We start from the raw sequence: 57,671 nt of genomic DNA, 5'->3' as shown, positions 1-57,671 counted from the left end.
TTGGAACTGTCGCTCGTTTCCAAATCCCTAAATAAAAAAGCGGGATAAAACTAATCAAAGTAATCATTAATGAATGAAAAATCATCTGACTAAAAAACGTGATGAGATCTGTACGAGTCAGATCGCCGGTAATAATAGGTTGCACCTGGTCAATCGTATAAGTGACAATACCTGTTAAGAAATAAGACATCATCGTAAGTAGAAACACAAACGTCGAGATAAATAGTATTTTTCCCGCAAAGAGTTTTTGCCGGCTTATCGGATACCTAAAGGATAAAGAGATGGTTCCGTTTTTATATTCATCAATAAAAACCTGGTTGATTAAAGAAGCTCCAAATAAGATAAACCCCATTTGAATCGACATGTTCAAATCAATTACTTCAGCATAACTTTGGCCAAACTCAGGACTGACGACTTCTATGAAAAGCACAGGCAAAAACATTATTATGAGTGGGTAGATAAACACTTCACCGATCACCGATTTTTGCTTTAGCTTTTTCCACTCTAATTGCATTAATTTAATTATCGACATCACCCCCGTTAATTTGTTGATAAAAATAGTCTTCCAATGAGTTTGAATGTTTCTGTATTTCTTCAATTCCGATATTATGAAGAATAAGCGTTTTCGAAATGTCGCTTTGGGTATGACTCATATCATAAATGCGAATTCTACGATCTTGAATCATTTTCAAATTTGAAATGTGGAGCTCGTTTTCCAACAAATAAACGGCTCGCTTCACATCCGTCACCACAAGCTCGATATAATCGGACCTTTCTTTTCGAATATCAGCCAGAGTGACCTCATTTAATAATTTCCCATGATGAATGATACCAACTCTGTCAACAATTTGTTCCAATTCTCCTAATATGTGGCTAGAAAGAAGGATCGTCATCCCATATTCCTTATTCAGCATCCGAATTAGATTACGCATATCTTTAATTCCGATTGGGTCGAGTCCATTTGTCGGCTCGTCTAATACAATCAGTTCAGGCTTAGTGATGATTGCTCTTGCAATACCGAGCCGTTGCTTCATGCCAAGCGAAAAATCCTTCACGATTTCGTCTTCAATTCCATTTAAATTCACCAATTGTAACGCTTGTTTCATGTCATGTTCATCATAGAACCCTAAATACTCACAATGTAACTTCAAGTTCTCCATTGCGGTTAAATGTTCAAAAAAGACCGGGTATTCGATAATGCTTCCAACTCTGACTAGTACAGATTTCGCCTTTTCCGTAAGCCTCTTGCCAAATAACAAAATTTCTCCCGTTGTTGGCATGGTTAAACCAGTGAGCATTTTCATAATTGTTGTTTTACCAGCACCGTTCTGGCCAAGAAAACCGTAAATCTCACCCTTTTTGATGTGAATATTTATATCGGTAACAAGTTCTCTTCCTTTGATTGTTTTTGTTAAGTTGTTGGTTTGAACGACATATCCCACGATTCGACCTCCTTTGTATCTATCATAATCATTAAAATTAACTTTTTTCTTTCTCGTTCCTTACAAATTTCTTAATTGTGTTGTAACAAAAAAGAGGCTGTTCCTGAAGAACACCTCATGCGAAAAGTGCTAAAACGTAAGTCTTTTGAATAAACAGGTGAACACTGTTTTTTCATACGGGGTGCTCCGTAATCGAATAGCCCCATTCATCGCCTCAGTTAATCGTTTGGTAATGCTTAAGCCAAGACCGCTTCCTTGGAACTGAGGATTTCTTGCATCATCCAACGTATACAGTCTTTCGAACACGTGATCAAGGTGGGCTTCAGCAATGCCTTTGCCGCGGTCCCAAATATCAACGGCGATATTTTCGCCTTCCTTCCGAATGGTTAACCCGAATACACCTCCGTCACTACCATAACGAATCGCATTGGAAATCAAGTTGCTTAAAATCCGATTTAGCGCATTCTCATTACCAAGAATGTAATAATTCTGTTCTGGAATTTCCACCTCTACATGAAGACCTTTAGATTGCAATAAATGATAATATTCCAATACATTCTTTCGACAAATTTCGTTTATCGATAGCCGGCTGATTGACAATTCAACATCACCTGACTCCAGTTTTACAAGGTCAAAAAATTGGTTCATTAGATCGATGACACTTAAGGTTTTTTCATGAAGGCTCTCCAATACTTCGCTTTGCTCTTCTACTGACATTTTCTCATGATGATTTAATTTCTCGACATACCCAAGTATAACGGTTAAAGGTGTTTTCAAATCGTGAGACATATTTGAGAGCATTTTTCTTAAACTTTCTTTTGTTCTTGAGTAATCAGCAGCGACCTTCTGGTTATAACTTAACAGACGATTGATTTGGATAAGCATTTGCTGAATAGGCTGATGATTCGTTTGTAGCAACACTTTTTCAGCCGTTTCTTCTTCTATAATATCAGCTAATTTGTCGCGCATTTGATGGAGTTCACTATTCGTTTTCCGTATTGATAAATGTTGCCTTGCGACGACGAACAGCAAAATAATGATGATGGCTATAAGTAAAAAGTCCATACGCTACTCCCCTAATTTGTAACCGATTCCCCAAACCGTTCGTATATAATACGGATTTGACGGCTCCTCCTCTATCTTTTCGCGAAGCCTTCGAATATGTACATTGATCACATTTTCATTGCCAAAATAATCATCTTCCCATATCAACTGATAAATTTGTTCTTTCGTAAAGACTCGGCTTTGATTCGTCATGAAAAGCTTTAGAATATGAAACTCTTTCGATGTGAGCTGTATATTTTTCGAGTTTATTTGTGCAGAAAAAGTATCCATTTCTAGTGTCAGTGCTTTGAATCGAATGATATTTGGAGAGGAATGTTCCGTTGCAGCAAGATACTGCGTAGCCCTTCGAATTGCAGCATGAACCCTTGCTGTCAATTCGATGACGGAAAAGGGTTTGCTAATATAATCATCCGCCCCAAGACCAAGACCTAACGTTTTATCAACGTCACTTTCTTTTGCTGAGATAATAAGTACCGGAACGAAGCTTGTTTCTCTAATTCTCTTCAAAAACTCCATGCCATTTAACTTCGGAAGCATTAAATCAAGCAATACAAGGTCAATTGATTTATTTTCAAAGAGTTGGATCGCCTCTTCTCCGTCAAAAGCAGTAAACACTGTGAAGTTTTCCTGTTCTAAATAATTTGAAACAAGTTCATTTATTTCTAAGTCATCTTCAACAAGCAATATCTTCTTTTGCATAATAAAACATCCAATCTTTAGTGATTATAATTTTATTATAAGCTATTGACGTAAAAAGATGGGTCAAATATATTCAGTTGAATCATCTTTCAACAATACAGACTTTTTCAGGATTAGCGATAATCCAAAGGCGTTTTTCCTCCCAAAAAAACCATACTAGGGATTCCCTTGGCCCCTCAGATGAAGCAGTTGATAGATGAGCAATTAATGGTTTCTTTAAGAATCATACGAGCCTCCATCTTTTTTTGACACGATTGATGACCTAGTTTCCTGTTTCAAAGACCCGCTATCCAGATTGAAACTCATAAGAAAATCTGTAGTTTTTGATGGTATATCCTTTTGCATTATAACTATCCGGTTCTATTTTAATCGATGAAATGATTTTGTTTGAGCAATTTGTTGAAAACCAATAGACTTGTAAAGCTCACTTGCATCTGAGGAAGTACAAACAACAACTGCCGTTTTTGCCCCCTTATCACACAACGCATTTAGAGCAAGCTTACAGACTGAACTGGCTAACCCCATTCTCCTAAATCGCGGGTCTGTTCCAACAGGTTCCAGTAACCCCACCTTGTTAACTTCATCAAACCAAATTAAACAAGATGCTACGAACTCACCATTTGGGGATTCTATTACCCAATCAAGAGAAGAATCGTAAGGATAGGTATTCATAACGTTCACGTAACTTTCCTCTGTGACTTTGGTTTTATGAAAAGCAGCCTTATGTACTGCCACGCGATTTGTTAAATCCTCTGAACCCTTGATATGGCGACCTTTAAACTTATCCGGCAATTGAACAGGGAATGGACAACCGTCCAATGAAATTTTGTTGAGAACTTCAGGTTTTTGTTCTGATGGCTTGAATAATGAGTCTTCTAAGGCTGAAATCAGATGGGTCTCCTTTTCTAAGACAGTCACTTTTTGCTCAATGGTTTTAGTTATTTTATCAAACCAGTCAATGACATCCTTGGCCACCTCAGGAAATTTCGGATGAACTTGACATATTAACTCCCCAGGTATTTGAATCCATCCCCAAGCAACGGGTTCTCCATCCATTTCCAAAATTGCAGTATCCCAATCATCCTCCCTTCCAACATGTCGATAGCGTTGCCAGGCAAGATCACCGATATGGAAATTAGGCTCCAGTTTCCATATAGCTTGTGTGAGTTTCTGCATCCGTTTTAAATCATTTGAATCCTTGTAAGTTCGAAGTATAGGTTTACTCATTTATCCGACCTCCTCCAGAATTGTTTCTTCCTATCTTAGTATTTATTTTAAAATATACATAAGCATTTATATATATAAATAATGACTAGAAAACAAAGTTACCATAAAAAAGCACTGTGTTATTTTTAATAAAAAACCAGTGCTAGTTGCTACTTTACCGTATTTGATTTATTAAGATCCACTCACCTCTCTACGCGATTCCGATAATGGTTGTGGTATGCGAATAAACATCGAAAGTATTGTTGCAGTAATCGCTAACGACATTATGAACATAAATGTATTCCCAAAAGCCAAAGACCATGCTTCCAGTTTGGGGGTGCCGGTATTCAAATGCTTTGATAGATTTGTCATTAGAAGGGTTGCTGAACCTGCCACTGCGAATGATGACATGACCTGCTGCATTGCACCTGTTAATGCTGAAATACGACCTGATAACTTTTTAGGAGCACTTTGAAATAAATGAGTATTGATTGGCATCATCGTTAGCCCTACCCCAGTTCCAAGCAGAATCAAAGCAATTATGATCTTCCCAATACCGTCTTCCGGTGTGGTAAAAGTGAATATCCAGGCGGATATGGCTACTGAGACCATACCTAAAATTGCGAGAGGCCGAGCCCCGAATTTGTCAAATAAACGACTGGCAATCGTAATGACAAGTGCTGAAGTTATTGCTTCTGTTGCCATGGTGAGCCCCGTTTCGAACGCGGTAAACCCTTTTGCATTTTGTAAAAACTGAGGAATAAGAAACGAACTACCATAAAGAGCGAGAAAAGCGACCCACTGGACCAGGATCCCCTGTGTAAAATTGGACGAACGGAACACTCGCAAATCAAGCAATGGATGTTTACGTCTTAATTGAACGAAGACAAACAGAATCAGAGCGACTCCCCCAACCAAAAGGCCCGTAATGGTAGAAGTAGATCCCCTATTGTTCACCCCTTGATTGATGCCAAAACACAGCCCTGCAAAAGCGATTGGAGAAAGAACCATCCCCAACCTATCAAGGGGAGTCGCGTTATGCTCCATCGTTTTTGGTAACTTATAAATTCCGATCCACACAGCAAGGATCCCTATTGGAATATTGATAAGAAACACCCAATGCCAAGTGATGAAGTCGATCATCCAGCCAGACACCACTGGTCCTAAAGCAGGAGCCAGTAACATAGGGGCTGTAACGATGCCCATAACAGCACCCTGTTTATCCGGAGGAGCGATCCGATAAGTGAAAGCGAATGCGACAGGCAATACCATTCCGCCCCCTATCCCCTGAACAGTACGAAACCAAATCAATTGCTCGATAGTAACTGATAATGCACATAATAGAGAACCTATTGTAAACAGGGCAATACTGATGAGGAAAATCTGCTTGGTTCCAAAGCGATCAGTCATCCAACCTGCAATGGGAACCACAGCAGCTTGGGCAAGCGTATAAGCAGTTATGGTCCACTGGACCGTGGTGTATGAACTTGTAAAATCTGAAACCAAGCTTGGAACCATTACATTCAAAGCTGTGGCATCCAGAACAACCATAAACATCCCAAGTACAATTACTATTAATGGTCCTAGAATAGACTGAATCGTTGATTGTTGATCTATAGATGTGGAATTGGACATCTTATTTTTCTCTCCTTTTTTTATTTGTATAAGGCGGGTTCATTGTTATTGTAATCTGGTAAGTGTATCATTTAAAGGAGGCAATTATTTTATATATTGTTTCATAAATTAAACTTACTTTATTTTTTAAAGCGGGAGGGAATCTTTATGAAAACATCTCCAGATGAAAAGAAATGTTGGTTTGCGGTTGGCGATGTATTACAAATTTTAGGTGGGAAATGGGCTTTTTTGGTCCTTGCAGAATTGTATAAAGACTCTCAAAGATTTAATGAATTACGGAGGAGTCTGGATAATATTAATACAAAATCGTTAACCGATACCCTGCGCCATCTGGAACAGAATGGTATGATTCAACGCAAAGTGTTTCCGACCGTTCCTGTTACAGTGGAATACTCTTTAACTACAAAAGGGAAAGATTTTCAAAGCGTATTGATCGAAATGCGCAATTGGAGACAAAGATGGGAAAAGGATAAATGAAAAAATCAAGCCAGCTTGTTCTAATGAATAGAATAGCTGGCTTGATTTTATCTTCCGAACTTTTACAATAACAGAAATACGTATTATGGTACCGCACTCTTCCATAACCTTGCCCAATAGTTAGATATTAAGCAAAAAGAGGCGGAATCCTTTTATAGCATAAGTCTACTGCCGTCTAGTCTCTCTAGTTTTCATCACTTCTGCTAATTGTTGAGAATTTGAATCTTTTTCCTCCTTTAATTTATCAATGATGTTGTAATAGTCCTCCTCATTTCGATTTTGACTTAATTTATAAGCAGCTTGAACTTCTTGAACTTTAACTTTAAATCCAACAATACCTTTGATTTGTTTTCTAGTTTCTGGAGAAAGGTTTTCCCATAAAGCTGCATTTTTCCGATTTCGTTCATATTTTCGCAATAGTAGTATAAGATCTTCTTGCAATTCTTGTTCACTCATTATATTAGCTGTTCCATATACATGGACTGATTGATAATTCCATGTTGGTACATTTTCAGATTTGTACCAGGATGACGAGATGTAAGCATGTGGACCTTGATACATAACAAGGACGTTATCATTATCTTCCTCGAACGTTTTCCATTGAGGGTTTGCATAAGCCATATGTCCAGTAATATAATAATCTTCTCCTTGTTTATGTAACTCCAAAGGCATATGTGTAGCAATCGGTTTTCCTTGTTTTGTCGTAACAATCGTACCAAAAGAATTATTCTGAATAAATTCTCTGATTTCATCAAAGTTTGTGACTTTAAAATGCTTAGGGATATACATGATCATCCACCTTTCAAAAGGTTATTTGAGAATTTTGGTCATGATAAAGTCGGTTTGTTCGTCATCCCCCATATAAAAAGAGTGGGATCCAATTTGAACAAACCCCATTTTCTTGTAAAAGGCAATCGCATTTTCATTTTTCTCCCATACGCCTAGCCAGATGCTCTTTTTGTAACGTTCCCTCGCAATTTCCATAGCTTTATTCAGCAGATATTTGCCAAGCCCATGTTTTTGAAATTTGTTTATGATATAAATCCTCTCGATTTCAAGTGAGTCATCATCCATTTCTTCAGATTGAGCATCATTGGTATTGACCTTTAAATATCCAGCGATTTCACGATTAAGATAAACAAAATAGAATTCCGAAGAAATGTTGGATAATTCTATTTCTACCTGATTTAAGTTAAATGCCTTTTCCAAATAAGCATTCATAATTTCTGGTGAATTCTCATGCTTAAATGTCTCTTTAAATGTTTCATAACTAATTTCTTGAAGTTTGCGTGAATCTTCAACGGTACACTTCTTTAGATGTATAGTCATTTGAATATGTCGCTCCTCTATATGATCAATAACTTCTCTTGTTTCCCTTTTTTACAAACTCCCAGTCTTTTTCTATGTTTTTCCTAACTCTTTGAAGAAGATTGAACATGGCTTCTGCTTCACTTTCAGAAAATCCCTCTAATGCCACATTATTCGCATACTCATTTTCTCTTTTTATAAATGGGTAAACATTGTTCCCTTTCTCTGTTGGAAAGAGTTTTTTGATTTTCTTGTTTTGATGATCTTCTTTCTTTTCAATAAAACCATTCATTTCAAGTTTTTTAATAGCACGAGCTGCTGTGGTCCGGTCTACTTTGATCATCTCAGCTAACTTTTCTTGAATGATTCCTGGGTTTTCACATATTCTCACAAGGTACAGATACTGCCCTTTTGTAAGGTCATATTCTTTAAATTCTATATTGCTTATGGAATCTAATGCCCTTGCTATCATTCCGATTTCACGAAGAATTTCGATCATAATCAACTCCTAAGCTCATATTTTTGTTGCAAATGCAATAAAAATGGTCTATATTGAATTTAACTTAAATTTGTTGCATTTGCAACAAAAAACAGAACTAAGTTTACCAGATAACTGCCCAATTTTTCAGTAAGAAAGCGATCACCTTATGCAGCAATCTCTCATCGAAGAACCCGAACATAGAGAAAGAAAAACACCACTTCAGCATAGTGGTGTTTTTCTTGTTTTATTTACTTTTAAATGACACGTACGGTTACGATGCCCTCAATCTGTTTGATCTCTTCTTCCAAACCGATGATGTCATCTCCATTCACTTGATTGTCGATGTCGATCATCGTATACGCATAATCCCCTCGGCTTCTGTTCACCATGTCGGCAATGTTCAAGTTATAGTTTGAGAGAGCGGTCGTCATCTGGCCAACCATGTTCGGAACGTTTTTGTGGAATCCGGCGATCCGCGGTTTTCCCGTATACGGAAGAGAAGCGTTCGGGAAGTTGACCGAATTCTTGATGTTTCCTGTCTCTAAATAATTCTTCATTTGACGGGCAGCCATGACGGCACAGTTTTCCTCCGATTCTTTCGTAGAAGCGCCAAGATGAGGGATGGAAATGACATTTTCCACATTGATCAATCGTTCATTTGGAAAGTCTGTAATGTATTTTCCTATTTTTCCATCTTCAAGTGCCACTGCCATGTCCTCATCATCCACAAGTTCACCCCTGGAAAAGTTCAGGATATGGGCGCCATTCTTCATGATGCCAAAGGTCTCTTTATTGAACATCCCTTTCGTATCAGGCGTTAACGGGACGTGCACCGTGATATAATCCGATTCAGCAAACAGCTGTTCAATGGTCATCGCCCGTTGGACTTTCCGGGACAAGCTCAGAGCAGTATCGACAGAAAGGAATGGATCGAACCCGAGCACGTCCATGTCCAAATCGAGCGCATCATTCGCAACATGCGCACCGACTGCTCCCAGACCAATCACACCGAGTGTCTTTCCCTTTATTTCATTACCGACGAATTGTTTTTTCCCCGCTTCCACAAGTTCAGGGATTCGTTCCCCTTCACCTTCCAGTGATTTCACCCAGTTTATACCGGTAAAAAGATTGCGGGATGAAGCCATCAATGAAGTTAGCACAAGCTCTTTGACCGCATTCGCATTCGCTCCTGGAGTATTGAAAACAACGATGCCTCGTTCCGTACACGTATCAACAGGGATGTTGTTGACTCCTGCTCCCGCACGAGCAATGGCCTTCAGGTTATTGCCGAATTCCAAGGAATGCATATCATAACTGCGCACAACAATGCCGTCAGGATCTTCACTTTCGCTGTTTATCGTATAATCCTCTTTATTGAATACATTCAGTCCGCTTGCTGCAATCCCATTTAGCGTCATGATCGTTTTGACTTTCTCTAATGTCAGTAAGCTCATTGGATCGTCTCCTTTTTTATAGTTAAAAGATTATTGACCTTTCATCTCTACATCATAAGAACCGGATTGTATGCCTTTAAGGGAACCTGATTGCTCGTTTTATGACGGTGGTTTCTTGATGAACATCCCTCCTATAAACATAAAGAGGCAAGGGATCAATATCCCTTACCTCTGCCCAGGCGAACGGCTAAACGTCACTATGTGCTCCCTCACGGTAATCCGTGTTCGCCAGTTACACATAGCCTATCGATTAATAGCTATAGTATCAATTTTCCGACAATACTTCAACCCGGGAAATGAATAAAGTATACCCTCCGTCCATATCGACTTTCACCGCTGATATTTCGTCGGCTAAATCCGCGCGTAGTTCACTCTTCTTTATATTTATCTTTTACAATTCCGGAGCCGATTCCCCCAACGAGCATCAAAATCAAGGAGCCGAAATTCCAAATGAATGAGCCTCCATACAAAGGGACGTCTAAAGGGGTGAATTTGTTCAACATGAGCAACCCTAATTTTATCGCCAAAAATACAGCCCCTAATAAAAAAACAACGTCAAACATGTACTTCAATGTCGGGTACGCCAATTGTCTGCTATCCTCAATGACCTTCTCTTTCAAATCCTCATCACTCCTCAATAATTCATCAATGGTGACGCTGAAGAGATCACTTACCTTGATAATGATTTCGATACTTGGATAGTTCTGACCATTTTCCCACTTCGAAACAGATTGCCGACTCACAAAAAGCTTTTCCGCTAATTCTTCCTGAGACCATCCATTCTTTTTTCTCTCTTGTTTCAACTTTTCACCAAAAGCCATTTCTCCAACTCGCTTTCCCTGTAATCTATCATCCATTATGTTGAAATGGGCTGCGATATGTAAAGATAATAATCGTTGCGGTAGCCCTGCAACCTTTAGTTGCGTCCCTCTAAACCTTGGTATCATCATTCTTAAGAACCATGAAAAGTCAGTCATAAAATAATAAAGAACCCTCCCCCTCATCAGGACAGAGTTCCGTAAGATTGAAAAAGTATGGATATAAAATAACGTATTATTCCTTATATTCACGTGGATCCCGCTTCTTTTCCACATTCCGTTCATAGGGTGGAATCCGCTCATCAGAATCCCATTGCAAAAACTCACCGCCTTGCTTGCATATCGGACATTTTCCATTCAATTCGTAAGGCGGACACATTACATGGTATGGACACCATCGAAACAAATTCATAGAGTATCACCTCCAAAAAAGCGTAATACTCTATCCTATTAAACTATCAGATGATGCGCTTGTACTGATAGAGGGGTGCTGAAAGAAAATGAGCCCAAAAACCATACAGAAGTTTTATTCCATATCACTGGAAGGCAACAGATAACAGGAAGGAGTTATGTTTAGGTAATCTCAGTAATATAATTAATATCATGCTATTTGAGAAGGAGGGAGGGTATGAGGTATGTTTTTGACCAGGGAAAAATTCTGGATGAATCGGAAGCTTCGGTCAGTGTAAGAAATAAGGGTTTGAATTATGGAATGGGATGCATCGAGGGGATCAGAGCTTTTTGGAATGGATGAAGCTATTTTATTAACGGAAAAAGGAAATGTAAGTGAGGGACCAGGCGAAAACATTTTCATTGTAAAAGGGAATAAATTGATCACTCCTCCTATTTCCGATAATATACTTCCAGGTATTACCCGCGATACTGTCATGCACATCGCTAAAAACGAATTGCATTTGTCTGTATCTGAACAAAGTCTGGTAAGAGCAGAACTCTACTCAGCTGACGAAGTATTTTTTACAGGCACAGCCATAGGGATCAAACCGATAGTAAATATTGATCATAGGATTATAGGAACTGGTAAGGAAGGGACTGTCACTCAAAATATCCGCTTTCATTATGGGCAAATCGTTAGAGGAAACAACCCAAGATATTCAGGCTATTGTACACCCGTTTATTAAAATAACAACAGTTCCGACAACAAAGACCTTTTAGACTTCTCTTGCTTTTGGGACATCTTTTATTAAATACTTTTATCTCTCCTAAATTTCAGGTGACTATCAATCTGGAATTTAGTTCAATCAAATTAATTTTTAGAGACGATAAGATTAGTCCATTTAAAACGAAAAAAAGCCTAGTCAATAAGACTTTAGGCTTTTTTACAGCTTAGCCATGATCAACGGTGTTATTCGTTAAACTTGGTTGGTCCATGAAGAACAGCCCGGCACCGCCTAAAACACCTCCGTCTTGGTCCAATGAGGAAATGGATAGTTGCACACGCTTGGTTAAAGCTGATATTCCTCTTTCATTGATCGTTTCTTGTATTGCAGGAAGTATGAATCGTTGAGCTTTCATGACGCCACCACCAAGGATGATTACCTCAGGGTTGAACAGGTTGATCAGATTGGTTATTCCGATCCCAAGATAGAAGCCTGCCTCCTTAAAGGCATTCAATGCAAGCTCATCTCCTTGATCAGCTGCTTCTTCTACTATTTTAGAAGTTACCACCCTCTCATTTTCATAACCGAAAAACGTTTTACGATGCGGCTCAGCCTTAAGTTGATTTTGTACCCTATCAGCAATGGCTGTCCCTGAAGCATAACGTTCAACACATCCTTTGTTTCCGCATACACACAATGGCCCATCAGCGTTGATCGTGATGTGTCCGAATTCCCCAGCGCTATCATCGCACCCCGTAATCAAGCGGCCGTTGCTGATGATACCTGCACCAATTCCAGTGCTTACAGTTATATAAATCATATTTTGATAGGCTTTTCCTCCTCCCCAAACCCACTCTGCGATAGCGGCTGCATTTGCATCATTCGTCAGCTTGATAGGGAGAGCAAAACGATCACCAAGCAACCTGCCAATCTGAACATTCTGCCAATCAAGATTATTGGCAAAAACGATTACATTTTCTTTCGAGTCGATAACCCCAGCCGTAGCCACACCTATTCCAGCTACTTCGTCTATTGGTATTTCACTCTTAGCCATAAGTTCATCTATCATCATATAGACTCTTTCTAAAACCTCATCAGCAATGGTTTCCGGATTTGTATCAATTGAAATTTTCTCAAGTATTTCACCGGTGTTCCTGATGATCGCTCCAGTAATATTCGTTCCACCGATATCCAGTCCAATCGCGTACGGCCGGTTATTATTCATGCACATCCCCCTGTTGTCTTTGGAAATGGAAGATCTCATCCATCGTATCTGCAAGGTTTTTTATGAATTGCTGATGAAAATGTTGATGTGGCGTAATTTCAGGACTGATGAATCCGTCATATCCTATATCATCAAGTGCATCGGTTATACTTTTCCATTTGATATCCCCAGCCAAAAGAGGGACAAAGCCGTTTATATTTCCAACGCTTTCTTTAAAGTCTTTAATATGAACCGCTTTTATTCGGTCAGAAAGAATCCTGATCCATTGGTCTGCATAGCCGTATGGATACACATTGCCTACATCGAAATAAATACCTATGGACGGACTTTCAAATTCATCTACAAACTGTCGTATCTCCAGAGGACTTAATAAAAATTTATTCCAGACATTCTCAATTCCGATTGTTATATTCGCCCTTTCGGCAAGAGGAATCAATCTATGCAATGATTCTTGGGACCTTTTGTAAGATGTTTCATACGATACTTGCTCATTGACGATCCCTGGTACGATTAAGATAGTCTCCGCTTTAAAGATTTCCGCTATGCGAATCATCTCTTCCGCAATGGATGACCCTTTCTCACGCACATGATCATCATCATGGGTGAGTGGGTATTTCCAAAATAAATCTGTAGATAAGCTTGGAAGTGAAAGACCTGCGTCCGTAGCCTTCTGCTTGATGTCCATCAAGTGTTTGTCCTTCATATGCAGATACACTGGTGCAGAGGGGTTTTCAGAGAGATTCAACTCCACCCCTTCGAATCTATGGTCTCTTGCTGACTTGAAGAGGTCATTTATTGAATAAGATTCTGGGAAACACCAAGCATTTATGCCTTTATTCATTTACACCCTCTCCAATCCATTTCGAAATGTAAAATCATCGCAAGCTCTAAATCAACCAATACTTACGGGCTCTTTGAGAGATGCGGATTCATAAGCGGCGATCGCTACTTCCACCGCTCGCATCCCATCCTCCCCAGTGATAGAAGGCTCTTGCTTGTTGATTACGGTTGTGACAAAATCCTGGATCAACCCAAAGTCCATGTCATCTCCCCAATAATCCCAGGTTAATCCTTTTTCATCACTGTAAACATTCACTTTTTGGGATAGTGCATCGATCGAAAGTGTACCTTCTCTGCCGACGATCTCAAGAGTGACGTCACCCCAAGTCGGATATTCTTTGTTACGGCTCCAGCTGCAATCCAATGTGGCAAATACGCCATTTGTGAATTCAAGTGTAAGGATGCCGCAATCGTCAATTTGTTCATCAGAGATCAGCTGGTCCACTTCAGCATAAACTTCATTTACGTCTGCATTCATCAACCAGCGCATAATATCAACAACATGAACAGTGTGGTCCATTACAGCACCACCGCCAGATTTTTCAGGGTCAATAAACCAGCCCCCAGGATTGGTTCCCCTATTCGTTCCTCTCATAGCAAGGATCCTTCCCAGTTCCCCCGCTTCTACAAGCTGCTTCGCCCTGATGATCGAAGTATTGAAGCGGACAGGAAACGCGGTTTGTAGGATTACTCCGTTTTCCTTACACACGGAAATCATTTTTTTGGCATCTTCAATATTGATTGCCAAAGGTTTTTCACATAGAATGTGTTTTCCAGCTTTAGCAGCAGCGATCACATGATCCACATGATGCACATTTTCCGAAGTTACAATCACTGCATCGATTTCCGTATTTAACAATGAATCGACATCTCGATAGTATTTGGTATGGAAGGTGTCAGCCATTTTTGCACCACGGGTTGCATCGTCGTCTGCAATCCCTGTCAATTCCACTCCATCTATCTTTTGAATGGAGCTGGCATAACTGTATGCGTGCATGTGCGCGAAACTTATGATTCCAATTTTCATGAAAAACGCCTCCTTAAACTTGCGGGTGGATCTTTTCTGAATTCATCGTAACCGGCTTTCCTGATTGGATCGATTCCAAAGCAGCGACAGCAATTTCGACCGCTTTATACGCATCTTCTGCAGTCACTTTCGGTTCCACTTTCCGTTCGATGCATGACAAGAAGTGCTCAAGCTCTAAATAATATGGATTCTTTATCAATGGACTTTCCGGAACCGCTACTCCTCCGATTCCATTTGCAGCCTTCTTGCTCTTCATAAGAAGAGGCGTTTCCTTTGAACTGTCGTAGTCAATAATTCCCGTCTTTCCAGCGATCTCGTACTTCGTCGTAAATCCTTCATGAGCCCAAGAGCCTTCCACATGAGCGATGACCCCTGATTTAAAACGGAGGGTAACCAGGGCGTAATCAACCTGCAGGAAATTCCTTCCCAGCAAGCTTTTCGCATAAACTCGTTCGACTTCTCCGAACATCCATCGTAAATAATCAAAGTCATGGATGATCATATCGAGAACCAAGCCGCCGCTGTGATTGAAATCGGCATACCAGTCGTTCCAGCCCTTTGGAAAAATCCCCCCACGGAACGTTCGAGCAACCGCAGGCTTGCCTATGGCTCCTTCGTCTATCCGCTGTTTCGCCAGTTCATACTCCGGGAAGAAACGGACGACATGCCCGACAAACAGTTTTACGTTCTTTTCTTTACAAAAATCGATGATCTCTCTCGCATCCTCAAGGTTACGGGCGATCGGCTTTTCACAGATGATATCAATGCCGATCTCTGCAAACCGCAATACATTTTCCTTATGCAAAAAGGTCGGCAAGCATATATCGACTACAGTCAAATGATCAAGTGAGACTAGTGCATCATCGACCGATGAAAAGACTGGTGCACCAAGCGGTGAAGCTATCTGGCCAGCTTTTTCCGGGTCATGGTCCACGATACCGACTACTTGGACGTTATCCATCTCAGCATAGGCCGCTACATGCACACTTCCCATTGTTCCTGCTCCTAGAATTAGTACATGATGCATTGAAACCTCTCCCTTCTATTCTTTCACTGCTCCAGACATGAAGCCTTTAATAAAATATTTTTGCACAAAACTGAACATTACCGCGATCGGCACTGTCGAAATAATGCTTGCAGCCATCATTTCATGCCAATAGATTACGTTTTGACCAACAAAGTCTGTCAATGCTAAACTGATCGGCCGCATTTCTGATTTGGAAATGAAAATCAACGGGATCAATAAGTCATTCCACGACATGATGAAGGCATAGATGGACGCCATTGAAATCCCTGGTGCCGACAATGGCACAATGATCTTGATGATACCTTTTACACGTGAACAGCCATCCACTGAAGCAGCTTGCTCCAACTCAACAGGTACATTTTTCAGATAACCATGCAACAGCCATACGGCCATCGGCAACGTGAACGCACAGTTCGTAACGATGAGTGCGGTATAGGTGTTTAATAGATTATAAGCCTGCATGAGCTGGTAAAGCCCGACAATTAAAACGATAGGGGAAAACATCTGGGTCACAAGGACAATGAACAATAATGCATTTTGACCGAAGAATGTGAACCGAGTAAGTGCATAGGCTGCCGGAAATGCCAGTACAATCGTAATGACAGCCGTAAAGGTTGATATGAATAAACTATTGAAAAATGGTAAGCTGAATTGATAGTCTCCAAACCAAACATTGAAATAGTTCACCCACTGCGGGTTAGCTGGAATCCAATCCGGTGGCCATGAAAAAATATTTTCAAAGGTTTGAAGGGATGTCGAGAACATGACGACGACCGGAAACAACAGAAGTGCGAATATGAACAGGAGCGTCGCATGTATGAGCAGGTGGTTCAAGGTTCTTGTCTTCCTTTTTCACCTCCAGTTGTATTAAGTTTCCTGCTTCATTAATAATCGTTTATACGCAATCGTAAACATAAGCAAAATGAGGAAAATGACGACAGCGATCGTTGCACCCATCCCCAGATCGAAGGAGCCGAAAGAACGCTTATATGCATCAACAATCAATGTCTCTGTCGCGTTGACTGGTCCCCCTCTTGTCAATGGCCAGATGACACCAAAGGAATTGAAAGTCCAAATTGCTGATAATGTCGTAGCAACCAGTGTGATCGGCTTCATCAACGGGAAAATGATGTAGCGCAATTTATGGAAAGAAGACGCCCCATCTATCTCAGCGGATTCAATCAGTTCGACGGGAATTGCTTGCAGCCCTGCAAGGAACACCATCGCCATGAACGGAATGCCCAACCACATATCTGTTGCAGCTGTTGCAAAAAAGGCGGACATTTTGCCTCCCAGCCATATGACATGTTCGTTGATTATATTGGCTTCCAAGAGAATCCAGTTCAGCATTCCGAACTGTCCGTCATACACCCATCTCCATGTGACGGCTGCAACGACCATCGGAGTCACCCAAGGAATCAACAACAATAGAATATAAAACTTTTTAAAGGCAATATCCTTCGCCAGCAACCAGGCAATCAAAAATCCGACCAACGTCTTGCCAATAACCGATACTGATGTCCAAAGCCCCGTCCTCAATGCCGTTTCCCAGAATTCAGCGGATGTGAATAAGGTCAGATAATTATCCAATCCAACGAACGAAATACCGAGATCAGGCCTCGTCAATATATTTTGTGTGAACGAAAGGTAGATGACACGACCAATCGGGTAACCTACCATTACAGCCATGAATACAAGCATCGGAAGCAAATAGAGTACAGGAGAATGCTCTGGAGAAAAGCGCCAGCGTCCCTTATCCGATGGGAGGGGCTTGATCGGTTTTACCTGTTCTGTTTTCAATTTGAAGACCTCCTATCAGGTAGAAAAGGGGACAACTCATAGGCGCCCACTTCCCCACTCAGCATTCAATAGACAATCTGTCGTGTAAATGGAAATGCTAGTGGAGATGCTTGACATTTATGAGCCAACCCCTTGAAGAACTATTTTGTTGGTGCTAATTTCTCTTTCTCGATTTTCTCGACTGCTTCATCCAATGCTTTTTGCGGGTCTTCACCATTCAACGCTTTCTGGACCGCTTCAGAGACGATATCCTGGAATGGTTCCCAAGCTGCAGGTACCGGCTGTTCTTTACCCATCGTAGCCATTTCTACAAATGGAGAAAAATATGGATCCTCTTTAAAGAACGGATCTTCAGCTTCCTCCTTTTGAATCGGTACCAAACCTTGTTCTTTGTCACGTTTCTTCTGCTCTTCTGGAGATGTCATATACTCGATCAGTTTCCAGGCTGCTTCCGGATGCTCTGTCTTCGAAGACACCATCAAGGAGTCGGAAACCAGAGTGTTGGACATTTCTTTTCCTTTTGGCAGCACTGCTGTTTTATATGGCGTATCCGGATTGTCCGGCTCCAATCCCATGATGGCCTTTGCCCAAGGTCCGCAAACGAACATGGCGATCTTACCTTCTTTAAACAAAACCGGAAGCTGTTCACGGTTATATTCAATCGGATTCGGCACCACTTTATGCTCTGTGTACAGATCTGCATAGTATTCAAGTGCCTCGACTGCTTCTTTGGAATTCAGCACGGGGTTTCCATCTTCGTCAAAAATGTCCCCGCCATTCTGGAACACATAGTTGAAAAATTGTGTTGTCGTAGAAACGTGTTTTGCACCTGCGACCGCAAAACCATACATGCCCTCATTCTCATCCTGCACTTTCTTTGCAACCTCCACCAGTTCATCCCAGGTTTCCGGAGGTTCTTCTATCAAATCGGACCGGTAGATGATAGCACGTGCAGAGAAAGATCTTGGAATTGCATAAATATTATCCTGGTAGGTCACTGCCTTTTGAAGTGGATCATGATAGAGAGAAAGTCTTTCTTCTGCATACTCTTCCAGTGACATTATTCCGTCCATCGCAGCGAAAGCACCTACCCAGCGAGTCCCACCATGGATCACATCAGGGGCAGTCCCACTGCTGAACCCCGTCACAAGCTTCTGATACGCTTCTCCCCAGCCAACCGATTGGATATCAACCTTTATGCCTGGATTTTCTTCCTCAAACTGTTTGATCATTTCTTCAACAGGTTCCTTGGCATTCGGCTGTTCAAGTCCTGGTTGGAAAAATGAAATCGTGACAGGATTGTCTGGTGTCCCTTCCTTCTCATTGGATGAGATGTTATCAGCTGGCGTACAAGCAGCCAACATGGTCAACATCAAGATCATCAATAGCGAAACCATTCGTTTCATTGGATTTTCCTCCTTTGGATTTTTAAATGATCGAACTGGATTTGTTCAATGTGGATGTTTACATAACAAACTTTTTCCACTGCAAAAATTAAGTGGTCAATGAAAATTGAAATACTTCATTCAATAGGATCGCTGCAGCTCCTACTAGCTCAAAATTTCCACCGAGTGATGATGGTTTGACCTTCAAACCATCCGTCAAAATCGACATCCCGTTTTTCTTTATTTGGGTTTCCACCCTATTCAAATAAGAGTGATCATGATAAAACACATCCCCTCCAATGATGATGACATCCGGGTTGAACAAGTTGATCAGATTGATTATCCCCGTGGAAAGATAATCAGCTATTTCACACATGATATCTTTTGCCAGCCCATCTCCTTCTCGAAGAGCTGCTATGAAAGTATCAATCGTAACTTGATTCATATCTCCCTGTGTCATTTCAGAAATCGCGGTTTGTTTGCCTCTCGCGATGGCGGATAAAATTGTTGAATAAATGGCCGGCCAATTCACATAGTTTTCTAGACAACCCCTGTTTCCACAGTCACAACTGATGCCGTTCCGATCGATGCTGATATGCCCGAACTCGCCCGCACCTCCATGGAACCCTCTGAAAATGGAACCGTTTACATAAATCCCTGCACCAAGCCCTTCACCTACTGTAATATAGATGAGGTTCTTGTGATCCTTGTAATCACCGAAGTTTTTTTCAGCGAGTACGAGTGCATTCGAATCGTTGTCAACAATCGTTTTCAGATGGAACTTCTCCTGGATGATGTCTTTCAATGGCACGTCTTTCAGGTCCAGTTTCGGGTTATAGCGGATCACACCGTTCTCCGGATCGACAATACCAGGTGTAATGATGGATATTCCGATGCATGGAATAAGATCAAGATAGTACGATAAAAACGTTTCTAAGCTTGTTGAAATGTGATCGACAAGCTTGCTTCCTGTCAAGGTTCCGACCGGATAGATTTCTTTCCGCGAGACCTGGGCATCCAAATTCATCTCGGCGATCGTTATGTTGGCATTTGTGATGGACACTGCTATTATAAAGTGCCGATCAGGAACGAACCTGACTAATATCGGTTTCCGGCCTCCTTTTGATTCACCGGTTCCTCCCTCTTGGACAAGGCCAGCCCTGATCAATTCGGAAACAGCTGAAGTGACCGTGGTCGGGCTTATTTTATTCAATTTGGCAATGTCACTCCTTGATATCGGACCCTTTTGCCGAATCGTATCCAGAATGATGAAGCGGTTCAATTCCTGGATCAACTTCAAGTCGCCTGTTCTTTTCATATGAATTCTCCTTGAATAACTTACTTTTTCCAATGACTTTATTAACTCCTTATAAATGCTATTCTCTATGAAAGCACTTTATCCTTTTTATTTTTAGAATTTTTTAAATTTTATAAATACAAAAATAAAAACCCGCCGATTGGCGAGTTTTTTACTCTGTGAAACAAATGATCAGGCTGTCTCAAACTGTGCTTTTGGTGTTTCTTTAGAGTTATTCTTTAGAGTATCGAAGTCTCTTCTTTCTATAAAATAGGATACGATCACTCCTCCTACGATTGCCCAGAAAGGCGAACTTATAGCAAAGAAACTTACACCTGACATCCCGATGACAAGAGCAAAGAAGGAACCAATTTGAAATCTTGGTTTTGAGAATGCAGATTGTAGGGAGCTTAGTAGCACGCCTATCATGGCAAGACCAGCAACTGTACCGATCAAGACACCTGGCATGGCGGTTACAAATGGTACTGCTACTCCTGCCAACAACCCAAAAGCACCAAATAACACTCCATTTACTACAACAGAAGCATAACGGGCATTCTTATCTTTTCCGGATTCTTCGGACGCACAAATAGCTGTCATTGGACCTGCAACATTTGCATTATGGCCGCCAAATAAAGAGGTTACAATTCCACCGATCCCACTATATATCGTCATTGCGTTAATCGGCGGCTTGTAATCTTGAGCTATTAATACACCAGTTGCTTGAGCATTTTCTGCTCCAATAACCAGTAAAGCTAGTGGAATTGATATGGAAATAATCGCGTCAAGACTAAATGTAGGAATGACCAATTGAGGAATAATAAAATTTGGTTCCATCGCACCCATATGAAACTGGTTCGTAAAAACTGCAAGAATTATTGCAACTAGAAATGCAGATAATATAGGTGGAACTTTTTTCACGAAACTTGAGGAAAGTAAATAAACAAGGATAGCTGAACCAGCTATTATTGGAGCCTTTTCTAATGAAGTAATCATTCCTGTTCCAAATTTAATCATTGCTCCTACGATCATCGCCATAACGATCGGGACAGGAATCCAATGCATCACTTTGCTGATTAAACCGCTGATTCCTAAAATAAATACGATGATCCCCGCTACCAGATAAGCACCTGCTGCTTCATTCAATGAAAAATGAGATAACGCTCCCGCAACAAGGACAGCTCCAGGAATTGAGTATGCTCCTGCAATTGGTTGTTTATATCTAAGAGATAAGATCAACCCTAATAAACCACCGAAAAAATAAATTGCAAAGAGCCAAGAAATGGTTTCAGTTTGCGTTAAGCCTCCATTCTGAGCACCGCCGATTACGATTAATGCAGGACCTGTACATCCAAATATTGCAGCCAGAGTACCTGCGCTAATGGTGTTGACGTTTAAATGTTGAAGAAGACCTTTTCGATCACTCATTGTTATCCTCCTCATAAAATATACAGAATATTCTGTTATTTTAGTTCAGATAAATTCTATGTTTCCTGCGGAGTAGACCCCCGCAGGAAATCAACTTACTTACCAGTAAAGTTTGGTTTTCTTTTTTGAACAAAAGCTTCTACGCCCTCTTTAAAATCATCAGTCGACCTAAGCATTCCATATGCACGTCCTTCAATTTCCAAGCCTGTACGAAGCGGCCCCTCTTCCGCAGCATTGAGGACCTCTTTACATACACGCTGTGCTAATGGTGAGAATCTCGTTAACTCTTTTGCTAGATTTTGAACTTCTTCTTCTAAACGTTCTTTTTCTACGACTTTTGTTAAAAGTCCCCATTGATACCCTTCCTCAGCTGGAATTCTTCTTGCTCTCATAATCATATCTTTTGCTCTTGTCAAACCTACAGCTCTCGCTACCCGTTGCGTTCCCCCACTTCCAGGGATCATACCGAGGTTCATTTCTGGTAAGGCAAGTAATGTATCATCAGCCGCTATACGAAAATCACATGCCATTGCGATTTCAAATCCGACTCCGAATGTAAATCCTTGCAGTTGGGCAATAACAGGTTTATGGGATCTCTCAGGAGCTGCAACATTATCCGCAAGATGGGATAAAACCTCCGGATGAGTTTCCATGAATTGAGGAATACTCCCTCCTGCACTGAATGCTTTATCTCCTTCCCCTTTAATAATAATGACACGGACTTCATCATCCTTGTTTAACTCATCAAAAATTTCGGAAAATTGAGAGCGAGCTTGCATGCTGATATAATTCATCTTCTCTGGTCGATCAAATACGATTGTAGCTGTTTGATCCTCAATATTCTTTTCTACTCGTATGTGGTCATATTTCAAAGTCGTTGTCATCGTAATATCTCCTTTCAAGTATGGGCTTTAAACAACCGTTTCATCTTTAAATAATTCAAAATTTCCTTCACGCAATTGTCTTCGAAGTATTTTTCCTACAGGGCTTTTAGGTAATTCTTTTATGAAGACATATTTTCTTGGACGTTTGAAATTGGATAGTTTAGGATGATTTTTACAGAACTCGTCTAGTTCTTGAATAGTAATGTAAGAATCGGTCGGAACAACATAAGCTGTTACAACTTGTCCCCATCGATCATCATCTTCACCTACTATCGCTACTTCAGACACTTTCGTGCATTTCGACAACACATCTTCCACTTCTAAGGGATGTATATTTTCTCCACCGGAGATGACCATGTCATCCACCCTGCCCACGACATGCAAATCCCCGTCCTCATCAATAACGCCGAGGTCTCCAGTGAAGTACCACCCATCTCGTATCGCTTTAACATTGGCATCTGGTCTATTCCAATAGCCTTTAAATGCTTCATCAGAATCTAAATCAGCGATAATTTCACCTACCTCCCCGGTTCTTACAATGTCCGAAGGATTGGTTTCATTCGTAGGATCCACTTTAATCACACGAATGTTTTGATGGAATCCAGGTTTACCGGCACAATTGGGCTTCAACGCTGCATTAGGATTAATTGTGAATGTATACACTTCTGTGCTTCCATAATGATTCACGAAAACATCTGGTTTAAAATGTTTCACACATCGTTCTGTTAACGCAGTGGTCATCGATGCCCCCGCGTAACCAAGTTTGTTCAATGTAGAAAGATCATAATCAGTGAAGTTCGGATGATTTAACATATCATGATACAAGGTAGGTACAAGGTATAAGCAGGATAATTGTTCACTGCTGATCCATTCCAGGGCTTCTTTTGCATCGAAATCAGGAAGAAGAACATATTTTCCATTTAAAAATGCAATCGAAAGCAGCGATCTCATTCCCATCGTATGATATAAAGGCATGGTTCCTAGCGTGCTCTCGCCTTCTTTATATTGATTCTGGATAATGTGAGCAATCGCTGATGAATACTCATTTTTATGACTGCGCGGAACGCCTTTCGGACGTCCAGTCGTCCCTGATGTATAAAGCATGATGGCAATATTTTCGTCCTGTATATTCGGTTCTTCAAAATTTCCTGGACTTCTTTCAATTAATTCCGAATAGAAAATATCAGCTCCATCAACTTCCCCAACCCCGATATACACGGGCCTCTCATCATATTTTGCTTTTAAAACAGAGTCCTGGCTCACCTCCTCATAAATGACAGCTTTAGCTTCGGCATCATTTACGCAATATTCCACTTCTTTAGCAGAAAGTCGAAAGTTGATGGGTGTATAGATGGCCCCCAACTTTTGTAACGCCCAATACGTCAGGACATTTTCCAGCCGATTCTTTAAGCAAACAATGATACGATCCTGTTGTTTAATACCAATTTTTTGGAGGGATGAAGCAATCAGGGATACTTGTCTCTCTAATTGGGAATACGTTAGACGTTCCTTACCCTGTACAACTGCCGTTTTGTTTGGGTGCCTCTTAACAGCGAACTCAAGCAATCTCCCAAGATTCATTTATCTAATCAACTCCTTTGCAGTGCCGGTCTTGTTTTCTTCAATTGTCTTTTCTACAGCTTTCACAATACCGTCATAACCCGTACATCGGCATAGGTGGCCCGATAGCATTTCTTTTATTTCCCTGGTGGAAGGATCAGAATTTTTTTCTAGAAAGTCAGTTGTTGCCATCAGGATGCCTGCCGTACAAAAACCACACTGTAGACCATGGCATTCAGAAAAATTTTTCTGTAGAGATGACATCTCACCATCTTTTGACAGCCCTTCTACCGTTTGGATTTCACAACCATTTGCTTGAACAACAAAAAGCAGACAACTCCTGACTGCAGCCCCGTCAAACACAATTGTACAGGCACCACATACTCCATGTTCACAACCAATATGTGTACCGGTTAAACCGCATACCTCTCGAATAAAATCACTTAAAAGCATTCTCGGTTCAACCCATTCCTGATACAGCTTACCGTTAATCGTTACTTCGATTTCCTGTCTAGCCATATTGTTCACCCTTTGCTCTCTCATAAGCTTGTTGTAAAGATCTTGAGGTCAACACCTTTGCAAGATGGCGACGATATTCCTCTGAGGCATGAAGATCGGATTCAGGTTCAACACTTTCTTCAACAACCTTTGTCAACTTATCAATGAGAGAACTTGATAGTCTTTCTCCATGTAATAAGTCCTGAGCATCTTCAATTAAGAATGGAATGGCTTCCACACCACCAAGAGCTAACCTTACCTTTTCAATTCGATCCTGATCATCTAACGTCAGCTGACATGAAGCAGCCACAAGAGCAAAATCACCATGTCTTCTAGCAATTTCTAAAAATGAATAGCCTTTACGACCGTGCCAAATCGGCAAATGAATCTCTGTCAAAATTTCGCTTGGCATCAAATCAGTGGTGAGATAGGTAATAAAGAAATCTTCGGCATTTACAGACCTTACCTCACCGTTAGCCGAAATTTTCAGCGATCCACCGAGGGTCATGAGGACGAGGGGAAGCTCTGCACTAGGATCAGCATGAACAATACTTCCACCTACAGTCCCACGGTTTCTTGTCTGAACGTGACCAATTAATCGGACAGCTTCACTTACAAGCGGACAATTTTGTCTGATGATATCTGAGGTTTCAAGCTCACTTTGTCTTGTCATCGCTCCAATCTTGATAACATCTACATCCTTCACAATATAATCAAGATCGTTTATACCATTTATATCAATCAAGCATTCCGGTGTCGCCAAACGCATATTCATTATGGGAACCAGACTCTGACCACCAGCTATGATTTTGCCGTCGAAACCAACTTCCTCAAGTAATGAAAGTGCTTCAGATAGAGTTTCTGGCCGGTAGTAGTCGAATTTAGCCGGTTTCATTTGATCCACTCCCCCTTCCAATCAAGTATTTTGTTCGATTCTCGTGAGCTCTTTTTTAAATTTTTTAAAGAAATCCTGAATAATTAGCTTTGCTACTCCACCTAGCATTCTTTGCCCTACCATAGCAACTTTTCCCCCTACTTCTGCTTCATAGGTGTAATTTAATGTAGTGGTAGTTTCATCTACTGCTATTAAATCGATATTTCCGACAGCCTCTACATTTCCAGGTCCACCTTCTCCTTTTACAATCAGTTTATAGTGACTCGGTTTTTCCATATCTGTGAGTTCAATAATTGAAGAATACTTGCCTTTTACAGCGGCGATCCCCATAGACAACTCAGCTTCATATTTATTGTCATCGATTTGATCCAGCTTTTCACAACCCATAATGCACCTTTGCAGGACATCAGGATCCAGAAGAACTTCCCACGACCTTTCAATTCCTGCATCTAATGTCAAATATCCTTTTCCGTTCATTTTGCCTTCACCTCTTTGTGTTTTTTATATAATTCTGCTTGTGACAGAAGACTCCAAATTTTGTTTGGACTTAGCGGCAACGTATCAATTTCAATGTTATATGGAGATAGAGCATCACTGACCGCGTTTGCAACCGCAACGGGTGCGCTCATTGTATTTCCTTCTCCCAGGCCTTTTGCGCCTAGTGGTGTTAAAGGGGATGGTGTTTCAATATGCTTGATGGTTACATTTGGGATTTCCGGAGCTGTTGGACATAAATAATCCATAAATGAACCGGTTAAAAACTGACCATTGCTGTCGTATACCAACTCCTCATATAACGCACCACCTAACCCATGAGCTAGACCTCCAAAAATCTGTCCATCAACAATTTTAGGGTTTAATAATTTTCCAGCATCATGGATCGTTACGTAATCCAGGATTTTGACTTCTGCAGTTTCACGATCAATTTCAACGGTTACGAGATCAGATACAAATCCGTAAGTAATCGATGAATTGATCATGTCATTTTCATCAGGCGGCTCTGCTATTTTGGCTGTATAATAATAGGTTTCATAAATTCCTGGTTCCATTCCGTCTGGAAGTGATAAAGGATTCCAGTGGGCAGTCCCTACAGCTCTTTTTAACGAATATTTTTTGTCTGGGTCATTTTTCAAATAAATGTTTCCATCTTTCAAATCCAGTTCATTATCAATAACTCCTAATTGATGGGCCGCAATTTTTAAAAGTTTAGCCTTCACTTTATGGGCTGCATAATATACAGCACTGGACCCCAAAGAGGCAAAGCGGCTTGAATAACTTCCCGAAGCAATAGACCAGGCACTAGTGGATGTGTCCAATTCTGCAACTACATTGATCTTATCCATTGGGATCCCAAGTACATCTGAGATAATTTGTGCGGCTACTGTTTCATGCCCTTGACCGGATGGAGTCGTACTTATCCGTACATTCACACTCCCAGTCGGATCCATTGAAATGGTAGCGGCTTCGGCACATCCTGATTTAGGCAAGGAATTGGCTCTTTCTTCCGGGGTCAAGGCAACGGTTATATAGCCCATGTTAGAGCCTGATGGTTCAACGATATTCGCAAGTCCGACACCGAAGATTTTACCGCTTTTCCGTGCCTCCTCTTGTTTCTTCCTGAATGCTTGATAGTGTCCCGTTTCAAGCGCCAAATCGAATCCTCTCACATAGTCGCCGCTGTCATATATTCCGCCAGATGCAGTTGTATAAGGAAACTGGTCTTTCTTAATTAAATTTTCCCTGATGACATCAGCCGGATCCATCTTCAACTCCCTGGCCACTCGTTGCATAATCCTTTCTAATGGAAAGTAAAGTTCCTGACCGCCATAGCCTCTGATCAGTCCAGTCGGCAACTTATTTGTCATGATTGCATAGGCATCGATATGAAGATTCGGGATATCATAAGCACCCGTTGAGTTTGCATGGGTTCGGTACAAGCAGGCAGGTTCAGGTGCACGAATGTAAGCCCCAACATTATCAATCATCTTCATTCTTAACCCAGTCACTTTTCCATTGTTCTTAACCGCTGCCTCTATATACGTGACACGATCCGTTCCGCTTGAGCTTGCTGATAAATGCTCTTGACGATCCTCGACCCATTTAACCGGGTAACCTGCTATCCGGCTCGAAACCGCTAACAAAACCATATAAGGAAAAATTCCAGCTTTAATGCCATAGCTTCCACCGATATCCTTAGGAACAATGATTCTTAACTTATTTCCTGGAACCTTAAGGGCTTGGGCCATAATGGCTTGAATGACGAATGGGCCATGGAAATTTGCGTTGATTGTATATTTGTCCTCACTATCTTCATAGTTTGCAAGTAAACCATACGTTTCAACTGGTGTTGCAGAATACTTTGGAAAGGTGTATTTATGTTTGACGATCCGATCAGCTTCCTTAAATGCTTTGTCCACTTCCCCATAGTCAAATGTACGGTGATTGGCTATATTAGAACCGACATTTTCATGTAGAATCGGTGCATCAGGTTCGAGTGATTTTTCAATATCTACTATTGGCGCATAAGGTTCATATTTCACCTTGATTTTTTCTAAAGCATCTTCTGCGATGTAGCGATCTTTCGCCAGGATGACCGCTACCGGCTCCCCTACATACCTCACCTTCTCAACAGCAATGGGATAATATTTTACAGGCGCACTCACCCCAACACTAAAAGGGTTTAGATACTTTTTTACTTGTTCTCCTGTGATAATAGCTTTTACACCAGGCTCTTTCTCTGCTTCCGTTATATCGATTGAGACGATCTTTGCGTGGGGATACGTACTTCTTAGTATGGCAGCATGAACTGTATTTGTCGGTATTCCGATGTCATCAATGTATTTCCCTTGTCCGGTTAAAAGGCGTGCATCTTCTACTCTTGTGATTGGCTTTCCAACTATAGTACTCACTTATGAAACCTCCTCATCAAGCAGCTTTTCATAATCATTTCTTGTATCAATATCAGAAGGATTTCTTTTCCTCATTTCTACCAACCGAACATGTTGATGATATTTTTTTAAAACTGCCCGTCCACCCTCATCACCTTGAACGTTGTATAAATCACCGAACAAATGTCTTTTAAATAAAACGGGATGCCCCTTCTTTCCTAAATAAGAAGATTGATAAATGGGGGCTAAACGTTCTTTCTTAAACCGGTGTACTATCCTATCAATTTCCTTATTGGTTATTAAAGGCTGATCACCAAGCATGAATAACACAGCCTCAACTTTCAAAGGTAGAAATAATAATCCGGATTTAACAGAGGTAGACAGACCATCATCTGTCCTACTATTTAAAATAACTTTATTGACACCATTTACACTCGCTTCATCTACTAAACCATCGACAGCAGGGTTTACGACAACAACAACACCGTCAAGCGCTGAACAGAGTGCATGATCGATTACATGCCGTATGATTGTTTTTCCCTGAAAAGGCAGGAGCATTTTAGGGCTTCCCATCCTTTTTGACATTCCAGCCGCCAAGATTATCCCCCAAACTTCTTTTTTTAAGTCTGAAATATTAACTCCTCCTCTCGATCTTTCTTCCTATCAATTTGATAAGGACCCTTCATTACTTTTAATGAGACTCCATTACCTCCTCGATAAACGTCTACCATCTCAGATAAAATACTGAAAGAAATCTCCTCGGGCGATTTTGCACCTATATCCAAACCAATAGGATTATAAAAATTGACGAGGGTTTTTTCAGTAATCTCTAAATCCCGATTAATCTCTTCAAATAACTGATACGTACGTTTTCTAGGACCAAGAATGCCAACATAAGCTGTATCTGATCCTAAGACCTCTTTTAATATCATTTGGTCTTGCTCAAAATGATGAGACATGATGATTATAAATGTATTTTCCGTCAAGGAAAGGGTTGGCATAGATCCCTTTGGACTGTAAATTAACTGGTCGGCATTTGGAAAATGTTCTTCATTTACAAACGAAGGTCTATGATCCACAACACTGACATGCCAGTTTAATAGTTTAATACCATTTACGAGTGGAACTGCATCTGGACCAGCGCCAAATACGATAACCTTCGGAACGGGCTGACAAAACTCATAAAACACTTCGGCCTTTTTCCCGCATATTTCTACTATGGTAAGTCCAGACATTTCCTTTTCTTTACGTTTTTTATAACCTATTCTGATTTGTTCAAATGGAATGCCCTTTTCTAAAGGCAGCTCGTCGCATACAATCCACTTGTTACCGACAAGCGAAGCGTCTTCCGAACCTACAATCGTGACAATACAACTTGATTTTGTTGAGGCTATTGTAACTATTTCTTCCTTTTTAAAGGCATCTACAGGAGAATTTATTGGATCGATAACTTCCAAAAAAATCTCAATAGAGCCATTGCATCCAAGTCCAAGGCCCCACAAGTCATCTCCTTGATCCCTAAAATCATAAAATACACGTTTGGAAAATCCGGATTCTAAAACTTCTTTACAATGTTCTTTCAGATCTCCTTCTACGCAACCACCACTCACCAAACCAGTTAATACACCATCTTCTGAGAGAAAGCATTTGGCTCCAGCTTTTTGATAGGTAGATCCTTCGGTACTGATGATCGTACCCAGTACACCTTTTAACCCATTTTGTCTACAACGTGTGATTTCATTATAAATAGGAAGCATTCTAGAACCTCCCTCTTAATTTTTTTGTAATTGCGTCTCCCAATGAAATTGTTCCCGGTATTCACTTGGAGTAATTCCGATCAGCCTCTTGAAGGTTGTTGCGAAATATCCAGCTGTAGCGAAACCGACGTTATTTGCAATCACTTCAATTGGAAGGGATGACATCCTTAACATACTTTTAGCTTTTTGAACACGGACATCCGCTAGATATTCCACTACTGTCTTGCCCGTCTCCTCTTTAAAAAGACGGCTAAAATAAGAAGGACTTAAATATACTTGATCAGAAATACCTTTCAAAGTGAGTGATTCATTATAATGCTCTTGAATAATGTAGATCGCACTCTCAATCGGATTACTCAGATCTGAAACAAGATTCGTGTTACGTTTTTTCATAATACTATTTACATGTTTACTTAACTCTGGTGTTAATACTCTTTCAAATGTTTCTATTACTTCCGTTTTGGTAAGCGCTTTCAGTAAATACGCAGAAAAACCAGCATTGATTGCTTCTTGGACGAGATGAAACATTTTCAGATGAGTAACGATAATGACTGGTAGATCAGGATACATTTGCAGTGCTGTTCTGCCAAATTGCATCCCATCCATATCAGGAAGTGATAAATCAGTTATCAAACACCCCGGTTTACTCTGTTTTAATAGCAACATAGCTCTCTTAGCTGTACTTGATTCATAAATAGATAGAAAACTATATTTGCTATCCTTAATGATCGATCCTAATTCTTGGCGACTTTGTTTATCGTTATCAACAATAAGAACCTCAGACAAAGTTATTTCCTCCCTATACATAGGTTACTGATAATGTCTTAACTAGTGTTTTAAAATATTGCTTTACTATTTTGAGTTTTTTGTTATGTTTAGAAAGTTCTGATAAATGTGTGATGTAATTCGTGTTTTTCATTTTAAACGAAATTCTTTTGATAAAGACCAGGTAATAATCACCATTTCAACTCTTGAACGCCTATTTTGGAAAAAGAAAAGGATAGAGATAAGCTCCTCCCAGAATTGCTTATATATCCTTTTCCTTTGAAGTTCCTATACTTTTGGCCGTCATTGACGAAAATTCCCCATAATATGCCCAGGTTCCACAAATTTTTGTCTCTTCGATGTCTCCCGAGACGGATTTTTGTCCAAAATAATGCCAAGATGATTTCAGGATCGCACTAAAAATATTAATAAAAATGCTAGGTTGATGGTCCTGCATGACCCAATTGCTAATTGTAAATAGATTTCTTACTAAGTTTCTCATTTTTACAAAATAGTAGCTACGTAAAAAACCTCTGCGTCTAATAGCAGAGGTTTTTTGAGGTCTCTTAAAAATTCATTATGTTGTATTTGAACCAAACATCCCACACGCTATTCCTTACCTTATGAAAATGGATATTGTCTAGATTCCTTTTGAACGGATATCCATTTTACAGTTGTAAACTCTTCGAATGCCCATTCGCCGCAATATCTGCCTATACCTGAGCTTTTCTCTCCACCAAATGGAACATTGGACTCGACATTGATTGTTTGATCATTGACATGAATCATACCTGTCTTTATCTGTTTGGCGACATTGATGCCTCTTTCAAGCGAACCTGAAAATACTGCGCCACTTAAACCAAATGGAGTATCATTAGCCACTTTAATAGCTTCTTCTTCATTATCGACTGGAATAATACAAGCTACAGGAGCAAACACTTCATCTTGGGCTATTGTCATATCATTTGTTACATCTACAAGAACAAACGGCTCCATAAGATTACCGTCGACATTTCCTTTTTTAATCAATTTTGCGCCTTGGTCGACACTTTTGTCGATGATACTCAATGCTCGATCCACCTGTTTTCGATTGATCATAGGTCCAATGATCGTATCACTTTCACGTGGATCCCCAACTTTAACATTTGCAGCCTGGTTTAAAAATTTCTCAATAAACGATTCATAAAGCTTACGATCGACAATAATACGATTAATTGCAATACAAATTTGGCCAGAATGCATGAATTTACCAAACGTTGCTGCAGAAACAGCTTCGTCAATATTTGCATCATCTAAAACAATGAAAGCATTGTTTCCTCCCAGTTCCAAGGCAGGCCTTTTAACATGCTTGACTGCAAGTGAGCCTACATGTCTTCCAGCAGCAGTCGAACCTGTAAATGAAATGACACTTGGCACTGGATGTTCTACAAAAGAGTCGCCTATTTCTTTAAGATCCGCCACAGTGACGTTTATGACGCCTTTTGGAAGCCCCGCTTCTTCAAAGATTTTGGCAATGATTAGGCCACCACTAATAGGGGTTTGCTGATCAGGTTTCAAAACAATGCTATTTCCAGTAGCAATAGCAGGAGCAACAACACGCATTGTCAAATATAAAGGCCAATTCCAAGGGGTGATGGCGCCAACAACTCCTGCAGGTTCATAGTAAACTCTGTTTTCTTTTCCCGGAATGGCGGATGGACGAATCGATCCCCCCATCATTGACGGAAAAGTAGCAGCCAGTTTTATATCGCTGATGCTGCAGTCAACTTCAACGCTTGCTTTTAAATGTGAACTTCCGGTTTCTTCTATAAGAAGTTGGACCAGTTCTTCTTTCTTATCTTGCATAATTTGAGCAGCTTTTTCAAGAATGCTGATTTTTTCGAAAGGAGCAACTTTTGCCCACCGTTTTTGCGCCGCTTCAGCTGCCAAATATGCCTCATCGATATCATTTTTACTAGCAAACTTCAATTCTGTCAGGATTTCATCATTATAAGGATTGGTTACTGTACAAGTTTTTTCACTAGACCCTTCTCTCCAGCTACCATTAACCAGGTTATTGCTCCATTCAAAGTATTTATGCGTTTTTACAGTCATTTTCAGTTCCTCCCTCAAATTTATCCTATTTTTAGAACTGGTTTAATTGTCGCACCTGCTTCCGAATCTGTACTGGCTTGATTGATTTCTTCCAAACTATAAAATTTAATCAATTTATCAAACGGGAATTTCCCTTTCTTATATAGTTCAATTAATTTCGGGATGAACAGCTGAGGAACAGCCGATCCAAGTAAAACGCCCACCACCGATCTTTCAAATAAAATGGTATTTACATCTAAATGAACTTCAGTCCCTACCGGTGGAGCACCAATGACTACGGCTTGTCCTAATGTAGCTAGGCAATCGACGGCTTGACGTAAAACCTGAGGATTGCTAGTGGTTTCAATCGAATAATTCACACCGCCTCCTGTTATTTTCTGGATTTCTTCAACCGAATTTGTATCTTTTGGATTAATGGTGTGGGTGGCACCAAGTTCCTTTGCTAATTCCAAGCGACTTTCGTTCAAGTCTATTGCAATTATAGTTGTACAGTTTGCCACCTTTGCTCCCATGACAGCACTTAAACCCACCGCTCCGCATCCAAAAATAACGATGCTTGATCCAGCTTGAGGCTTCAATTTATTGAGGACAGCTCCACTCCCTGTTTGAATTCCGCAACCTAATGGTCCCAATAAATCAAGTGGAACATCCTTTGGAACTTTGACAACATTTCTTTCAGAGGCGATGGAATAAGTGGCAAAGCTTGATTGACCAAAGAAATTATGAACGTCCCTTCCATCTTGGTGTAACCTGCAAGATCCATCCTTCATCGTACCTGTAAAGTTCAGCTCAAAAAACTGATTACATGCATAAGGATCGCCACTACGACAATTTGGACAATCTCCACAAGAACTATATGACATAACCACATGATCACCTGGTTTAACGCTGCTGACTCCCTCTCCTACCTTTTCAACAACACCTGAACCCTCATGACCCAATACAGCAGGTAAAGGAACAGGATAATATTGATCTCGGACAATCAAATCAGTATGACAAATCCCTGTAGCCTGAACACGAACGAGCACCTCTCCACCCTTCGGATCATCTATCATAATGTCCTCGATTTTGAATGGCTCTCCTTTACCATGAGTAACAGCTGCTTTAGTGCTTAACATACAATCATCACTCCCTTGTTTTGCAAGCGTTTTCATAAACGATACTAACAGATTCAGTATTCTAGAGTTTTAAAATATTGCTTTCTTACTTATAAAATTACTGTAATGTGATTTTATAAGTAAGAAAGCTACATATGTTTATGCAAGCTTTTTGGTGATCTTATAAACATTCAATATACCAGTTATGAATGTCTACTATTAGATCGTAAATACAATAAGGGAAAGGATATTATTGTTGATATAATTAGTAAACTTCGTTGCTTTGTAAGTGTCATTTCCTTGTAATAAAAAATTCGGGCAATCACTCTATTGAATCTGTTCATATATTCTGTTCAAAACAACTTTTAACTTTTCAGGGATTGCGCAACTTTCCTTTTTGTTATTATCAATTACAACTCTAGTTGTCATTGCTTCAACAATAAGATGATTATATTGGTTATATATCTTTTGCGATAGCGTGAAACTGGATCTACCGACCCTTTCTAGTTCTGTGTTTATGGTTAAGATATCCCCTTCAAGTGCTTCTCTTTTAAAGTTGATATTTATATTAACAGTAACCAAATTGATCCCTAATAGATCGAGTTTTTGCTTGTCTATCTCACTAGTTTTACTCCATTCCTGTCTCGCCCATTCTAAATATTCTAGAAACTTTGCATTATTTACATGTCCATTACCATCAATTTCTGTAGAGCGAACAACAATTTCAAAATTTTTGGCCATATTAGCTTCCCCCAGGTTCCTTACTTAAATGATTAATATATTCTCCTCATTAAGTAAAGGTGTTATAATCTTTGTTTTTAGTCTGAAGTTTGGTCCTATAGTAGTTTAGAATAGTTATGGGAATACCTTGTCTGGAGACAATAAAGAAATGCATACTTTTTACAAGTCAAAAGAAAGAGAAGAATAGCGTCGTGACTTATTTTGCATGACACTTAGAAATTCATTTAATAAACGGTTAAACTCTTTAGGCTGATCTACATTAGCAAGGTGACGCGCCTGTGGAATCACCACTAATTTTGAGTTTGGGATATTTTTTGTAATTACTTTTGAATAAGAAATTGGAGTCTTTTGATCATCCTCTCCAATCAATACAAGTGTTGGAATATTCAATTCCTTTAGCCCTCCCTCCAGATCTACCGTAAAACAGGCCTCCGCAGATTCTTGGTAAGCTGTTACATCCATTTGTTCGATACTCTCTCGTAAAGGATTACGCATAACTTGAGCAGTAAACGAGTGTGATAGGGTTAGGTCTAAATAATGGTTTGCATATTCATCCATTCCAAGCTCTTTGGTAATTCCTCCAGTTAACCTGATCTTCTCTGATACTGACTCTTTCTCAATCTTTGCAAAAGTGTCCGCCAATATAAGACCTCTTACTCTTTCAGGAAATTGCTGGGCAAAGGAAAGCGCCTGAACTCCCCCCATTGAAAGACCGCATATAACCACCTTTTGTATTCCTAAGAAATCTATTAATTGTAATATGTCATCTGTCCAGAGATTTAAACTAATTCCCCTATTCCAGGTTGAATTTCCATGTCCCCGTGCTACAGGGGCAATCGCTACCCACTCCATCCCTTCCAAATCGTCCAATTGGTATTTCCAAAACCGATGATCGGCACCTAAACTATGAAGGAATAAAATCACATCATTACTTCCAGTGTTCAGTAGATCTTCGTTTTGGATATGATAGAAAAGGCTTTCTCCATTGTTTTTTAAAAAAGGCATAAATCATCCTCCAATTTTTAATTTAGGACCAATTATTCTAAAATTCGAATATAAAAATACCCCTGCCTGCTATGTTAATAGGCAGGGGTATCTCTAGGTGCATTTTATCTGACTATTCGTTAACGACACGATAAAGTTGATTCTTACTATTTTGATTTACAACCCTACCCTCTGATGGGGAATGGTGTCCAAACTTAACTTTGCACGTTGTTTTTGCAATAATAGTAGAACAGCAAACATCCCTAGGCCAATCAAGCTTGTAATCAATTCTGGAATGATTAATAGAATTGCTGTAATAATCAGGAATATCCTTTCAAAAATACTAGTATTAGTAAATACATAACCGATAACTCCAGCTGAAAGTGCAAAAATCCCTATTATAGAAATTATAGTAACTAGAACGATATTTGATAGCGAACCGATCAGCAGCATCGCGGGATTGATAACAAAGGCAAACGGAATTAAAAACGAGGATGAAGCAATTAATATCGATGTCCATCCCGTAGTTGATAGGTCTGAGCCGGCAATCCCAGCAGCACTGTAAGAAGCTAGCGCAACTGGTGGTGTAATCACTGATAATACGGAAAAATATAAGACATACATGTGGGCAGCGAGTGGTTCAATCCCGAGTTGTACAAGTGCTGGAGCCATTAAAATTGCACCCATGATATATGCTGAAGTTGTTGGCATCCCCATTCCGAGAATGATACACCCAATGGCTACTAAAATAAGTGCACCAATTAAATTACCAAAGGAAAGGTTAATGATTAGACCAGTGAACTTTAGTCCTAATCCCGAATAAGAAATAACCCCGATAATTATCCCTGCTATCGCACATGGAATCGCCACTTGCAATGATTGCTTTGCACCCGTTTCCAAAGCTTGAAGAATGTCTTTAAGCTTCATCCTTGTTACCTTCCGCAAAAAGCTTAGCAAAATAGTCGCTACAATAGCCCGAAACGCCGCAGTCAAAAGGGAATAACCAGATAAAACATAAAACACAAGAATTCCTAAAGGTATTAAAAGGTGAATCCTTTGCTTAACGGCTTGTTTTACATCAGGAAGAGCTCCTTCATTTATCCCTTCGATTCCATCCTGTGAAGCCTTTAAATGGACCATAAAAAATGCAGCTATATAAAAAAGGATTGATGGAATAATAGCAGCCAGAATGATTGTAGCATATGGCATTCCTAACATTTCTGCCATGACAAATGCCGCAGCCCCCATTATCGGTGGCATTAACTGCCCTCCAGTAGATGCAACAGCTTCTACTGCCGCAGAGAACCTTGAGGAATAACCAATCTTTTTCATCAGTGGAATTGTAAATATTCCAGTACCTACTACGTTCGCTACAGCACTACCACTAATACTTCCCATTAAGCCGCTGGAGACAATTGCAGCCTTTGCGGGCCCCCCTTTATATTTACCGGTAAGACGGAAAGCAAGGTCGTTAAATAATTTACCCCCTCCCGACACCTCAAGGAAGGCACCGAACAAAATAAAATAGAACACATAATCTGCGGACACACCTACAGGTATACCGAAAATTCCCTGAGGTGAGAGCACTTGTAGGTCCACAAGATGTTCAAGTGAAAGCCCGCGGTTTGCTAAAATCCCTTTAAGGTGATCTGCAAAAAGACCATAAACTAAAAATATACTAGCTAGAATTGTCATAGCACGCCCGACTGTCCTTCTAGATGCTTCCAACACAAGAATTATCAGGGCCAATCCGAATACTAAATCTGCTTCTGTAATTTTATCAACAAACCAAATTCGGGTACTTAATCGGTCGGCATGAAAAAAAAGATATCCTGCGATTGTTAAAGATAATATTGCAAAAAAGTAATCCAAGGATCGAAGCAAAATTTTACTTCCATCTTTGGTAATCCGAAAAATCATGAAAGTAAGAGCTAGGGCAAATCCAATGTGAATCGCCCTTTGAACCAGAGCTGGATACGCTCCAAAAGCAGCTGTATAAACATGAAACAGTGACCATGCGATACCAATGATTGGGGCTGGTTGCAAAAAAATTTTCATTTTACTTCAGCCAACTCTTTTCCTTATAATACTTTTTGGCACCAGGATGCAAAGGAATTCCCAATCTCTCAGGTTTCCAGGCTTCTTCTGGTTTAAAGGCTTCCAACGCTTTATGACCTGCTGCTAAATCATCCTTATTTTCAGCAAGTATTTTTGTAATTTGATAAGCTGTCTCATCTGGAAAATCGTCTGAAACTATAAGCGTGGTTGGAAAACCGATCGTCTTGACAGGCTTGTCTTGTCCCTTAAATACCCCAGCCTCTAACATCGCAGCCTCATTACCATAGGCTTTCAATTTTTCAATAACGTTATCTTCAAGAGAAACGAATGTTACTGGTGTTGTTAAAGCGATTTCCGTAAATGCCGGATGTCCCTTGGTCATGACTTGAATAAACATATCAGCTTGTCCGTCCTTTAATGCTGTTTGCACGACATCGAAAGTAGTATGAGTGACAGAGCCTCCATTAGTTTTTATGTAATCGTAACTTAAACCATTCGCCTCTAATATCTGTCGGGCTGCAAATTCCCCCTGGCTCCCCACATTAACAGTCATGAGTTTCACGGGGACTTTCTTTTCTTTAAGATCCTTAATTGATTTCAAACCATATTTCTCAGCAAATTCATTTCTCCATACAATCCCAACATAGTATTGATCAAAACCTCCTGCTAACGCCCGTAAATTTGTAAATTTTTTATCATACGCTACATTGCCGTCGTAACCCCATTTATTATTTACACTAAAGGTTAGTCCCAATCCAGCTTGTTTATTTGCAACTAATTTAATATTACCAATTCCACCTGAGTAAGGTAGTACATCAATAACCGATCCAGCTGGGAGATGCTTACGCAAAAGTTCAGCCATTGTTGCTCCGTATACATACCATGAACTACCCTGTGAGAGGGTTGCAATTTTTAATTGCACAGGAGATCCTTCTATGTTGGATTTTTCTTTGGCCTCTGCAGTAGGGTTTGATTTTTTACTGCTATCAACCTGATTATTTGGCAGGGCTGAACAACCTCCCAATAGTAACAAAGCAGCGAAGAGAATCAACATTTCAATCTTAATTTTCCTAAACATTTTCAACCTCCTGTTTCACCAAATTTATCCAACACTTGAAAACTTTTATTACTATTTGAAGATGGATCATATTTCTTTTTATATGTTGCTACATTCCACTCCATCTTTGAAATAACTTAGCCTCAATTCCAAACTGGTCCAAAGCTTTTTGCACACTTTGGTTAACAATCTCATTAATTGTTGTTGGAAGGTGGTAAAAGGAAGGAACAGGAGGGAGTATAACACCACCCATCTGGGTAATCATTGTCATATGATTAAGATGGCCGAGGTGTAGTGGAGTCTCCCGCACCATGAGCACCAGTTTCCTTCGTTCTTTTATGTTTACATCTGCCGCTCTGGTAATTAGCTCATTGTTATAACTATTTGCAATTCCGGAAAGAGTCTTAATCGAACAAGGTGCAATCACCATACCGTCCACTTTAAATGATCCACTTGATATTGCAGCTCCCAAATTCGTATTGTCATATACTTCTGTTGCCAATTCGATTACTTCATTTATGCTATACTCTGTCTCATACTCGATCGTCTTTGTTGCTGTCTCGCTTAGAACAAGGTGGCTTTCTACATTTACACTTCTTAATGCCTCAAGCAATCGGACACCATAAATAGCACCGCTCGCACCAGAAATCCCTACTACGATTTTCATATATTTCCCCCATTCAAAGATGATGAAGCCAAGTTCATTTTTCAACGTGTTCCTTTTTTAACCCGGAAGAGATCGAACTGATATATTCCTCGATGTTCATGTCCTCACCTGGTATTTGGATACGTTTAAATCGCATTGGCTCGCTGTTTAAAGGAACTGTACAGTCGAATCCCATTTTTGAACCAATCCCATCATTTGTAGATGGGTCTAGCTTCGATCCTTGAGCACTGTGAACCAAGACAAGATCTCGCTCCGCTTGAAAACGTGTTGCGATAGCCCATTCCACCTCTTCCATATTAAAAATGTCTACCTCTTCATCTACTACAACCACGTGTTTAATGTCGAAGCTATTTGCAAATGCCGCTAAAATGGCATTCTTTGCTTCGCCTTCGTTCCGTTTTTTAATAGAAATAATGGCATGATACCTACATGTTCCACCTGGACTCATATGCACAGCCTTTACGGAAGGAACCGTTTGACGAACACTTTGAAGCAAGCTTGCTTCCCGAGGTATCCCCCCAAGTAAAAGATGTTCGTAACCAGCTGGGACAATCGTATAAAAGATCGGATTGTCCCGATGGGTTATTCCCGTTATTTTGACAACTTCCTTATCACTACGTGGTCCGTAATATTTAGGGAACTCCCCAAACGGCCCTTCAGGTTCTCTTACATTAGGGAGGATTTGACCTTCTAATACAATTTCTGAGTAGGCTGGAACATCGATATCAACTGTTTCACATTTCACTACTTCAAGCGGTTTTCCGTGTAGTGAACTTGCAATTTCCAATTCGTCCACCCCAAAAGGCGTACTGGCTTGTGATGCAAGAAGTGTAGCAGGGTCAACCCCTATCACAATTGCACATTCCAATGGTCTACCTGCTTCCTCTGCTTGTTTATATAAATAAGAAGTGTGACGAGGAAGAATTAATGCTCCCAATCTATCTTTCCCTGAGATTTGAAGTCTATGAATCGATACATTTTGTTTTCGTGTAACCGGATCTCTGACAATGAATAATCCTGCCGTAATATAATTACCAGAATCGTCCTCATGGTGAACAGGTATAGGTAACTTATTCATTAGATCTATATTTTCTAGAATAATATTTTCTTTTACTGGGGCATCTTTAGGTTCAACAAGCCTGCATACAGTAGGTGCTGATACTGCTTCTGTGAATTTAGGAATAAGGTTAAACTGATCTGTTTCTAAAGCTTCCGCAAAGTCTTCACGTGTTGAACATATACCAGATACAACAGGAACTTCATAATCTTCTACATTAGTAAAATATGTGGCCATTTTTCCGTCCAATTTTTTCGCAATGCCTGCTACTTCAAATTCTAAACTGACTTTTTTATCGATTGCAGCTAAACGCCCCCTTGTTTGCAGGTGTGTTAGCCATGACCGAAACGTCTTTGATCTCATTTAGTGATTCCTCCCTTATTCCTTGAAAACAGCAATTCGTGTATAGGAGTGCAACATAGATGAATGCCTTATCATAAATTTTATTACATCCATAAATTAAACGGTTTGAACACCTAATATATCTTTTAGTCGTCTGTCGAATAATTTGGTCAATCGTTCCCTTCCACGGACTTCCGGTGGGGTAGGTATCTCTCGTCCGTCTATGACTATAGGTTGATCATATCGAATCAGAATAAGAGGTAAGTACTCCTCATAGAGAGCACGTATTCTTTCTGCGTGATTTGGATTTTGTGCCAAAAGTTTTAACATTCGCAGGCCGAAACCAACATGACGTCCCTCATCCTCCTTAATTCTCGCGAATCCCTCAGCAAGTCCCGGAAACAACCCTTTATTTCCGAAAACATCTTTAAACACGTCATAACCTGTCATTGCCTGAACACCCTCAATAATCCCCTGATAATGGGTTAATCCTTCAACAAGAGCTTCTTCTCTTTCCTCGGGGCCGGCTTCTAAGGCTGCTAACATTTTTTTAGAGCGTTCATCAAGCTCTTGTTGCACTAAGTTTTTCACACCATGTGTACGCTCACGGCCAAGAACTTCTTTGAAATAACGCATAAAAAACTCTGTATGCTTAAATTCTTCCACTAATTGCGTACTGAGAAATGCTTGTTGTTCAGTCGATGAACCCAGCATAATCCATGGGCAAAATTTTAAGGCAACATTTTCTTCTGCATCCAGGAACCCTGTACAAAAATGAATAAGGTAGCCCTTTAAATCGTCATCAAGTGAAGCAAAATCCTCCTTGTCCTGAGTCAAGTCAATTTCCTCAGGGTCCCAGGTTCCAAATCGTATTGCCTTTCGATACAAATTCCATGCTACTTGATCTGTACTTTTTTCTAAGTTATAAATTAGATCTTCACTCATAAATGATACCTCCAATATTTTTCTTTAATACACTCTATTTAACAGCTCTAACACTTCAACCTCACTCGGTTGGCGAGGATTAAATTTCATCATTCCACTTTTGAAAGAGTCTCTTGCAATGTCAGGAAGTTTAGTTTCGGAAACGTTTACATCTCTAAGACGGGTTGGAAGACCAATATCCTTTACCAACTCTGTGACTGCCAATGCTGCTTTCTGTTCTAATGGCTCCTCATTTACCCCTAACAATTCAGAAATCGTTGCTGCCTTATCTGGGCAAACAATAGAATTAAATTCAATAACATGTGGAAGAAGTAAACCGATCGCTATCCCATGAGGAACATGACAATGACCAGAAAGTGCACTTCCAATGGCATGAGCTAGACCTAGGAAACCATTGTTAAATGCCATTCCGGCAAGTAGGCTCCCATGTGACATGCCAATCCTTGCTTCCTCGTCATTCCCTTCATGAACGGCACGTTTTAAGTGATTACCAACTATTGCAATTGCTTCTTTGGCCAGTGCGTCTGATGATGGACAGGAACGGACAGAAAAAAATGTTTCAATCCCATGTGCCAATGCATCAATACCAGAACCAGCCGTCATTTTTTGCGGTAACCCCATTGTTAACTTTGGATCTACAATCGCAATTGTCGGAGCCATATGTTGACTTGTAACTGTAACCTTAACATTGTTATTCCAATCAGAATAAACACCGAAAATAGTTACTTCACTTCCTGTACCAGAAGTGGTTGGTATCGTCACTAAAGGAATTTCGGATGCTTTATCAATTCGATTGACACCTGCATAATCCCCAATACTTCCACCGTTAGTTGCAACCACACGGATGCCTTTAGCAGTATCAATTGCACTGCCACCGCCAACCGCCAGAATACAATCATAATAATTGGAACTAAACAATTCCGTACCTTTATCAATCGTTTCTATACTTGGGTCTGGTTCAACGTCCAAATAAAAATCATAATGGATATTTGAATCTTGTAATGATTGAGTCAATGGCGTCAAAAGTCCCGTAGCTTGTACTCCACTGTCACTCACGAAAAATACGTTTTGAACTCCTAATTGGAGAAGACGTTTTCCAATGTGAGAAGTTTTTCCATACCCAAACTCGATCAAAGTTGGCAGATGAAATGAAAATTCAAAGTCATTCGTTTTGACTGTTTCCATGACCACCCTCCTCTCTTATTCCATTTCGAAGTGTATATGTTTCGTTTCACAGTATTCCATCAAACCATCAATCCCTCGCGTCCGTCCCAATCCACTTTTCTTGTAACCTCCAAATTCGGTCTCTGGGAAATTTTTATTATACGTATTAATCCATACTGTTCCAGCTTTGATTCCCTTTGACATTTTCATCGCTCGGTTCAAATCTGTAGTCCATACGCCGGCAGACAATCCAAACTCGCTGTCATTCGCCATTTCTAGCGCTTCTTCATCATTGGAAAAAGTTTGCACAGCCAGTACAGGACCAAAAATCTCTTCTTTTAATACCCGACAGTTAGAGGGAAGATCATCAATAATGGTAGGGGCAAAGAAATAACCATTATCATACTCCCCTCCAGTTAATTGGTAACCACCTGTAATCATTTTTCCTTCACGACAACCGATTTCGCAGTATTCTGCCACGATATTAAGCTGATCTTTTGAAACGAGTGGACCCATATCTGCTGTTTCTAATAATCCATTTTCCACTCGTAAACTATCAGCGTAGTCTTTCAAACGTGATACAACCTCATCCTTGATAGATTCGTGAATCAAAACTCTCGAACCCGCCATACAAATTTGTCCTGCGGAAATAAAAATGGAACGACCGATGAATGGAATCGCTTTGTCCAAGTTTGCATCATCAAAAACTACATTCGGAGATTTACCCCCTAGTTCTAAAGCAATCTTTTTAATTGTATTGGCTCCCATTTCTAAAATAGATTTACCGGTGGAGGTATCACCAGTAAAACTGATCATATCGATTTTCTCGCTCTTCGCCATCTCCGCTCCAATAGAGCTTCCCGGACCTGTGATAATGCTAATAATACCTTTTGGAAATTCAGGTATTTCCGCAATCAGTTTAAATATTTCCACCGATATCCCAGGGGTGAGACTTGCAGGTTTTACAATTACTCCATTCCCTGCAGCAAGGGCAGGAGCAAGTTCACGGATCATAAGAAGGGCCGGCCAATTCCATGGTGAAATAATAGAAACTACTCCAATAGGCTCTTTTGCAATAACACCGAAATTATTCGGTTCTAACTGCATTGAACGACCAAACACAGTTCGAGCAGCTCCTGCAAAATACTTAAGTGTATCAATACAACCCGTAATTTCAATACGTGATTCACGGATTGTCTTACCTTGCTCTATCGTAAGAATACGGGAAAGATGTTCGATATTATCCGATATCTTGTTTGCAAGACTAAGTAAAGCCTCATAACGGAGTTTAGGATTTACTCCCCAATCACTTTGATGAAAAGTATAATGGACTGTATCAATAATCTCTTTTACATCATGTCTATTTGATTTCTGAGAATAACTGACAAGTTCTCCTGTCGCCGGGTTCCTGGATTCCAACCTTTCTTTGGAAGAAGATTCAACCCACTCACCTGCAACAAAGTTGTAATAAGTTGGTGCCTTTTTATTAACTGCTGTGGACATATTTTCACCCTCCTATTTAAGATTTCCTTTTGTTTCTGGGATGATAAGGCCCCCTATGATATATACGAGGTAAATGCCGATTGCAAAATACATAAGTGTATACGGAATATTATCAATTGAACCACTTGATAAAGTTACAAAAGTCGGCATGACTCCACCGAGTGCAAATCCCATGTTCCATGATAGACCTGTACCCGTAGAACGAATCGCTGTTGGGAACCGTTCATTTAGAAAGATTAAGACCGGGGCATATGCAGCGTTTCCTAAAAATATTAAACATAAAGCATAAAAGTATATAGTAAAAGTAGTGGTTGCATCGGCTAATGCTAGATAAAAATAAGGAAGACCTATTATATTCATTACACCGATTAACAAAAAAGTTTTCTTCCTACCAATAATTTCACTTATTTGTCCAAAAATTATCGCTGAAATAATGGTTACTATGCTTGCAGCAATCAAAACACCTGATAACATGTTAGGTTCGACCTCATTTATCACCTCAAGGAAGGTGGGAAGAAAACCTGCAGTTAGATAATAACCAGAGCCACCACCTAGAACGATCATGACATTGACCAGTAAGATACGACCATATTTTGTAAATAAAGCTTTAACTGGTGTTTGTTGTATCGCAGTATCCTCTTTTTGTTTTTCTTCTTTACGTGTTTCTGCCCAAAGTGGAGATTCTTCAAGAGTACGAAAAACAAATAGACACGCGATCGCACCAATGATTCCCGTAAAGAACATCACTCGCCATCCCCAATCCTCGAATGCTTGACCAGGGAATAAGGCAGAAACAACCGTAAATACAATCGAAGCAAACAAAGCACCTAACCCTGCTCCACCACCACCGATAAGACCTGACATTAATCCACGCCATTTTGGTGGAGCAGACTCTGTCCCAATCGTATGGGTAGAAGCAACGACACCACCAACAAATATTCCTTGGACAAGTCGTAAGAGTATGAAAATAATCGCAGCTATAAACCCGATTTGTGGAACAGTAGGTAAAAGGCCGAAAACAGCTGTACTGACACCAACCCCTATTATCGCAACGGTCATTGCTTTTTTTCTCCCATTCCTGTCAGCGTAAGAACCGAAAATGGCAGACCCAAGCGGTCGCATCAGTAATGTTACAGCAAAGGATGCGTATACAGCAGCTAACGAAAGCGTAGGGTTAGTAGAAGGGAAAAATAATACTCCTATAGTAGGTGTTACGTATAAAAGTATAAAAAGGTCATAAAGATCAAAGGACCATCCTAAAAGAGACGCGGCTGTTGCTGAAACCACTTGACGGTTATTAACCTGGGGTTCTTGAGCATCAGTAACACTCGGTACCCGTGCCGTATCTGACATATTTCATTCCTCCTATACTCTGTTTTTATTAAATCGTATGTTTACTGCGATACTTACAAATATAAATTCACGATCTCCGAGTGGTATTTATTGTGAGCATTGATTTATAATCTTTCTTTTTATACTTGGGTCTGAATTTTTCGACTAAACATAAAATGACATTCCCCATCGATTTGTCTGCGCGGGATAAACTGGTAGAAGTTAAACTTTTTTATGGGGAGTAGATGGAAGCCAAATAACTCCTATAGGGAGTCAAATTTTATATCCATTGAAACGGAGACTGATCCTAAAACTGAATAATCCTTTATAAATTCTTAATAAAACAATTGCACCACTCCTTTTTTAAGCTTCCAATAATCCATTATTTGAAAGCGGTTTCATAAATACGAAGAAAAACCAGCATTGATAGGTTCCTGTACCATTTCAAACATTTTTCGTGTGTGTAACCACAATTACCGGTAAATAATGGTTTAACCTAGTGCTGTCTTCCCATCAGTAGTGTCAGATCGATCAACAAAGCTGTTTGCTTTGCTAAACAGAAGTAATTTTTCCCAGAGGTTTTTTTTCAATCTCTATAACTAACTTTGTCATGGGTTTTCTCTTGTCCACAATATTATTAAAAAAAAGAGATGAATTGTTTTAAAATCTCATTCTATACCTTTAAATATTTTGACTTTTAAAAAATTTAAGAATCGTCCAATAGTTCAAACAACAGCAAAAACTGCCAAGACAAATACATAGCCTTGGAAGCCAAATAGTTATTTTTTTCATTATGGAACAGATTTGTCAACGATTAATCAAATACATAAGATTATTGGATAATTGCAGTATGGTTTTACAAAAATACTAAGGGGTTTAAGGGGGAAGGAACTATCTCTTTGTGGAGAAGAAAATATGATTAGTTGGATGATATTGTGTATATCGATTTCATACCTGCACGGTTGCCATATTGATGGGCAAAAGAATGGTAAACAATTAAGAAGTAAGAAACATAAATGATTTTTTAAAAATAAGTAGTACTTACATTCACTAGCCTCTTGAATCATGTATTGATCTAAAGAAAACAAAAAATCTTGATAGACATTTTTTTATCTAATATCAAGATTCTGAAAGGCCCAAACATTAATTTTATCACCTCCGCCTTTTATACATTTATGTAGTGTTTTCCACAATTGATTTTTTTCATGTTGTCGTTCCTCCTTATATTTCTGGTACCGATCTATATTTTCTACATGAAACTCTTCAACAAATAAATAAGGTTGATCAGTACCTTCAAAAATTTGAAAATCTTTAATACCCCACTGTTCTTTGTGATATTTCAAAACCTCACCCAGTAAACAACGATAATAATCTTCTTTTTCACTTATAATTTTATACTCGATAAATACCTTAATTGACATATTATCACTTCACCTTCAACATAATTTTCAAGAAGAGAAACACCACGAGATTTAATAATTGTATCAAAACCCCTGTAGTTAAGCTAGAATCCTTATTCTATAAATCTGTTCTTATTCTAAGCCCGGCTGATGTTTAAATATTTATACCCTGCTTTTCGCGGCATTTAATAATCCTAATCTCTTCTCATAAGGGAACGGTCCTACTTCAATGGTAATTTTCACCTCCCCTCCAAAGGCATACCCCTATATAGACGGGATTCCAAAAGAAAAAGAAGCCCAATTCCATTAACAGGCTCCTATTTATCGATTGAAAATCATTTATTTATTGTTAATGTTTAATATAATCCCACTTTAATTCTCCAGATCATGTGGTCATATCCTTCGCCCCAATAATCTTTTAAGAAGTAATCCGGTTCTCCGAATTTCTTTCGCCAGATTTTTTGTGAACGACGATATCCGCTATCTAAACAGAATTCTTCAATGCGTTTTTCATCGAACGTACGATAGATCGCATCCAATAGCAGATTCCCTATACCATTCCTTTGATAGCCGGGATGGACAAATACAGTTCCGAGTTCCATCAGCCCGTGATAAGCATTATTTGTACAAGTACGGATCAGTTCGCTAGCAGGTCCATATTCAATGCAACCAATAATTCTATCCCCATCTTCTGCTATCAAAAAGTATCGGTGTTCCCCATTACTCTCAAGATCGCTTTTTAGGTATTTTTTCTTAACTTCTATTTCCTCAAGAAGGTCATCCTCCATGTGTTCGATTCCTTCTTTGGAGAACGTATCTGTAATCACTGTCTTAAATAATTGATGCAACTCTGCGATGTCATCCATCCTTGGTCTTCTTAATACCACATTAAACAACGTGAAATCCCCCTAATCCATATGCAGCCACTCATGACAGGTGTCAGCAAATTGCTGTAACTCGGAGAAAAACAGACTGGCATGATACCCGTCGCAAACGGCATGATGCATTTGTACTGAGACAGGCAACAATACTTTATCGCCCTGATTGAAGTATTTCCCCCCAGTTATTATCGGTAATAAATAGTTGTCATCATTGTTGATGTTCAAGTTAAAACCAGTAAAACTGATCCAAGGAACACTGGAGATAGGAAATGAGTTTCGAGGTTCATTTTCTTTCGGGAAAAGCCCCTTCACATCGCTATATTGGTTTATATCGTCCTGGTAATTTTGATAAAAGACATCAAAATCATCAGAGAAGTCAGACCAGATGCTTGAGAAGGATTTATCATCAGGGTGAAAGATCGTATAACTTGGAACCATATTGTCCCAATATCCTAGAACGTCTTCATCTTTAAAGCATGTCCTGAACTCTTTATGAGCATTTACAGTTCTGATCACCATATATATAAAAGCAGGATAAATCTTCAGCCCTTTATTTTGAAGATGCTCCAGCAATATTGTGATATCAATATTCGATGTCAGATTGAAGGTACATTTCAAATTCAAATAATGCTCAAAATACTCTTTTCTATCCCACTCTTCTTTATTAAGGATATGAAAGTTCATGATCAGCCTCCTAAAATCGTTTTTATTTTTTGATTTCAGGAGGCAATTTGTCTGCCTTTCCCAATCGTTTCACCCCATTCGATTCATTTCAGTTTCTTACCCATGATCAGCTGTTGTTTCCCTACATTCAATACATCCACATTCTCCCGGATGATTTCCCAGCCTTTGTTCAGATAAAGAATCTTTGCCGGTTCCATCTCGACTCCAGTCGTTAAGATGGCCGTTTGGTGAGGAATACTACTCAAGATCGTATCATGCAGCACCTTGCCAATTCCTTTTCGATGGTGCTCCGGATCAACGGCCAATTCAACAAACTCAAAACAATCTGTCAGCCATTCTTCGATCTGCTCCTCTGTCATTTTAGCCCTGAGCTTCCCATTGTAAAACTGACCAGGTAACGAAGTATAGCCATAAACAAAACCATGAACCTTATCGTTTTCATCCACCGCTACCAGACCCTGATACCCTTCATATGTAGCATGACGTTCAAAACGCTCCTTAGTAGAATCAAAATCCCCATTATGAACACGGCAAAAAATTTCTACAACCTGGTCTAAATAAATCGGTGCTAGTTTAATAATCTTCATATCCATCAGTAACCTTTCTTTAGCTCCCACTTATTTAACCACCATTTTTAGATTACATACTTTACAAGGAATCACAGATGGATCCATTATTTCTTCAAAGTTATCTACTGGATAATAATAGCCATTCTTCCCTTTATTTTCATTAACTTTTTCCTCGAAATTCTTTTCTGTAACATATGAACAATCCGTTATGCAACTTATTCCCAGTCGCACTATCATAAATGATTACGAAAGGATATTTTAAGATTTCTTCAAAAGATTTTATAGATATTTTATTCATATATTCCTTCATAGCTCCATTATAGTGATGTCTCTTATTCCATAAATTTGGTCTTTTACTCTTATCATCTCTTGGTAGAGTCGAGTATAAGTGTCTATCCTTTATAGCATAATGTTTTTCTTCAAAGACTCCCGCAAGTAGATTGTCCTAATAAGGTAGCCTCTCCATAATGGCATTTTCTGTTCGTTTATGTAAGATAGGATTTTGTTGATGTATTTCGTGAGCTAGTTTTTCTAATAGCCGCTTTGCTTCTTTTGAATCTTTTCGAATTATTTTACGGTAAGTCGGAACTGAGTTCAATAGATGAATTTGTTCTTCTTCACTCCAATGGCTTGGCATTTTGATCCTCCAGAATAAATTATTTATTTAAATAACTTCCTAATCTCCATTGATTCCATGCATTCTTTAACCTTCCTGGTTTAACACAACAATCGGTGATAATTGTTTCATTATCAACCTTATCCATGGGTAGTTGATCCTGCATTTCGACAATAAAACTAGCTATCCATTTTCGCGAGGCTTGAATACCACTTAAACTATTTATTAACCTTTTTTTTATACCATCAGATAATACAATATCAACAGAGTAACCCTTTGTATCTTTACTCCCAGTTATAATAAAATGTATTTCCTCTTCAATATTCCTGCCGCCTATAATCTCTTTAGGCATACCGGATGATTTTCTTCTTACCTTAAAATCGTCACTAGAGGTAATAAATTCATCTATTAAAAATCGTTGAACTTGGTTTCCATCTTTCTTTATAAAATGTAATGCTTCAATTACATCTGACCATTTTAAACGAATCGTCCCTTTATAGTTAGGAAGTTTTTTCTTATGAGCAGCCAGTTGAGCTTCATCTAGATTACCTCTAATTTTAAATTCAAACAGTAATGTAAAATTAGATCCATAAACCCAGGCATCAGGTATAGAATCTATATTGTTTTCCAGAGTATTGTGTTCTTGATGAAATCCATATGGTGCTATCCCAATGATGTATTCATATTTATTTGAGGACCTTGGAGGCATTTTCGTGAAGAGACCAATCCCAAGTTGATCATAATCAAAGTCTTTGGAATTGTTTCCAATAAGTTCATGGATGAAAAGAGGGAGTAATTTATAGTTATCGTAATTTAGAATATACATGAGAATGTTAGTATAATAATCTTCTTCCATTTTTCTAAAAGTAAACAAATTCATATGCTCCCCCCTTTTCCACTACAACATTATTATAACAATACCTCTTAAAAATGGATATAATTTCAAAAAGAAGGTTCCAAAATGTTTAACGGGTTCTGTTTTGAGGTACAAAATCGGAAATCGCAGCTAAAATCGCAATACAAATCACGCGTTTTTCACAGACAGTTTCACAAAGGAATTCAAAAAAAAAGAGCTCAAATTTGAGCTCTTTTTTGCATTATATTTTTAAGGAGCTTACTCCATTAAAGCCCCCCTATAACGGAACAATGGCTGCAATCCAAAACTCTAGAAATACGATCGTTTGTTGAATATTATTTTCTATAGTATCGTTGTACTGTGCAGCAATAGATCATTTGTAAATGATAGCTCTTGTTCAACTAGCGCAACCCGTTAATAAAAAATTGCTTTCGTCATTTCATTTTTATTTGCAACTTGTACTGCACGATTAAAAATGTCATATAATAATAAGCTATAAACGTCTAGTTATTCGCAACCGGAATTAAATATCATTAAACAACTTCATAATCACGCAGAAACGCCGCTGAAAAGCGGCGTTAAGTGCTTCTGTTTCGTTTAGTGGATAGCAACAAAGTGTCGTTAATATCACACAAATCTTTTGCTTTATTTTTGCTTTTTAATTGATATTCGATAATATGATCATTCCATATCCTTATAACATTAACTTCTGTAAGGTACTGTAATGACCTCATTATTCTTGATGGTCTATACATATAAGTGTCCGGAATAAATCTTGATATTTCAATACTTCCTGCTTGTACTTCACCTTTCAACAGCTTGATGCCCTCGCTCTCTCCATCTAAAAGATTTATATAATTGTCATATAAATCTTTTCTTTGAGCTAACAAAAGCGCTTTGACATTTGGATAGACATACTTATCAACCATCGATAAGGCAAAATAAGGGGTTACGGTTCCATCTTCCGGATTCACATAGATGTGATTAAAGAAATCTATATCAACGATACATCCGTGAATTGTCCCAACACCGCCAATTTTTTTAATACTATCAGATATGGATTTTAGTGCTTTATTGTAATCGCTAAATAACCCGCTGATGGCATCTGAATAATACGCCATCCTCTCAAAGTAATAATTGATATCGTTATGTTCTAAATTATTAATCATACCTCCATTTAACAGATACTTTTTCCCTGTATTCTGATTTTCAAGTATAAAACAATATACATTATTGTTTTTAAGCATATGTATAGTTCCTGTCCTATTAAAAGTTACTTTAATCTCAACGCCCCGGTTAAAGTCCAAATACTGCTCCCTCGAAATAGAATATATTCCGTCAGGATAATGCTTAAAAATATCATAAACTCTTGATAATTTAAAATGTTTTAAACCTATGTTTGTAGAATAATATCCAATTTGATTGTCAGAATAAAAAGTTTTTTCATCGTCACAACAGTAATCATTTCGATGAGTATGTCCATTCACATATATCCAGTTACGGTTGTATTCTTCATTCGACCAGTTTTCTTTTGGCGTATGAGTTAAAATAATAACTTTATCGTTGTCTAAAACACTTTTCACTTTATTGTAAATGAATTTAAATTGGTTAGTCCGTTTGATGTCCTCATCTAAAGACATAATGGTTTGCCGATAAATTCCTTGTGTGGCGTTATATTGTGAATTTAAGCCGGAAAACCCTAATCCACCCAGTATTACAAAAGGATTTTTCAAGCAGATATGCTTCAAGTCGTCCTGATCAATGGATTCCAATTGTTTTTCTGAAATAATCGTTCCGTTTGAAAGCAGCAAATCATTTTGTAAAAAGCATATGCCTAGACTTGAAAACAAATCGCGGTATTGCTGGATAATTTCATCTAATGTAAGCAAATTAGAATGTGTGACCCCGCGTCGATTGAAATCCCATAATTCGTGATTCCCAAGCACTACTACTATTTGATGAGGATTCCAAAGCTTCGATTTCATATATTTGACTAATTCTGTATAAAACAAAGTTGATATTTCAAAGTTAAAAGATATATCCCCACCTATTAATAAATAGTCGTCATAAGAATGATCTGTAGCAGTTTCAATCATTTTTTTTACTAACTGTCTAATATACATTTGAACTTCCAATTTAGTTGCATTTGTCGGGAATGCTTTTAATAGCTTATGGTTGAGGTGGATATCACTAATATAGTATATCTTGTGAGAAGTGTCAGTTAGTGAGCCATTTGAAAACAAATCGTTATCATGAAGAACAGAGCCAGCCTCTACTATCTCATTTTCTGCAGAAATCATAAGCTCTGTGTAGCAATTATAATCTTTGATGTTTTCAGCGTAAAAAGAATCATCATATAAATGTTGTTCGATTAATACAGAGCTGTTAATATAAGCACCTTCAATGTTAAGGTCACCGAGACTTACCTCTTTAAAATCATAATCATACAGATTGGCATTTTTCAAATCTCCATCTAAATGATTATAAAAGTCAACAAATAAATCAAATTCTTTTACTTCATCCTCTTCTCTATACCATATTTTTTCTATCGTAATAAATCTATGTGTTACTCTATCAAAGTACTTTCTCTTAAATTCCCTTACCTGTAATTGTCTCTCTAACCTGACAATCTGAATATCCTTACTTAAACTATCAGGCAAACGGTTTACTATCTCTCTTACACAAGAGCGGTCACTATACGACATCAAAGAAAGATCGTCATATTCCCTTAATATCCGTTTAAATAATTCAAGGCAATTATTTAAAGTGTACATACTCTCCGGCACATAAAGAAATGCTTTCCAACTTGATTTTACTGCAGCATTGCACAACTCCGTCTTTTTATATCTGTTCGGTACATGCTCTAATGCCAATACATTATTATTAAAAGCAGCATTACATAATTCTTTGCTTCTATTTTTATATGGTACATATTCCAAGGCCAATCCGTTTTGCTCAACTGCCAACATGAATAGTTCTTTTGACAAAATATTTTTAGGAACAAATTCGAGTGCTAAACCATTTTGCATAATAGCTATTCTGCAAAAACTATCTGACTTATACTTATCGGGCACATATTCAAGGGCTTTGCCGTTTTGCTTTATTGCCTCAAGATAAAGTTTTTTTGTTCGGAATTCATCAGGAATATACGTGGAATTGGCTATTATTGTTCCCTTATTTCTAACGGCTTCTATGCAAATATCATCCGTCATTATTTTTCTTGACACATATTTTATAGCTGAAGCATTTTGTTTAACAGCCTCAAGACACAAAGGTAAAGAATGTAAATTTTTGGGGATCAATTTTAATGTACGACCATCTTGCTTAACAGCTTCTAAGCTTCTTTCAGGCGTTTTTTCTACCTTATCAATATACCAACCATTTTCTTGAATGGCTGACATTATATCTCGATCACTTATGGTATTAATTTCAAAGGGTTTACCCATACTACCCACCTCCTAAAAACAAAATTGCTCCTGTCGATTAGGTACATTACTTCACAATAGAATCAAATTGCTGAGTATTTAAAATCTTTCCACAAATACTTTCACTACACTTCTAAACCATATTTTTAGTCATTCGTTATCCCAACATAGATAATCATACATTTTGTTAATCGCTTGTTTTTTAGCTATTTTTCTGAAATCCATGAAAGCAACTTGCATAAGTCTATTGTGGTCTTTTAAAACTGTGTAAACAGGTCACCGCTTGTTTCATAGTCATTTATCCTTCACATCAAACACTTTACTCTTAGCAATCTCAACGATATTTCCTAATTCTGTTTTAACACGTAAGTTCGGGCCATTACCTTTAATAATTGTTCCAATAACAGTTTTAGCTACAGGATACTTCACTTTACTACTTGAAAGTCCACTATATATAATCACTTTCACGTTATTACCAGCCATTTAAACATCTCCGTTACTTTTTTGTTTCAAATAGAATTATTCGTTTTTCTTCTTCAACTAAAATGCTCCGTTAGCACCATAAGCGATAGCTATTGTGCAGCTATCTCCCCCAAGTTGAAATCTCAGAACAGAGGATAAGAACCTTCATTTTATATGTTTATTTTGCTAGTAAGTTCCTGATAATAATTTTTGTTGCTCTTCTCTAAAAATTCCAATAGAGCCAGATGCATCCCAATTAAAATTCTCAAACAATTGTAGTAAAGTTTCAATTGCTATTTTTTCACTATCTGCAATTAATTCCTCTATTCCTACACTTACGATACATTCTGCAGAATCTTCTATTGTAGAAACATAATCGCTGAATAGAGTCCGCATTGGTTCAAAGAAAAAAAGTTCTCTATCCTTAATACCAAAACATTTTATGCTGACTGTTATCTCATCCCCAAGTATATTCGTTTGTGAGAGCCTAGATGCAAATTCAAAAATCTCACTAAATAGAAATAAGGTATTCATAATGGCCAACCCTCTACCTTTTACATTCCTCAAGTGTTGTTTATCTATGTAGTCTTCTCTCATAGCCTTAAAGTAAACAAAGTTACCGCTTTTATATAGCCTCAGTAGTTCCTTGTGCTCCCCCCAATTTTCTGATGCTTGGATAAAATTATTTCCATTTTCGATACCTCTAAAATGAGGAAAATTCCATCCCCTAAGACTAAGCTGGTTTTCCATAATTGCTTTCCTGCAATTTGTTAAAGAGTCTATTCGGTTTTCAAGATAATATCTAGGTCTAATAGTAATTCTCCAGTATCCTGTTTCACGTATAGTATTTAATACATCTATATCTTTAATCATTTGTATTTCTTTAGCATATTTTTCGTCGCTAGAATCACTATTCGTTACTTGTAAACCAGAGTCTCTTACACGTTTATAGAATTCTTTAATCCCTTTATTTATTGCGATATCAATTAACTCTCTCATCTCAGACTGACTTCTAATTTGAGCAGATTCAGGTTTTATTTTCGATCTAGAGAATACTGCCCCTTCCTTTAACCCTTGTTCTCCACTTCTTTTACAAACAATAGGTAGCTCGTCAAATTCAGGAATGCGTAACAATACAAAATGCTTCCCCTCTTCTTGTACAGGGTACATGTGGAAAGAAATTGGTGGATCGGCAAACTTATTTACCTCGACAATTATGTGGTCGTAGTTTAATATATCAAAATGCTCTAGCTCCATACCGGTTAATTTTTCTTCACCATATTTTTCTTCATCTATCCCTAAAACTAAGTAACCACCATCTTTAGTATTACTCATTGCCAAAATACACTTTACAATCTTCGCCTTATGCTGTGGGTTATTCCAATCATATGTCTTCTTAAATTCTATATTTCGAGTCTCCCCCCCTGCATCTAATAGTTCTAATATCTTGTTATACATAACACTTCACCCCTTCTTAACCTTACACAATATATGACTCTACGAGATTTTATTAAGAGAGTTTATTAGTTGTTTTCCTTTTGTATTTATATAATAATTTTTACATGTATTGTATTAATTTGTAACAATACTTATAAATTTATCTCGAAACTGAGTCTTCCATTATTCTGCCCTTCAGATTCGAGCAGGGGAAGCAAATAGAAACAAAGAGACTGCTTTGGATGATGGAAAGTATACAGAAACCAATCGATGTTACCCGTTCACAATCTTGGTAGGTTATTCAAAATAATGCCCTTTTGTGGATTAAATATAGCAACCTCTTATTCCAGAATCCTGCCCTTTTCTTGAAGATCATACATAAATATTTCATATCTATATTTTAACATATTTTTCTAGCGGTCCTTTGTTATTCACAATTCACAAAGCAAATCACACAAGAATCACACCACCTACATAAATTATTTCTTACCCTGTGAATCGGGGTGTGAATTCAAGTGCCTTTTTTACTTTAAAACAAGAAAAACGCCATGTGATGGTGAAATCACATGCGTTTTCATGTGTGAATTATACTGTGTGTACTTTAAAATAGAACCCGTTAAAAAATGTTGGAACCTTCTTTTTTCAAATTTATGCTACAATGCTCAATAGCCTTTGGTGTATTTTTCTCCAATCCTGATTAAGGTCCACAGTACATACCTTAACTTTTGAACCGAGAATCTTATAATATAAATCTAAATCTTTATCAACTGTTGGATATAACAAAACACCCGTTAAATCTTTCTTATCTTTATTAATAAAATTACTTAAATAAGCATGCAGCTGATACAAATTTCCACTAATTAATTTTTCATTATTAAATCTAGAGGAGGTCGCATTTTGATAATACTTGGTGTCCATAATTATCTTTCTATCATACATTTCAATTGAAATATCAGTCTGCATAATGGGCAAATAATCTAAATCTTCTCCTTCTGCATTCCAATAAATATTCTCTCTGTACACTCTACTCTCTGGCAATTCTTTTCTATAAAAGTTACGTACAAAATCCTCATATAAATATACCATCGCTTTAGAATCTTGTTCAAAATTAATGAACTTGTCTCCTCGTGCATCTTCATTCATTAAAAGAGATTCATGCAAAAACCTGCAAATATCAATTAAAAATCCATAATAGGTATAAATGCTAATTTTAAGATGTACAGAAGTGATCGTTTAAAAATGTACAGTTTTGTCGGATAACTGCATAATATTCTTGAGGTGAATATTGTGCATATCGCAGTCAACATAAACACAGATCTAG

The 57,671-nt window shown here is 38.8% G+C and carries 55 protein-coding genes and 1 riboswitch (1 of these 56 running past the window's edge); of the genes, 3 read left to right on the top strand and 52 right to left on the bottom strand.

Translation table 11 applies throughout. From position 1 onward, the window contains the following. From ACTWQL_RS12245 to ACTWQL_RS12220, 6 genes are all read right to left on the bottom strand, one after another. Positions 1–532: the 5' portion of an ABC transporter permease gene (locus ACTWQL_RS12245; protein WP_443142728.1), read on the bottom strand. Its footprint begins 152 nt before the window's first position; only the first 532 of its 684 coding nucleotides appear in the window; the start codon lies at positions 530–532; the stop codon falls past the left edge of the window. Next, on the bottom strand, positions 519–1,442 hold the full coding sequence (locus ACTWQL_RS12240; protein WP_443142727.1) for an ABC transporter ATP-binding protein: 924 nt from the start codon (positions 1,440–1,442) through the stop codon (positions 519–521). The genes ACTWQL_RS12245 and ACTWQL_RS12240 overlap by 14 nt, the downstream gene beginning before the upstream one ends. A gap of 129 nt (positions 1,443–1,571) precedes the next feature. Further along, a complete protein-coding gene (locus ACTWQL_RS12235) occupies positions 1,572–2,507 on the bottom strand; it encodes a sensor histidine kinase (RefSeq protein ID WP_443142726.1) in 936 nt (311 codons plus the stop codon). Positions 2,508–2,510: 3 nt separating this feature from the next. Then, entirely contained in the window at positions 2,511–3,206 is a 696-nt protein-coding gene (locus ACTWQL_RS12230) for a response regulator transcription factor (RefSeq protein WP_443142725.1), read from the bottom strand. 360 nt (positions 3,207–3,566) lie between these two features. Beyond that, positions 3,567–4,433, bottom strand: a complete 867-nt coding sequence (locus ACTWQL_RS12225) for a GNAT family N-acetyltransferase (protein WP_443142724.1) — start codon at positions 4,431–4,433, stop codon at positions 3,567–3,569. A 171-nt stretch (positions 4,434–4,604) separates the two neighbouring features. After that, complete coding sequence (locus ACTWQL_RS12220) at positions 4,605–6,047, bottom strand: DHA2 family efflux MFS transporter permease subunit (RefSeq protein WP_443142723.1); 1,443 nt, start codon at positions 6,045–6,047, stop codon at positions 4,605–4,607. A gap of 147 nt (positions 6,048–6,194) precedes the next feature. Between ACTWQL_RS12220 and ACTWQL_RS12215 the strand changes: the two genes are divergently transcribed. Then, complete coding sequence (locus ACTWQL_RS12215) at positions 6,195–6,524, top strand: winged helix-turn-helix transcriptional regulator (RefSeq protein WP_443142722.1); 330 nt, start codon at positions 6,195–6,197, stop codon at positions 6,522–6,524. A 165-nt stretch (positions 6,525–6,689) separates the two neighbouring features. Here the strand turns inward: ACTWQL_RS12215 and ACTWQL_RS12210 are convergent, their stop codons facing one another. The 6 genes from ACTWQL_RS12210 to ACTWQL_RS12185 all read right to left on the bottom strand — a co-directional run bounded on the left by ACTWQL_RS12210 (position 6,690) and on the right by ACTWQL_RS12185 (position 10,997). Then, positions 6,690–7,313, bottom strand: coding sequence for an FMN-binding negative transcriptional regulator (locus tag ACTWQL_RS12210; protein WP_443142721.1), 624 nt, complete (start codon positions 7,311–7,313; stop codon positions 6,690–6,692). A gap of 21 nt (positions 7,314–7,334) precedes the next feature. Beyond that, positions 7,335–7,853, bottom strand: a complete 519-nt coding sequence (locus ACTWQL_RS12205; protein ID WP_443142720.1) for a GNAT family N-acetyltransferase — start codon at positions 7,851–7,853, stop codon at positions 7,335–7,337. Between the two features lie 25 nt (positions 7,854–7,878). Beyond that, positions 7,879–8,331, bottom strand: a complete 453-nt coding sequence (locus tag ACTWQL_RS12200) for a MarR family winged helix-turn-helix transcriptional regulator (RefSeq protein WP_443142719.1) — start codon at positions 8,329–8,331, stop codon at positions 7,879–7,881. A gap of 236 nt (positions 8,332–8,567) precedes the next feature. After that, entirely contained in the window at positions 8,568–9,767 is a 1,200-nt protein-coding gene (locus ACTWQL_RS12195; RefSeq protein WP_443142718.1) for a phosphoglycerate dehydrogenase, read from the bottom strand. A 166-nt stretch (positions 9,768–9,933) separates the two neighbouring features. Then, a riboswitch (ZMP/ZTP riboswitch) is annotated at positions 9,934–10,013 on the bottom strand. A gap of 122 nt (positions 10,014–10,135) precedes the next feature. After that, the gene (locus tag ACTWQL_RS12190; RefSeq protein ID WP_443142887.1) at positions 10,136–10,588 is read right to left on the bottom strand and encodes a helix-turn-helix domain-containing protein; all 453 of its coding nucleotides are present in this window, start codon (positions 10,586–10,588) and stop codon (positions 10,136–10,138) included. A 232-nt stretch (positions 10,589–10,820) separates the two neighbouring features. After that, on the bottom strand, positions 10,821–10,997 hold the full coding sequence (locus tag ACTWQL_RS12185; RefSeq protein ID WP_443142717.1) for a hypothetical protein: 177 nt from the start codon (positions 10,995–10,997) through the stop codon (positions 10,821–10,823). Between the two features lie 216 nt (positions 10,998–11,213). Here ACTWQL_RS12185 and ACTWQL_RS12180 point away from each other — a divergent pair, with 216 nt between their 5' ends. Both ACTWQL_RS12180 and ACTWQL_RS12175 read left to right on the top strand, forming a co-directional pair. After that, a complete protein-coding gene (locus tag ACTWQL_RS12180) occupies positions 11,214–11,339 on the top strand; it encodes a hypothetical protein (RefSeq protein ID WP_443142716.1) in 126 nt (41 codons plus the stop codon). Then, a complete protein-coding gene (locus tag ACTWQL_RS12175) occupies positions 11,332–11,724 on the top strand; it encodes an aminotransferase class IV (RefSeq protein ID WP_443142715.1) in 393 nt (130 codons plus the stop codon). Before ACTWQL_RS12180 ends, ACTWQL_RS12175 begins: the two co-directional genes overlap by 8 nt. Positions 11,725–11,929: 205 nt before the next feature. Here the strand turns inward: ACTWQL_RS12175 and ACTWQL_RS12170 are convergent, their stop codons facing one another. From ACTWQL_RS12170 to ACTWQL_RS11975, 40 genes are all read right to left on the bottom strand, one after another. Next, positions 11,930–12,928, bottom strand: a complete 999-nt coding sequence (locus tag ACTWQL_RS12170) for an ROK family protein (protein ID WP_443142714.1) — start codon at positions 12,926–12,928, stop codon at positions 11,930–11,932. Next, positions 12,921–13,769, bottom strand: a complete 849-nt coding sequence (locus tag ACTWQL_RS12165) for a sugar phosphate isomerase/epimerase family protein (protein ID WP_443142713.1) — start codon at positions 13,767–13,769, stop codon at positions 12,921–12,923. Before ACTWQL_RS12165 ends, ACTWQL_RS12170 begins: the two co-directional genes overlap by 8 nt. A 51-nt stretch (positions 13,770–13,820) precedes the next feature. Further along, positions 13,821–14,795, bottom strand: a complete 975-nt coding sequence (locus tag ACTWQL_RS12160; protein ID WP_443142712.1) for a Gfo/Idh/MocA family protein — start codon at positions 14,793–14,795, stop codon at positions 13,821–13,823. A 13-nt stretch (positions 14,796–14,808) separates the two neighbouring features. Next, positions 14,809–15,822, bottom strand: a complete 1,014-nt coding sequence (locus ACTWQL_RS12155; protein ID WP_443142711.1) for a Gfo/Idh/MocA family protein — start codon at positions 15,820–15,822, stop codon at positions 14,809–14,811. A gap of 15 nt (positions 15,823–15,837) precedes the next feature. Further along, positions 15,838–16,656 (bottom strand): carbohydrate ABC transporter permease, encoded by an 819-nt coding sequence (locus tag ACTWQL_RS12150; RefSeq protein WP_443142710.1) that lies wholly within the window; start codon positions 16,654–16,656, stop codon positions 15,838–15,840. A 33-nt stretch (positions 16,657–16,689) separates the two neighbouring features. Continuing rightward, the gene (locus ACTWQL_RS12145) at positions 16,690–17,622 is read right to left on the bottom strand and encodes a carbohydrate ABC transporter permease (protein ID WP_443142709.1); all 933 of its coding nucleotides are present in this window, start codon (positions 17,620–17,622) and stop codon (positions 16,690–16,692) included. Between the two features lie 140 nt (positions 17,623–17,762). Then, entirely contained in the window at positions 17,763–19,028 is a 1,266-nt protein-coding gene (locus ACTWQL_RS12140) for an ABC transporter substrate-binding protein (RefSeq protein WP_443142708.1), read from the bottom strand. A gap of 88 nt (positions 19,029–19,116) precedes the next feature. Continuing rightward, on the bottom strand, positions 19,117–20,325 hold the full coding sequence (locus ACTWQL_RS12135) for an ROK family transcriptional regulator (RefSeq protein WP_443142707.1): 1,209 nt from the start codon (positions 20,323–20,325) through the stop codon (positions 19,117–19,119). 171 nt (positions 20,326–20,496) lie between these two features. After that, positions 20,497–21,732 (bottom strand): benzoate/H(+) symporter BenE family transporter, encoded by a 1,236-nt coding sequence (locus ACTWQL_RS12130; protein ID WP_443142706.1) that lies wholly within the window; start codon positions 21,730–21,732, stop codon positions 20,497–20,499. A 95-nt stretch (positions 21,733–21,827) separates the two neighbouring features. Next, positions 21,828–22,616, bottom strand: coding sequence for an enoyl-CoA hydratase/isomerase family protein (locus ACTWQL_RS12125; RefSeq protein WP_443142705.1), 789 nt, complete (start codon positions 22,614–22,616; stop codon positions 21,828–21,830). Positions 22,617–22,643: 27 nt separating this feature from the next. Beyond that, positions 22,644–24,197 (bottom strand): AMP-binding protein, encoded by a 1,554-nt coding sequence (locus ACTWQL_RS12120; protein ID WP_443142704.1) that lies wholly within the window; start codon positions 24,195–24,197, stop codon positions 22,644–22,646. Beyond that, a complete protein-coding gene (locus ACTWQL_RS12115; protein ID WP_443142703.1) occupies positions 24,198–24,695 on the bottom strand; it encodes a (2Fe-2S)-binding protein in 498 nt (165 codons plus the stop codon). Further along, positions 24,688–25,569, bottom strand: coding sequence for an FAD binding domain-containing protein (locus ACTWQL_RS12110; protein ID WP_443142702.1), 882 nt, complete (start codon positions 25,567–25,569; stop codon positions 24,688–24,690). Before ACTWQL_RS12110 ends, ACTWQL_RS12115 begins: the two co-directional genes overlap by 8 nt. A gap of 21 nt (positions 25,570–25,590) precedes the next feature. Continuing rightward, entirely contained in the window at positions 25,591–26,046 is a 456-nt protein-coding gene (locus tag ACTWQL_RS12105) for an SRPBCC family protein (protein WP_443142701.1), read from the bottom strand. Further along, positions 26,043–28,478: a xanthine dehydrogenase family protein molybdopterin-binding subunit gene (locus tag ACTWQL_RS12100; protein WP_443142700.1), complete on the bottom strand. Its 2,436-nt coding sequence runs from the start codon at positions 28,476–28,478 to the stop codon at positions 26,043–26,045. Before ACTWQL_RS12100 ends, ACTWQL_RS12105 begins: the two co-directional genes overlap by 4 nt. After that, positions 28,479–29,054, bottom strand: a complete 576-nt coding sequence (locus ACTWQL_RS12095; RefSeq protein WP_443142699.1) for a nucleotidyltransferase family protein — start codon at positions 29,052–29,054, stop codon at positions 28,479–28,481. A 23-nt stretch (positions 29,055–29,077) separates the two neighbouring features. Next, positions 29,078–30,214, bottom strand: coding sequence for an XdhC family protein (locus ACTWQL_RS12090; RefSeq protein ID WP_443142698.1), 1,137 nt, complete (start codon positions 30,212–30,214; stop codon positions 29,078–29,080). Positions 30,215–30,229: 15 nt separating this feature from the next. Beyond that, positions 30,230–31,000, bottom strand: a complete 771-nt coding sequence (locus tag ACTWQL_RS12085; protein WP_443142697.1) for a response regulator transcription factor — start codon at positions 30,998–31,000, stop codon at positions 30,230–30,232. A gap of 600 nt (positions 31,001–31,600) precedes the next feature. Next, positions 31,601–33,073: an aldehyde dehydrogenase family protein gene (locus tag ACTWQL_RS12080; RefSeq protein ID WP_443142696.1), complete on the bottom strand. Its 1,473-nt coding sequence runs from the start codon at positions 33,071–33,073 to the stop codon at positions 31,601–31,603. Between the two features lie 20 nt (positions 33,074–33,093). Beyond that, positions 33,094–34,227, bottom strand: a complete 1,134-nt coding sequence (locus ACTWQL_RS12075) for an NAD(P)-dependent alcohol dehydrogenase (RefSeq protein WP_443142695.1) — start codon at positions 34,225–34,227, stop codon at positions 33,094–33,096. A gap of 270 nt (positions 34,228–34,497) precedes the next feature. Next, positions 34,498–34,911, bottom strand: a complete 414-nt coding sequence (locus ACTWQL_RS12070; protein ID WP_443142694.1) for an acyl-CoA thioesterase — start codon at positions 34,909–34,911, stop codon at positions 34,498–34,500. Positions 34,912–35,070: 159 nt separating this feature from the next. Next, positions 35,071–35,916 (bottom strand): alpha/beta fold hydrolase, encoded by an 846-nt coding sequence (locus tag ACTWQL_RS12065; protein WP_443142693.1) that lies wholly within the window; start codon positions 35,914–35,916, stop codon positions 35,071–35,073. Positions 35,917–36,072: 156 nt separating this feature from the next. Then, entirely contained in the window at positions 36,073–37,953 is a 1,881-nt protein-coding gene (locus tag ACTWQL_RS12060) for a TRAP transporter permease (protein ID WP_443142692.1), read from the bottom strand. Between the two features lies 1 nt (position 37,954). Continuing rightward, positions 37,955–39,031: a TAXI family TRAP transporter solute-binding subunit gene (locus ACTWQL_RS12055; RefSeq protein WP_443142691.1), complete on the bottom strand. Its 1,077-nt coding sequence runs from the start codon at positions 39,029–39,031 to the stop codon at positions 37,955–37,957. Positions 39,032–39,119: 88 nt separating this feature from the next. After that, positions 39,120–39,677: a UbiX family flavin prenyltransferase gene (locus tag ACTWQL_RS12050; RefSeq protein WP_443142690.1), complete on the bottom strand. Its 558-nt coding sequence runs from the start codon at positions 39,675–39,677 to the stop codon at positions 39,120–39,122. A 34-nt stretch (positions 39,678–39,711) separates the two neighbouring features. Beyond that, positions 39,712–41,097, bottom strand: coding sequence for a UbiD family decarboxylase (locus ACTWQL_RS12045; protein WP_443142689.1), 1,386 nt, complete (start codon positions 41,095–41,097; stop codon positions 39,712–39,714). A 96-nt stretch (positions 41,098–41,193) separates the two neighbouring features. Continuing rightward, positions 41,194–42,021 carry a R2-like ligand-binding oxidase gene (locus ACTWQL_RS12040; RefSeq protein WP_443142688.1) on the bottom strand — a complete coding sequence of 276 codons (828 nt, stop codon included), beginning with the start codon at positions 42,019–42,021 and terminating at the stop codon, positions 41,194–41,196. Positions 42,022–42,045: 24 nt separating this feature from the next. Beyond that, positions 42,046–43,206 (bottom strand): iron-containing alcohol dehydrogenase family protein, encoded by a 1,161-nt coding sequence (locus ACTWQL_RS12035; protein WP_443142687.1) that lies wholly within the window; start codon positions 43,204–43,206, stop codon positions 42,046–42,048. A 15-nt stretch (positions 43,207–43,221) separates the two neighbouring features. Then, positions 43,222–44,688 carry an aldehyde dehydrogenase family protein gene (locus ACTWQL_RS12030; RefSeq protein ID WP_443142686.1) on the bottom strand — a complete coding sequence of 489 codons (1,467 nt, stop codon included), beginning with the start codon at positions 44,686–44,688 and terminating at the stop codon, positions 43,222–43,224. A 12-nt stretch (positions 44,689–44,700) separates the two neighbouring features. Continuing rightward, a complete protein-coding gene (locus ACTWQL_RS12025; RefSeq protein ID WP_443142685.1) occupies positions 44,701–46,041 on the bottom strand; it encodes an MFS transporter in 1,341 nt (446 codons plus the stop codon). Between the two features lie 1,088 nt (positions 46,042–47,129). After that, complete coding sequence (locus ACTWQL_RS12020; RefSeq protein WP_443142684.1) at positions 47,130–47,441, bottom strand: hypothetical protein; 312 nt, start codon at positions 47,439–47,441, stop codon at positions 47,130–47,132. A 335-nt stretch (positions 47,442–47,776) separates the two neighbouring features. Beyond that, positions 47,777–48,316, bottom strand: coding sequence for a GNAT family N-acetyltransferase (locus ACTWQL_RS12015; RefSeq protein ID WP_443142683.1), 540 nt, complete (start codon positions 48,314–48,316; stop codon positions 47,777–47,779). A 12-nt stretch (positions 48,317–48,328) separates the two neighbouring features. Beyond that, a complete protein-coding gene (gene catA / locus ACTWQL_RS12010; protein WP_443142682.1) occupies positions 48,329–48,985 on the bottom strand; it encodes a type A chloramphenicol O-acetyltransferase in 657 nt (218 codons plus the stop codon). Between the two features lie 83 nt (positions 48,986–49,068). Continuing rightward, positions 49,069–49,602: a GNAT family N-acetyltransferase gene (locus tag ACTWQL_RS12005; protein ID WP_443142681.1), complete on the bottom strand. Its 534-nt coding sequence runs from the start codon at positions 49,600–49,602 to the stop codon at positions 49,069–49,071. Positions 49,603–49,999: 397 nt separating this feature from the next. After that, positions 50,000–50,191 (bottom strand): hypothetical protein, encoded by a 192-nt coding sequence (locus ACTWQL_RS12000; RefSeq protein ID WP_443142680.1) that lies wholly within the window; start codon positions 50,189–50,191, stop codon positions 50,000–50,002. 19 nt (positions 50,192–50,210) lie between these two features. Further along, on the bottom strand, positions 50,211–51,050 hold the full coding sequence (locus ACTWQL_RS11995; protein WP_443142679.1) for a hypothetical protein: 840 nt from the start codon (positions 51,048–51,050) through the stop codon (positions 50,211–50,213). Positions 51,051–51,604: 554 nt separating this feature from the next. Further along, entirely contained in the window at positions 51,605–54,472 is a 2,868-nt protein-coding gene (locus tag ACTWQL_RS11990; RefSeq protein WP_443142678.1) for a DUF4116 domain-containing protein, read from the bottom strand. Positions 54,473–54,745: 273 nt separating this feature from the next. Then, the gene (locus ACTWQL_RS11985; protein ID WP_443142677.1) at positions 54,746–54,934 is read right to left on the bottom strand and encodes a hypothetical protein; all 189 of its coding nucleotides are present in this window, start codon (positions 54,932–54,934) and stop codon (positions 54,746–54,748) included. A 165-nt stretch (positions 54,935–55,099) separates the two neighbouring features. Next, on the bottom strand, positions 55,100–56,371 hold the full coding sequence (locus ACTWQL_RS11980; RefSeq protein ID WP_443142676.1) for an AlbA family DNA-binding domain-containing protein: 1,272 nt from the start codon (positions 56,369–56,371) through the stop codon (positions 55,100–55,102). A gap of 627 nt (positions 56,372–56,998) precedes the next feature. After that, the gene (locus tag ACTWQL_RS11975) at positions 56,999–57,493 is read right to left on the bottom strand and encodes a 5-methylcytosine restriction system specificity protein McrC (protein ID WP_443142675.1); all 495 of its coding nucleotides are present in this window, start codon (positions 57,491–57,493) and stop codon (positions 56,999–57,001) included. Positions 57,494–57,671 lie beyond the last annotated feature (178 nt).

This window comes from Pseudalkalibacillus sp. R45 (assembly GCF_052246725.1).
In the GTDB taxonomy this organism is placed as follows: Bacteria; Bacillota; Bacilli; order Bacillales; family Fictibacillaceae; genus Pseudalkalibacillus.
The sequence above is the reverse complement of the archived record's forward strand: the minus strand, read 5'-3'. Positions and strand labels throughout refer to the sequence as shown.

Excerpts from the sequence above, each read along its gene's own strand:
- ACTWQL_RS12175 (WP_443142715.1), top strand. The coding sequence starts at position 11,332 with ATGGATGAAGCTATTTTATTAACGGAAAAAGGAAATGTAAGTGAGGGA.
- ACTWQL_RS12210 (WP_443142721.1), bottom strand. The coding sequence starts at position 7,313 with ATGTATATCCCTAAGCATTTTAAAGTCACAAACTTTGATGAAATCAGA.
- ACTWQL_RS12170 (WP_443142714.1), bottom strand. The coding sequence starts at position 12,928 with ATGAATAATAACCGGCCGTACGCGATTGGACTGGATATCGGTGGAACG.
- ACTWQL_RS12125 (WP_443142705.1), bottom strand. The coding sequence starts at position 22,616 with ATGACAACGACTTTGAAATATGACCACATACGAGTAGAAAAGAATATT.
- ACTWQL_RS12185 (WP_443142717.1), bottom strand. The coding sequence starts at position 10,997 with ATGAATTTGTTTCGATGGTGTCCATACCATGTAATGTGTCCGCCTTAC.
- ACTWQL_RS12090 (WP_443142698.1), bottom strand. The coding sequence starts at position 30,214 with ATGCTTCCTATTTATAATGAAATCACACGTTGTAGACAAAATGGGTTA.
- ACTWQL_RS12160 (WP_443142712.1), bottom strand. The coding sequence starts at position 14,795 with ATGAAAATTGGAATCATAAGTTTCGCGCACATGCACGCATACAGTTAT.
- ACTWQL_RS12060 (WP_443142692.1), bottom strand. The coding sequence starts at position 37,953 with ATGAAAATTTTTTTGCAACCAGCCCCAATCATTGGTATCGCATGGTCA.
- ACTWQL_RS12065 (WP_443142693.1), bottom strand. The coding sequence starts at position 35,916 with ATGCCTTTTTTAAAAAACAATGGAGAAAGCCTTTTCTATCATATCCAA.
- ACTWQL_RS11995 (WP_443142679.1), bottom strand. The coding sequence starts at position 51,050 with ATGAATTTGTTTACTTTTAGAAAAATGGAAGAAGATTATTATACTAAC.
- ACTWQL_RS11985 (WP_443142677.1), bottom strand. The coding sequence starts at position 54,934 with ATGGCTGGTAATAACGTGAAAGTGATTATATATAGTGGACTTTCAAGT.
- ACTWQL_RS12075 (WP_443142695.1), bottom strand. The coding sequence starts at position 34,227 with ATGAAAACGCTTGCAAAACAAGGGAGTGATGATTGTATGTTAAGCACT.
- ACTWQL_RS12180 (WP_443142716.1), top strand. The coding sequence starts at position 11,214 with ATGAGGTATGTTTTTGACCAGGGAAAAATTCTGGATGAATCGGAAGCT.
- ACTWQL_RS12035 (WP_443142687.1), bottom strand. The coding sequence starts at position 43,206 with ATGGAAACAGTCAAAACGAATGACTTTGAATTTTCATTTCATCTGCCA.
- ACTWQL_RS12055 (WP_443142691.1), bottom strand. The coding sequence starts at position 39,031 with ATGTTTAGGAAAATTAAGATTGAAATGTTGATTCTCTTCGCTGCTTTG.
- ACTWQL_RS12135 (WP_443142707.1), bottom strand. The coding sequence starts at position 20,325 with ATGAAAAGAACAGGCGACTTGAAGTTGATCCAGGAATTGAACCGCTTC.
- ACTWQL_RS12235 (WP_443142726.1), bottom strand. The coding sequence starts at position 2,507 with ATGGACTTTTTACTTATAGCCATCATCATTATTTTGCTGTTCGTCGTC.
- ACTWQL_RS12190 (WP_443142887.1), bottom strand. The coding sequence starts at position 10,588 with ATGGCTTTTGGTGAAAAGTTGAAACAAGAGAGAAAAAAGAATGGATGG.
- ACTWQL_RS12040 (WP_443142688.1), bottom strand. The coding sequence starts at position 42,021 with ATGAGTGAAGATCTAATTTATAACTTAGAAAAAAGTACAGATCAAGTA.
- ACTWQL_RS12200 (WP_443142719.1), bottom strand. The coding sequence starts at position 8,331 with ATGATCGAAATTCTTCGTGAAATCGGAATGATAGCAAGGGCATTAGAT.
- ACTWQL_RS12195 (WP_443142718.1), bottom strand. The coding sequence starts at position 9,767 with ATGAGCTTACTGACATTAGAGAAAGTCAAAACGATCATGACGCTAAAT.
- ACTWQL_RS12220 (WP_443142723.1), bottom strand. The coding sequence starts at position 6,047 with ATGTCCAATTCCACATCTATAGATCAACAATCAACGATTCAGTCTATT.
- ACTWQL_RS12215 (WP_443142722.1), top strand. The coding sequence starts at position 6,195 with ATGAAAACATCTCCAGATGAAAAGAAATGTTGGTTTGCGGTTGGCGAT.
- ACTWQL_RS12115 (WP_443142703.1), bottom strand. The coding sequence starts at position 24,695 with ATGGCTAGACAGGAAATCGAAGTAACGATTAACGGTAAGCTGTATCAG.
- ACTWQL_RS12030 (WP_443142686.1), bottom strand. The coding sequence starts at position 44,688 with ATGTCCACAGCAGTTAATAAAAAGGCACCAACTTATTACAACTTTGTT.
- ACTWQL_RS12080 (WP_443142696.1), bottom strand. The coding sequence starts at position 33,073 with ATGACTGTAAAAACGCATAAATACTTTGAATGGAGCAATAACCTGGTT.
- catA (WP_443142682.1), bottom strand. The coding sequence starts at position 48,985 with ATGAACTTTCATATCCTTAATAAAGAAGAGTGGGATAGAAAAGAGTAT.
- ACTWQL_RS12120 (WP_443142704.1), bottom strand. The coding sequence starts at position 24,197 with ATGAATCTTGGGAGATTGCTTGAGTTCGCTGTTAAGAGGCACCCAAAC.
- ACTWQL_RS12105 (WP_443142701.1), bottom strand. The coding sequence starts at position 26,046 with ATGAACGGAAAAGGATATTTGACATTAGATGCAGGAATTGAAAGGTCG.
- ACTWQL_RS12045 (WP_443142689.1), bottom strand. The coding sequence starts at position 41,097 with ATGAGATCAAAGACGTTTCGGTCATGGCTAACACACCTGCAAACAAGG.
- ACTWQL_RS11975 (WP_443142675.1), bottom strand. The coding sequence starts at position 57,493 with ATGAATGAAGATGCACGAGGAGACAAGTTCATTAATTTTGAACAAGAT.
- ACTWQL_RS12025 (WP_443142685.1), bottom strand. The coding sequence starts at position 46,041 with ATGTCAGATACGGCACGGGTACCGAGTGTTACTGATGCTCAAGAACCC.
- ACTWQL_RS11980 (WP_443142676.1), bottom strand. The coding sequence starts at position 56,371 with ATGTATAACAAGATATTAGAACTATTAGATGCAGGGGGGGAGACTCGA.
- ACTWQL_RS12140 (WP_443142708.1), bottom strand. The coding sequence starts at position 19,028 with ATGAAACGAATGGTTTCGCTATTGATGATCTTGATGTTGACCATGTTG.
- ACTWQL_RS12070 (WP_443142694.1), bottom strand. The coding sequence starts at position 34,911 with ATGGCCAAAAATTTTGAAATTGTTGTTCGCTCTACAGAAATTGATGGT.
- ACTWQL_RS12230 (WP_443142725.1), bottom strand. The coding sequence starts at position 3,206 with ATGCAAAAGAAGATATTGCTTGTTGAAGATGACTTAGAAATAAATGAA.
- ACTWQL_RS12165 (WP_443142713.1), bottom strand. The coding sequence starts at position 13,769 with ATGAATAAAGGCATAAATGCTTGGTGTTTCCCAGAATCTTATTCAATA.
- ACTWQL_RS11990 (WP_443142678.1), bottom strand. The coding sequence starts at position 54,472 with ATGGGTAAACCCTTTGAAATTAATACCATAAGTGATCGAGATATAATG.
- ACTWQL_RS12205 (WP_443142720.1), bottom strand. The coding sequence starts at position 7,853 with ATGACTATACATCTAAAGAAGTGTACCGTTGAAGATTCACGCAAACTT.
- ACTWQL_RS12155 (WP_443142711.1), bottom strand. The coding sequence starts at position 15,822 with ATGCATCATGTACTAATTCTAGGAGCAGGAACAATGGGAAGTGTGCAT.
- ACTWQL_RS12110 (WP_443142702.1), bottom strand. The coding sequence starts at position 25,569 with ATGAAACCGGCTAAATTCGACTACTACCGGCCAGAAACTCTATCTGAA.
- ACTWQL_RS12000 (WP_443142680.1), bottom strand. The coding sequence starts at position 50,191 with ATGCCAAGCCATTGGAGTGAAGAAGAACAAATTCATCTATTGAACTCA.
- ACTWQL_RS12130 (WP_443142706.1), bottom strand. The coding sequence starts at position 21,732 with ATGAGTGATCGAAAAGGTCTTCTTCAACATTTAAACGTCAACACCATT.
- ACTWQL_RS12050 (WP_443142690.1), bottom strand. The coding sequence starts at position 39,677 with ATGAAAATCGTAGTAGGGATTTCTGGTGCGAGCGGTGCTATTTATGGT.
- ACTWQL_RS12020 (WP_443142684.1), bottom strand. The coding sequence starts at position 47,441 with ATGTCAATTAAGGTATTTATCGAGTATAAAATTATAAGTGAAAAAGAA.
- ACTWQL_RS12225 (WP_443142724.1), bottom strand. The coding sequence starts at position 4,433 with ATGAGTAAACCTATACTTCGAACTTACAAGGATTCAAATGATTTAAAA.